General features: G+C 43.5%; 45 protein-coding genes (2 of these 45 running past the window's edge). 19 read left to right on the top strand and 26 right to left on the bottom strand.

The genetic code is table 11. The features are described from left to right. From DUT71_RS02645 to DUT71_RS02635, 3 genes are all read right to left on the bottom strand, one after another. On the bottom strand, positions 1-338 hold the 5' end (the start) of the coding sequence (locus DUT71_RS02645) for a RagB/SusD family nutrient uptake outer membrane protein (RefSeq protein ID WP_113660955.1). The gene continues 1,123 nt to the left of window position 1, outside the view; only the first 338 of its 1,461 coding nucleotides appear in the window; its start codon is at positions 336-338; its stop codon lies beyond the left edge, outside the window. A gap of 11 nt (positions 339-349) precedes the next feature. Next, the gene (locus DUT71_RS02640) at positions 350-3,370 is read right to left on the bottom strand and encodes a SusC/RagA family TonB-linked outer membrane protein (RefSeq protein WP_113660954.1); all 3,021 of its coding nucleotides are present in this window, start codon (positions 3,368-3,370) and stop codon (positions 350-352) included. Positions 3,371-3,724: 354 nt separating this feature from the next. Further along, the gene (locus tag DUT71_RS02635; protein ID WP_113661097.1) at positions 3,725-6,199 is read right to left on the bottom strand and encodes a M14 family metallopeptidase; all 2,475 of its coding nucleotides are present in this window, start codon (positions 6,197-6,199) and stop codon (positions 3,725-3,727) included. Between the two features lie 93 nt (positions 6,200-6,292). Between DUT71_RS02635 and DUT71_RS02630 the strand changes: the two genes are divergently transcribed. After that, a complete protein-coding gene (locus DUT71_RS02630; protein ID WP_113660953.1) occupies positions 6,293-7,594 on the top strand; it encodes a UDP-N-acetylmuramoyl-tripeptide--D-alanyl-D-alanine ligase in 1,302 nt (433 codons plus the stop codon). 149 nt (positions 7,595-7,743) lie between these two features. Here DUT71_RS02630 and DUT71_RS02625 read toward each other — a convergent pair whose 3' ends face one another. The 4 genes from DUT71_RS02625 to DUT71_RS02610 all read right to left on the bottom strand — a co-directional run bounded on the left by DUT71_RS02625 (position 7,744) and on the right by DUT71_RS02610 (position 12,089). Continuing rightward, positions 7,744-8,931 carry a thioredoxin family protein gene (locus DUT71_RS02625; RefSeq protein WP_113660952.1) on the bottom strand — a complete coding sequence of 396 codons (1,188 nt, stop codon included), beginning with the start codon at positions 8,929-8,931 and terminating at the stop codon, positions 7,744-7,746. Positions 8,932-9,042: 111 nt separating this feature from the next. After that, on the bottom strand, positions 9,043-9,540 hold the full coding sequence (locus DUT71_RS02620) for a gliding motility lipoprotein GldH (RefSeq protein WP_113660951.1): 498 nt from the start codon (positions 9,538-9,540) through the stop codon (positions 9,043-9,045). 16 nt (positions 9,541-9,556) lie between these two features. Continuing rightward, positions 9,557-10,939: a PSP1 domain-containing protein gene (locus DUT71_RS02615; RefSeq protein ID WP_113660950.1), complete on the bottom strand. Its 1,383-nt coding sequence runs from the start codon at positions 10,937-10,939 to the stop codon at positions 9,557-9,559. 1 nt (position 10,940) lies between these two features. Further along, positions 10,941-12,089: a DNA polymerase III subunit gene (locus DUT71_RS02610; RefSeq protein ID WP_113661096.1), complete on the bottom strand. Its 1,149-nt coding sequence runs from the start codon at positions 12,087-12,089 to the stop codon at positions 10,941-10,943. A gap of 442 nt (positions 12,090-12,531) precedes the next feature. Between DUT71_RS02610 and DUT71_RS02600 the strand changes: the two genes are divergently transcribed. Continuing rightward, a complete protein-coding gene (locus DUT71_RS02600) occupies positions 12,532-13,446 on the top strand; it encodes a helix-turn-helix transcriptional regulator (protein WP_162795919.1) in 915 nt (304 codons plus the stop codon). Positions 13,447-14,311: 865 nt separating this feature from the next. Beyond that, positions 14,312-14,923 (top strand): fibronectin type III domain-containing protein, encoded by a 612-nt coding sequence (locus tag DUT71_RS02590; RefSeq protein WP_113660946.1) that lies wholly within the window; start codon positions 14,312-14,314, stop codon positions 14,921-14,923. A 666-nt stretch (positions 14,924-15,589) separates the two neighbouring features. On the opposite strand, the gene DUT71_RS20150 is transcribed toward DUT71_RS02590, so the two are convergent. After that, positions 15,590-15,748 carry a hypothetical protein gene (locus DUT71_RS20150; RefSeq protein WP_162795918.1) on the bottom strand — a complete coding sequence of 53 codons (159 nt, stop codon included), beginning with the start codon at positions 15,746-15,748 and terminating at the stop codon, positions 15,590-15,592. Between the two features lie 1,533 nt (positions 15,749-17,281). On the opposite strand from DUT71_RS20150, the gene aspS reads away from it, so the two are divergent. Further along, positions 17,282-19,030 carry an aspartate--tRNA ligase gene (aspS, locus tag DUT71_RS02580; protein WP_113660944.1) on the top strand — a complete coding sequence of 583 codons (1,749 nt, stop codon included), beginning with the start codon at positions 17,282-17,284 and terminating at the stop codon, positions 19,028-19,030. Positions 19,031-19,099: 69 nt separating this feature from the next. Here aspS and DUT71_RS02575 read toward each other — a convergent pair whose 3' ends face one another. The 3 genes from DUT71_RS02575 to DUT71_RS02565 all read right to left on the bottom strand — a co-directional run bounded on the left by DUT71_RS02575 (position 19,100) and on the right by DUT71_RS02565 (position 25,384). Then, positions 19,100-21,505, bottom strand: coding sequence for a TonB-dependent receptor (locus DUT71_RS02575; protein ID WP_113660943.1), 2,406 nt, complete (start codon positions 21,503-21,505; stop codon positions 19,100-19,102). 426 nt (positions 21,506-21,931) lie between these two features. Next, complete coding sequence (locus DUT71_RS02570) at positions 21,932-22,387, bottom strand: GNAT family N-acetyltransferase (RefSeq protein WP_113660942.1); 456 nt, start codon at positions 22,385-22,387, stop codon at positions 21,932-21,934. A gap of 414 nt (positions 22,388-22,801) precedes the next feature. Next, positions 22,802-25,384, bottom strand: a complete 2,583-nt coding sequence (locus DUT71_RS02565; protein WP_113660941.1) for a phosphoenolpyruvate carboxylase — start codon at positions 25,382-25,384, stop codon at positions 22,802-22,804. A gap of 341 nt (positions 25,385-25,725) precedes the next feature. Here DUT71_RS02565 and DUT71_RS02560 point away from each other — a divergent pair, with 341 nt between their 5' ends. From DUT71_RS02560 to DUT71_RS02550, 3 genes are all read left to right on the top strand, one after another. Then, the gene (locus DUT71_RS02560; protein ID WP_113660940.1) at positions 25,726-28,227 is read left to right on the top strand and encodes a glycoside hydrolase family 9 protein; all 2,502 of its coding nucleotides are present in this window, start codon (positions 25,726-25,728) and stop codon (positions 28,225-28,227) included. 145 nt (positions 28,228-28,372) lie between these two features. After that, positions 28,373-28,555 (top strand): hypothetical protein, encoded by a 183-nt coding sequence (locus DUT71_RS02555; RefSeq protein WP_113660939.1) that lies wholly within the window; start codon positions 28,373-28,375, stop codon positions 28,553-28,555. Positions 28,556-28,616: 61 nt separating this feature from the next. Continuing rightward, positions 28,617-29,186 carry a DUF2911 domain-containing protein gene (locus DUT71_RS02550; protein ID WP_113660938.1) on the top strand — a complete coding sequence of 190 codons (570 nt, stop codon included), beginning with the start codon at positions 28,617-28,619 and terminating at the stop codon, positions 29,184-29,186. A gap of 30 nt (positions 29,187-29,216) precedes the next feature. Here DUT71_RS02550 and DUT71_RS02545 read toward each other — a convergent pair whose 3' ends face one another. The 4 genes from DUT71_RS02545 to DUT71_RS02530 form a co-directional block, all read right to left on the bottom strand. Continuing rightward, positions 29,217-29,717, bottom strand: coding sequence for a hypothetical protein (locus DUT71_RS02545; RefSeq protein ID WP_113660937.1), 501 nt, complete (start codon positions 29,715-29,717; stop codon positions 29,217-29,219). Next, a complete protein-coding gene (locus DUT71_RS02540) occupies positions 29,714-30,295 on the bottom strand; it encodes an RNA polymerase sigma factor (protein WP_113660936.1) in 582 nt (193 codons plus the stop codon). The genes DUT71_RS02545 and DUT71_RS02540 overlap by 4 nt, the downstream gene beginning before the upstream one ends. Positions 30,296-30,414: 119 nt before the next feature. Next, the gene (locus tag DUT71_RS02535) at positions 30,415-30,741 is read right to left on the bottom strand and encodes a DMT family transporter (protein WP_113660935.1); all 327 of its coding nucleotides are present in this window, start codon (positions 30,739-30,741) and stop codon (positions 30,415-30,417) included. Positions 30,742-30,857: 116 nt separating this feature from the next. Further along, positions 30,858-31,430, bottom strand: a complete 573-nt coding sequence (locus DUT71_RS02530) for a Crp/Fnr family transcriptional regulator (RefSeq protein ID WP_162795917.1) — start codon at positions 31,428-31,430, stop codon at positions 30,858-30,860. Between the two features lie 126 nt (positions 31,431-31,556). On the opposite strand from DUT71_RS02530, the gene DUT71_RS02525 reads away from it, so the two are divergent. Then, positions 31,557-31,916 carry a DUF6249 domain-containing protein gene (locus tag DUT71_RS02525; RefSeq protein ID WP_113660933.1) on the top strand — a complete coding sequence of 120 codons (360 nt, stop codon included), beginning with the start codon at positions 31,557-31,559 and terminating at the stop codon, positions 31,914-31,916. A 60-nt stretch (positions 31,917-31,976) separates the two neighbouring features. On the opposite strand, the gene DUT71_RS02520 is transcribed toward DUT71_RS02525, so the two are convergent. From DUT71_RS02520 to DUT71_RS02505, 4 genes are all read right to left on the bottom strand, one after another. Then, positions 31,977-33,026, bottom strand: a complete 1,050-nt coding sequence (locus DUT71_RS02520) for a DNA topoisomerase IB (RefSeq protein ID WP_113660932.1) — start codon at positions 33,024-33,026, stop codon at positions 31,977-31,979. A 157-nt stretch (positions 33,027-33,183) separates the two neighbouring features. Beyond that, entirely contained in the window at positions 33,184-33,612 is a 429-nt protein-coding gene (locus DUT71_RS02515; RefSeq protein ID WP_113660931.1) for a hotdog fold thioesterase, read from the bottom strand. A 91-nt stretch (positions 33,613-33,703) separates the two neighbouring features. Continuing rightward, a complete protein-coding gene (locus DUT71_RS02510) occupies positions 33,704-34,207 on the bottom strand; it encodes a DinB family protein (protein WP_113660930.1) in 504 nt (167 codons plus the stop codon). Next, complete coding sequence (locus DUT71_RS02505; protein ID WP_113660929.1) at positions 34,167-35,396, bottom strand: sensor histidine kinase; 1,230 nt, start codon at positions 35,394-35,396, stop codon at positions 34,167-34,169. Before DUT71_RS02505 ends, DUT71_RS02510 begins: the two co-directional genes overlap by 41 nt. A gap of 227 nt (positions 35,397-35,623) precedes the next feature. On the opposite strand from DUT71_RS02505, the gene gltX reads away from it, so the two are divergent. From gltX to DUT71_RS02455, 10 genes are all read left to right on the top strand, one after another. Continuing rightward, on the top strand, positions 35,624-37,135 hold the full coding sequence (gene gltX / locus DUT71_RS02500) for a glutamate--tRNA ligase (protein ID WP_113660928.1): 1,512 nt from the start codon (positions 35,624-35,626) through the stop codon (positions 37,133-37,135). A gap of 49 nt (positions 37,136-37,184) precedes the next feature. Continuing rightward, complete coding sequence (locus DUT71_RS02495; RefSeq protein ID WP_113660927.1) at positions 37,185-37,391, top strand: hypothetical protein; 207 nt, start codon at positions 37,185-37,187, stop codon at positions 37,389-37,391. 68 nt (positions 37,392-37,459) lie between these two features. Continuing rightward, positions 37,460-38,290, top strand: coding sequence for a KPN_02809 family neutral zinc metallopeptidase (ypfJ, locus tag DUT71_RS02490; protein WP_113660926.1), 831 nt, complete (start codon positions 37,460-37,462; stop codon positions 38,288-38,290). A gap of 72 nt (positions 38,291-38,362) precedes the next feature. Continuing rightward, the gene (locus DUT71_RS02485) at positions 38,363-39,487 is read left to right on the top strand and encodes an ATP-binding response regulator (RefSeq protein WP_113660925.1); all 1,125 of its coding nucleotides are present in this window, start codon (positions 38,363-38,365) and stop codon (positions 39,485-39,487) included. Between the two features lie 17 nt (positions 39,488-39,504). Next, positions 39,505-43,095: a response regulator gene (locus tag DUT71_RS02480; RefSeq protein ID WP_113660924.1), complete on the top strand. Its 3,591-nt coding sequence runs from the start codon at positions 39,505-39,507 to the stop codon at positions 43,093-43,095. A 10-nt stretch (positions 43,096-43,105) separates the two neighbouring features. Further along, the gene (locus DUT71_RS02475; RefSeq protein WP_113660923.1) at positions 43,106-43,480 is read left to right on the top strand and encodes a response regulator; all 375 of its coding nucleotides are present in this window, start codon (positions 43,106-43,108) and stop codon (positions 43,478-43,480) included. Then, on the top strand, positions 43,480-44,307 hold the full coding sequence (locus DUT71_RS02470; RefSeq protein WP_113660922.1) for a CheR family methyltransferase: 828 nt from the start codon (positions 43,480-43,482) through the stop codon (positions 44,305-44,307). The genes DUT71_RS02475 and DUT71_RS02470 overlap by 1 nt, the downstream gene beginning before the upstream one ends. Next, entirely contained in the window at positions 44,304-44,870 is a 567-nt protein-coding gene (locus DUT71_RS02465) for a chemotaxis protein CheB (protein ID WP_113660921.1), read from the top strand. Before DUT71_RS02470 ends, DUT71_RS02465 begins: the two co-directional genes overlap by 4 nt. 3 nt (positions 44,871-44,873) lie before the next feature. Further along, positions 44,874-45,236 carry a response regulator gene (locus DUT71_RS02460; protein ID WP_113660920.1) on the top strand — a complete coding sequence of 121 codons (363 nt, stop codon included), beginning with the start codon at positions 44,874-44,876 and terminating at the stop codon, positions 45,234-45,236. 114 nt (positions 45,237-45,350) lie between these two features. Continuing rightward, positions 45,351-48,020, top strand: a complete 2,670-nt coding sequence (locus DUT71_RS02455; RefSeq protein WP_113660919.1) for a T9SS type A sorting domain-containing protein — start codon at positions 45,351-45,353, stop codon at positions 48,018-48,020. Between the two features lie 90 nt (positions 48,021-48,110). Here DUT71_RS02455 and DUT71_RS02450 read toward each other — a convergent pair whose 3' ends face one another. After that, the gene (locus tag DUT71_RS02450) at positions 48,111-50,552 is read right to left on the bottom strand and encodes a TonB-dependent receptor domain-containing protein (protein WP_113660918.1); all 2,442 of its coding nucleotides are present in this window, start codon (positions 50,550-50,552) and stop codon (positions 48,111-48,113) included. A gap of 253 nt (positions 50,553-50,805) precedes the next feature. Next, the gene (locus DUT71_RS02445; RefSeq protein WP_240186831.1) at positions 50,806-52,482 is read right to left on the bottom strand and encodes a dipeptidyl-peptidase 3 family protein; all 1,677 of its coding nucleotides are present in this window, start codon (positions 52,480-52,482) and stop codon (positions 50,806-50,808) included. Between the two features lie 128 nt (positions 52,483-52,610). On the opposite strand from DUT71_RS02445, the gene DUT71_RS02440 reads away from it, so the two are divergent. Then, positions 52,611-53,435, top strand: coding sequence for an N-acetylmuramoyl-L-alanine amidase (locus tag DUT71_RS02440; protein ID WP_113661094.1), 825 nt, complete (start codon positions 52,611-52,613; stop codon positions 53,433-53,435). A 120-nt stretch (positions 53,436-53,555) separates the two neighbouring features. Here the strand turns inward: DUT71_RS02440 and DUT71_RS02435 are convergent, their stop codons facing one another. The 5 genes from DUT71_RS02435 to DUT71_RS02415 all read right to left on the bottom strand — a co-directional run. Then, on the bottom strand, positions 53,556-53,804 hold the full coding sequence (locus DUT71_RS02435) for a DUF6952 family protein (RefSeq protein WP_113660917.1): 249 nt from the start codon (positions 53,802-53,804) through the stop codon (positions 53,556-53,558). A 2-nt stretch (positions 53,805-53,806) separates the two neighbouring features. Further along, positions 53,807-54,115 carry a thioredoxin family protein gene (locus DUT71_RS02430; RefSeq protein ID WP_113660916.1) on the bottom strand — a complete coding sequence of 103 codons (309 nt, stop codon included), beginning with the start codon at positions 54,113-54,115 and terminating at the stop codon, positions 53,807-53,809. A gap of 198 nt (positions 54,116-54,313) precedes the next feature. After that, entirely contained in the window at positions 54,314-54,946 is a 633-nt protein-coding gene (locus tag DUT71_RS02425; protein WP_113660915.1) for a peroxiredoxin, read from the bottom strand. Between the two features lie 352 nt (positions 54,947-55,298). Next, positions 55,299-56,861 carry a T9SS type A sorting domain-containing protein gene (locus tag DUT71_RS02420; RefSeq protein WP_113660914.1) on the bottom strand — a complete coding sequence of 521 codons (1,563 nt, stop codon included), beginning with the start codon at positions 56,859-56,861 and terminating at the stop codon, positions 55,299-55,301. A 229-nt stretch (positions 56,862-57,090) separates the two neighbouring features. Continuing rightward, positions 57,091-57,671, bottom strand: the 3' portion of a protein-coding gene (locus DUT71_RS02415) for a DUF4886 domain-containing protein (protein ID WP_113660913.1). It continues 319 nt past the right edge of the window; the window shows 581 of its 900 coding nt (coding positions 320-900); the start codon falls outside the window, past its right edge; it ends in the stop codon at positions 57,091-57,093.

Here is a 57,671-nt window from a genome sequence, read left to right as displayed (position 1 = left end):
AGGTTTACTTCATTGATGATCAGGTAAGCGGTTCCCCAGATGTTGTAATGTGCGCCTGGCGCATTGATGTTAACAGAGTTATATCTTCCTCCTGATAAGTTTACCGCGGTGTAGATATTATCTCCCAAAGCATCTCCCATCAATTGGAAATCTCTTCCGTAGTAATCAAAGCCTATAAGCCTTTGGTATGCAGAATTCAGAACCGCTTGGAAACCGTTGAGGTCTGTAAATACTACGTTCGGAGAAATTTGGTTTTTCGGCTCTATTTCTACCATCTTCTCGCAGGAAGCAAACAAACTTCCTACAAGCAATCCATATATTAAAAATTTCTTTTTCATTTTATAAACAATTAAAATTGAACTGTTAAACCTCCGGTGATTGTTCTAGAGTTAGGATAACCATTTAAGTTATTTGCTCCTACGTTCTCTGGATCTTCACCTCTGTAATTGGTAAAGGTCAACAAGTTTACACCTTGTGCAAATACACTTATGCTAGGGATACCAATTTTGCTAGTAAATTTAGTTGGCAGTTTATAATTAAGCGTTACTTGCTTTAATCTGATGTATGATGCTTTTTGAATAAATCTTGAAGACATGATATCAGAGCTAGAGCTTCCTGGTTCGATATAAGTATCATATGAACGCGGAATATCGGTAATTTGTCCAGGTGTAGTCCATCTGTCTGTAAGTGATCTTCTAACCTGGTTATCATAACCACTACCAGCAGCTTCAACAACTTGTTGTGTTTGGATATAAGCGTGGTTTCCATATTGGTATTGGAACATCACGTCCAAGGTTAAACCTTTGTAAGAGAAAGTATTGATAAAACCTCCGTAAAAGTTAGGGTTAGAGTCGCCAATCTTGGTTTGATCCGCTGTTACGGGCTGATAAGTGATATTGTTGTTTTTATCGTAGTACATCGCTCTACCATCGGCAGGGTTAACACCCGCATAGCGGTAAGTCCATAGTACGTTTAAAGGCTCTCCAACGATATAGCTGTTTCCAATTCTGGTTGCGCCGGCATTCAAAGAAAGCAATTTGTTTTTTACAAAAGCGATATTGAATGAAGTTGACCATTTAAAACCAGATTTAGTGTTGATGTTTACAGAGGTTAATTCTGTTTCGATACCTTTTGATTCAACCTCACCAGCATTTTCAGTGATACCTGTGAAACCAGAGTTGGCAGGAAGTGTTCTGCTTAGCAACAATTTAGTGTTGTTCTTTTTAAACACGTCAAACGCACCAGATAATCTGCCACCAAACAAAGAGAAGTCTAAACCAGCTCCCAATTGTTTAGAGGCCTCCCAAGAAAGGGCCGCATTACCTAACTGGCTAGGTCTTAAACTACCGCCGCCATTGTAAGCACCAGCTGCACCACCCGAAGTAAATAAGGTTAATGCACCAAAGTCTGCTGTTGGTTGTACACCGGTAACACCGTAACTAGCTCTTAATTTCAAGTCGTTAACAAAAGAAACCGATTTCATGAAATCCTCTCCAGAGATTCTCCAACCTGCAGACACACCACCAAACAAACCGAATTTTTGGTCAGCACCGAAACGAGAAGAACCATCGTAACGTAGGTTACCCGTTAACAAATACTTTCCTTTATAGTCGTAGTTAATGTTTCCGATTAAACTGGCAATTTTGTACCCAGTAAATGTAGAACCATATGAAGTGTTAGTTGACGCCGAGCCCAACAAAGTTAACAATGGGCTAGGGAAACCCTGAACACCAACTGATAATTGTGTTTGAGAAGCGCTACGATATTCGAAACCAGCTAAAGCGCTAAAGTTATGATCGTTATTAAACGTTTTGTTATAATTAGCAGTAACGCTGGTATTATAGTTTACGTTTCTGATAAAGTTTTCATTACCAGTACCACCTGTTGGAGCATATGCCGGAAGTGTAGATGGTCTGTAGTTATAGTTTTTTGCGTCAGCAAAATCCACACCAGCATAAGCTCTAAGTTTCAACTCAGGAAGCACCTGATAGTTTAAAGCCACGTTACTGATAGTTTGTACCGAAGTGGTTTTACGTTGCTCTTCGTTGATACCTTGAACTACGTTATAACCATAAGCACCATAAAGGTTATTGTTATAAGTACCATCAGGGTTGTAGATCGCGTTTGTAGGAGGCGTAAACAATGCTCCGGTAAAAGGAGTATTGGTGTAAAAACCTCTATTTGTACCATGTCCAACAGATTGTGTTGCCGCCAAGGTGATTGATGTTTCGAAAGAAACTTTATCACTGATCTGATGATCTAAGTTGGCACGTAAGTTTCCTCTGTTGTAGCTTGAAGCCATAACGGCACCTTTGATATCATTATAACCCGCAGAGATAAAGAATTTGGTTTTTTCGTTACCACCTCTTGCAGATAGGTCATACTGACCAGTTCTTCCAACTCTAAAGATTTCGTTATACCAGTCGTAAGATGGAATAACAGCCGGAGCAGTAGTTACACCAGCACCAAAAATGGTTTCGTTCCATTCTTCCAATGCATCCGCATACGGATAACCAGTTCTTGCTGCCCAGTTTTTAATAGCATCTAACCTTAGGTTATACCACTCTGGACCAGTCAACATGTCGTAAGGTCTCAACTGCTCGTTTACACCTTGCTGAACAGCTGCTGTAATTTGGGTTTTACCAGCTCTACCTCTTTTAGTTGTTACAATTACAACACCGTTTGCCGCTTGAGAACCATAAATAGAAGCTGTTGCAGCATCTTTTAAGATTTGGATCGATTCGATGTCGGCAGGGTTGATTGCTCCCAAAACGTTTTGAGTGGTTTGTGTAGATACACCACCGGCAGAAACTTGAACACCATCAACAATGTATAATGGTTGAGTTGCACCGTTGATTGTGCTAAGGCCCCTGATGTTAACAGTGATACCAGAACCTGGCTGACCACTGTTAGTAGTTACCTGAACACCCGCAGCCCTACCTTGCAATGCCTTGTCAAAAGTTTGCACAGGAAGATTTTCGATGTCTTTTCCACTAACAATAGATACAGAACCTGTTAATTGGGTTTTCTTTTGGGTTCCGTAACCAGTTACAACAACCTCGCTTAGGCCTTTGGAATCTGTCTCCAAAGAAACATTAACCGTGTTGCTGGATCCTAGGTTGACTGTTTGAGTAACATAGCCTATAGAAGTAATTTCTAACGCCGAAACGTTAGCACCTACTACGATAGAAAACCTACCATTTGCTCCAGTTGATACTCCTGTACTAGAGCCCTTTACTTTTACACTCACTCCTGGTAACGGCAAGCCATCTTCCTTAGAAGTAACCGTACCAGTGATTGTTCTATTTTGCGCCATTGCCGTAGAGGCAACAAAAAGCAAAATGAACAAACTTTGTAGAAGTTTTTTCATAAACTTTTTAAAAATTTAGGTTAGTTAATAATTAATTAGGAGCTAAATATAGAGACATTAATGACGTAACACAAATTTTATTTAACATTTTTTAACAAAACGGCCTTTTTCAACATCGTTTTGTTAAAACATTGAGTTAATGTTTAATATACGGATTAATGACAATGGCTGTAAGCCATAATCTAAAAGCCTTTGGGGCAAAACCGCCTTTAGCGGCTTTTCTTTTTGTAAAATTTAGGCTACATCCTTTCTTGTCCAGGCGCCGTTCTATGCAGTTACTCCTTTAACCGCTTACCAAAAGATCATTTGTATCGTTACGATTCCTTTTATTGGTTGGGAAACCAGCAAAAAGCCCTAAATCCCTAAAAACACACTATTCAAGAATATCTGTTTGCCGGATTCCCAAAAAGACCTGAACAAAACGGGTGCGGCAATGTAAACTACCGTGCCTTTTCCGATGTTTTCTGAAGCGAGCAGCATGCCCGACGAGAGTTTATCCTTTACTTTTGCTCCTACCACCCCTGCCATGTAGCTATCGGCCTTTAAAACGCCGATGTTATAACCGTTTTCCAAAGGCTGGTAAACGTTGGCATCTGTTTTTAAGCTGTAGTAATTTTTAGCAGCACCAAAAGATAGGGGATGTGTGGTATCAAGGTATAGGTTATAAATTGCGCCTGGAATGCTATTGCTAAAATCGTCGTGGCCACGGTTTCCGTAAATTACGCTATTTCCTTTGGCCTCGTTCGGTTTTTCTTCTTTTCTTTTGATCTGGAAAGGCTTTTTGCCCACAAATGCAGCAATGGCGTCTTCCATCAAGATCAGCTTACCTCCGGCGCTTACCCAGGGAGCCAATTGATCGGCAAGCTTGTCGCTGTAGTAACCATCCGCAACAATGAGGGTGTTTACCTTGTTGATATCCAGGTTGGCCGCCGAAGAAACGTTCAGGATAGAGATGGGCATATTCAATTGCTGCTCAAAGAGGTGCCAAATCTCGCCAACCGACTGCGAAGATACCTCCTGACCCGCCAACACCGCTATCTTTGGCATGGCCAACAGCGGATAAACAGACGATCCAAAATCTTTCCCCTTCTCTACAAAACCCGAGGCCAGTACTTTTACCTCAGCATTCATCTGCACGAGGGTTTTCTCCACAATGGTTTGGCTGTTGGGCTGCTTCTTTTCATTTTCGGCCCTATATATTAATAAGGTACCTGCCTTATAGGCTACTCCGCCAATGGTAAAGCCCTCTTCGGCCATGCGAACTTTAATTCCCTGTTCCTGCAAAGCCATCAGCACTTTTACGTCTTCAATGCCGTTCCACGACAGTACCCAGGCATAGGGCTTGGCCATACTGCTTCCCGGTTTTTTCGGATCTTCTATGAAAGAAAAGGTTCCCGACAGGCTCTCTTTCACGGCATAGGCTTTTAAGCCATAGGCATAAGGCAGGGCCCAAGCGGTAATATCATAGGTGTTCGAATCGCTCACTGCGGTATGCGGCTCAAAGAGGATATTGGCCAGTACCCCCTGTTTTTGTGCCACATTGATGATCATGTCATTACGCTCTACCTTAAAAGTTTCGGGCTTTTGCGTTTCATAGCTATAGCCGTTCAGGGTCTTGTCGGCACCAAAGGCAAACGCAATTTTGTTTTTGGCAAGCAAATCAGCCAATTTGCGTAACCTCGAGATATTTTGACCCTTTACCACGTAGGTTTTATATGGCAAAGTTGGCACTAAGCTCTGCTCAAAAAACTTTCTGAATTCCGTCAATAATTTTTCGGCATGGGCCGAAGCAGTTTCTATCGTAGATAGAGAAGTGGTGAAATGATGGGCAATCCTATCTTTAAGGGTCAGGGTATCTCCATCTGCGGTAATTACGGCCAGGCCTGCCCTGATGCCGCCCTGCTCATAGGTCATGCCAATGGCGCCATTGTACAAGGGATAGGTATCGCCGTATGATGGATAAAGCAGGTCGAATCTTTCCTTGGTAAAATATTGCCAACCATTTTCATCAAAGTATTTGGCATTGTTACGTCCTACTATTACCTGAAATTGACGTTGCCAGGGGGTTACCGCCTGGTGGATGGGCTCGGCCGCAGGTGCAAAGTAATAGGGTTCGTTGTAGCCCTGTTCATGAAAATCGACATGGATTTGTGGCAACCATTGATGGTACTGCTTTAGGCGCTGCTCACTTTCTATCTGGCTTTGCCAGGCCCAGTCTCTGTTTAAATCAAAATAGTAGTGGTTGGTTCTGCCCCCTGGCCAAGGCTCATAATGTTCGCGTGCGCTGGGGTCTGGGTTGGGCTCAGTGCCCACCACACTGTTAAAGTAGCTCACGTAGCGCTCCCGCCCATCGGGGTTTAGGCACGGATCGATAATGACCACCGTATTTTTTAACCAGGCCTTTACCTTATCGTCCTTTGCCGCCACCAGGGTATATAATACTTTCATGGCGGTTTCGGTAGAGTTGGCCTCGTTGCCGTGCACATTATAGCTAAGCCATACAATTACGGGCTGTTTATTAAGGTCAATGCGTTTATCTCCATTGGAAACGGCCTGGTTGTTGGCTTTAACCTGTTCCAGTTTGTCCATGTTGTTGGCATCGGAAACTACGGCCAAAAGCAGTTCTCTGCCTTCGTAGGTTTTTCCGTACGACTGTAGCTTTACCTTAGCTGACTTGGCGGCAACGTCCTTGAAATAATCGACCACCTTTTGATGGCTGGTGAAATGCGTTCCCAGTTCATAGCCCAAAAAAGCATCGGGGGTTTGTAACTGCGCAAATAGAGGCAAGCAAATAAAGCTAAGCCAGAAAATTAAAAGGGCTTTTTTCATACCGTTCATATCTTACAATCAATATTACTAAAAGAATATTTGATTTCACTTAAGCATTCGTAATTTTACAGAGCATTATTCATTTCAGGCATTATGACCAGTATCGAACAACTTTATCAGCATTATTTGAAACATCCGGTAGTTTGTACCGATACGCGAGCCATTACCCAGGGATGCTTGTTTTTTGCTTTAAAGGGCGAAAAGTTTGATGCCAACGAGTTTGCCCAAAAAGCGGTTGAGGCAGGGGCCGCCTTTGCGGTTGTAGATAATGCGGCGTTTGCCCAAGGGGAGCAATTTGTTTTGGTAGATGATGTACTGGAGACTTTACAGGCTTTGGCCAAGCATCATCGCCAGCAGTTAAACATTCCTGTCATTGGGCTTACCGGCAGCAATGGGAAAACCACTACCAAAGAATTGATTAGGGCGGTACTGGCCGAGCATTTCAGCGTATTTGCCACCAAAGGGAACCTAAACAACCATATTGGTGTGCCTTTATCTATCCTTAGCATTGATCGAGCTATCGAAATTGCGGTAATTGAAATGGGCGCCAACCATCAAAAGGAGATCGAGTTTCTTTGTAGCATTGCACAGCCTACGCATGGCCTGATCAGTAACGTTGGCATGGCGCATTTGGAGGGTTTTGGAGGTTTTGAAGGGGTAAAAAAAGGCAAGGCCGAACTTTATGCGTATTTAAGTGCCCACAATGGCCAGGTGTTTGTAAACGCCGCTAACCTTGACCTGATAGAGATGGTAAACAAGGCTACCGTTAAAAATGTGGTGCACTATAATGTAACTGAGCCCAACGCTGTGCACGGTGTTTTAAAGCATAGTGATCCGCTTATTGAGCTTGACTGGATGTATGCGGGCAATACCTATGCGGCCAAGGCCAACCTTACCGGCATCTACAATTTCGAGAACATCCTAGCGGCCATTAGCATCGGTTGTTTCTTTAAGTTAAGTGCGCAGGAAATTAACCAGGGCCTGGCCAATTATTTTCCAACCAACAACCGCTCGCAGCTGGCCAAAACGGAACGTAATACGGTGATCTGCGATTTCTATAATGCTAATCCAAGCAGCATGGCGGCTGCCATTGCTAATTTGAACAGCCTTAGTGCGGCTAAAAAGGTGGCCATTTTGGGCGATATGTTTGAGCTTGGCCCCGAGTCTGCCAAACAGCATCAAAACATTATAGAACTGGCCCTGAAAAACAATATTGACACGTTAGTATTTGTAGGCGTTCATTTTTTTGAGGTTAGTGGCCAATACCAAGCGCATTTTTTTGAAACTCCTGCGCAGGCTGTTAACTTTATTGAGGCGCAAAACTGGAAAGATTCGCTTATTTTGCTAAAGGGAAGCCGCGGAATGGCCTTGGAGCAATTGCTGCCGCTGTTATAGTGTGCTTCTGTACCTATTCTAAACCATTAAGCCTCATTCCCTTAATGCCTTAATGGTTCAAAAAACAATGTACCCCCCTGGCCCACCAAAGTTGCTTATGGGTGGCTAAAATGTTCTTAGATGTATCAGATGCTTCGAGATAAAGCCCACTAATTGCCCATGTTCTGCAGTGCCTGCCTTAGGTCTTTCTTCACATCCTCAGGGGTATTGGCACTAGCCAGCATGGTATTGGCCGTTTCCTTGAACTTATCTGTTTGTTTGGTTTTGATATAGATGATCGCCTTTACAAAATCCTTCAGGTAGGCCTGGCTAGCATCTTTGGCAGGCACTTTTATGGCGTTAAACTTTTCCAGATATTTATCTAACTTGCCTTCTTCGTGCAAAATTGGGCCAAATCCCATCATGGCGTTGCATAACTGCTCGTAGCCTACCTTATCAGGATGGTCAATAATTTGGTTAAACGCGGTTAATGCAGGTTCCATCTCTTTGTTCTCCAGAAAATACTGGGTTTTAAAATAGTTGAACACAAAGAACGACTGTGCCGGAATGTACTTGTCCAAAATGGCCTTTACGGCATCAAAGTCAACCTCCTCGGTAAGCTGTACTTCTTCTGATAGGGCAAACTGTATAGCCAAGGTTACCAGGCGTTCATTAAAATCATCTTCGGTGTATTTGCCCGCCCTAAGCACCTTGCTTTTGTTTTCGGCAAAGTATTTCAGGTCTTTTTCTTTGGGTAAGGTAAAGGCATATTTCATTAAAAGGTCCACCAAATCTGGATCTCCCAGGATATCAGGCTTTGCAGCCAAAAAATCTTTGCTGATGTAGCCAAAGTCCTCGTCCTGAAGCTCTATCGCCAGCTCGGCAAACTTTAGGAACTGCGCATTGTTCAGTTTTTGTGCTTCTTTTTTTAAGGTGTAGTACTGTGTTTGTGGGTTTTTAGCGGTTTTGCCCAATGCCAAAAACTCGTCGGCGGCAAGGAAACCCACCCCTTTATGGAGCATTACGCCTTCTGGATTGATAAAAACAAGGTTTGGATAGGCGGATACGTAGTACCGATCTGCAAGCATGGCTCCCTCTCCTTTTTCCATATCGTATTTAACGTTAATGAAATTGGCGTTGTAGTAATCGGCAACCGCCTGGTTGGTATAGGTTTCGGCATCCATTTGCTTGCAGGGGCCGCACCAGGTCGCATAGGCATCCAAAAAAATCATTTTATTTTCTTTTTTTGCCTGCTCAAGCACGGTGGTCCAGGTAGGGTTTTCCAAAAACTTGATTTCGGCCGCATTTGCCGCAAATACCGTTAAAAGCAGACAAGCCACCAGCAATCTCTTCCTCATATCAATATAATTTTAGTTTAGTTTCCCAAGCAGCGCAGCTTTATCGCTACAGGCTTTTAAAGGGCTTAACGCCTTTGAAAAAGCCATCGCCTTTGGTGCGCCTCCTTAAAGTTAGTTTTTTATTACCTCAATCCCAACATCACTTACGCCCAACAGCGGATTATCCCTCATATTCTGCTCAATTTCGATACTGTACTTGCCCGTATCCGGGAATCGATGGTTTTTAAGCAATGGGAACGTGTAGGCGTACAAATCTCCAGATCCCTTGCCCAGCCATTGCCCGTCGGGTTTTGCCAACTTAAACTGGTAGCGCAATCTTTTACGGCCCTTGGCATCCTTAAAGGTAGCCAGCACAAACATATTGGCATAGCGGTAGCTGTTATTGATCCGTAATTTAAAGTTTATGTGATAAGGTTTTGCCGTGTCTTCGATCTTAAAATCGGCCTTTGCCGTATTGGCGTACAGCCATTGGTTATCTTCCACCGCTTGATTGGTATCAATTACCGTGTTAAAGTTACATCCAAATAAAAGGGCTACTCCTATTAAACAAGAGGCCAGGGTGTTTACACGCAAGGCAATACTAAAGCCGATGTTCTTGATTGATTTCATTAACGATACTTAAGCCCTAACCGTTATTGGGGTTTTCAGACTGGTTTTTGTTACGGTTTTTATGGCGGTTTTTGTTACGGTTACGGTTGTTGCGCTTTTGCTCGGTACCCTGTGCCTCTGCCTGCGTTTTTGGTGCCTGATCATTTGCCTTGGCTTCCGCTGTTTTCTGTGGCCGTTGGTTTTGCGGCTTTTCCTGAGGTTTTTGGCCCTGCTTGTTTTGGTTTTGAGGTTTTTGTGTGCCTTGGTTGCCTTTGCCCCTATCGTTACGGTTACGGTTGTTGCGGTTGTTGCGGCGGTTCTTTTCGTCTAAGCGGGTCAGGCTGTCCTGTCCAACCACGTTTTCGTAATCGTGAACCTTTTCTACAGGTGCCGAGGTTTTAAGCTCAATGGCTTCGTCCTTCAGGTTGCTCGGTTTTTCGCCACGCTTGTTCATGGCCATAATTTCCTTCACACGGTCAACCTTTAAGGGGATCCAATCCTCTTGGTTGGCATAGCTGAACCACATCAGTTTCTTAAAGATATCCGTTTTCTGATGTCTGGCCACGCCAATTTCGGTTTGCAGGGCGTCTATACGATCTGGGATATCCTTTAGGGCATCCAGGTAGGTATCCAGCTCATAGTTGAGGCAGCATTTGAGCTTGCCGCACTGTCCGGCGAGTTTAAGGGTATTTAAGGAAAGGTTTTGATAGCGTGCCGCCGCCGTTGATACGGTTTTAAAGTTGGTTAGCCAGGTAGAACAGCACAGTTCTCTGCCGCAGGAGCCAATGCCGCCCAAGCGTCCTGCCTCTTGTCGCATCCCGATCTGCCGCATCTCGATACGGATACGGAAGGCCTCGGCCATTTTCTTGATCAGTTCCCTAAAATCTACCCTTCCTTCGGCGGTGTAAAAGAAAGTGGCCTTGGTACGGTCGCCCTGATAGTCCACATCGCTGATTTTCATGGACAGTTTTAAGTCCAGTGCCAGCGTACGGGCACGGTGCATGGTTTCCCACTCCAGGCCTTTGGCAATTTTCCATTTCTCTACATCGGCTTCGGTAGCTTTACGATAGATTTTTCGGGTAACCTGGCTGGCCTGCACCTTCCTTCGTTTCAATTGGATGCGCACCAGCTCGCCGGTTAGCGATACGTGGCCTACATCATATCCGCCGGTTGGGCCTTCTACGGCCACCAGTTCTCCTATTTCCAAATAGATATCGTCGCTGTTGACAAAGAACTCTTTTCTGGAGCCTTTAAATTTAACTTCGATAATTTGAAAAGGTTTATAATTAGATGGCATATCCAAATTGGACAGCCAGTCGTGTACTTCCATTTTTTGGCAGCCTCCAGTAAGGCAAGAGCCATTACTTTTGCAGCCAGCGGGGGCACAACCGCCTCCGGTAGAGCAACTTCCACATCCCATATTATGTATATATATATTGAGTCCCTTTCGGGAGCGTTTTAAACTTTATAATTTTTACCAGTTGTAAAGATACATCTAAAAACAGAATTTTTGGATTCGCATTACGTTCTATATGGTAATGGGCCTTTTCAAGTTCGTTAATGAGGGCTTCAACCATGGCCATGTTCAGGACGTTGGCCGATAGTTTTTGGGCCACTTCAAGGTGCTGTGGGGGCAATTTCACCAGGGCATCGGCTCCGCTGAGCAACAGCCCGCATTCCCGCAGGAAATTAATCCCATACCTTAAAAAATTCTTTTGGTTTTCTCTTCCCCAGCTTGCGGCGGTTTCGGTAAAGGCCATCATATCGGGCACCCGGTTGCCGTAGCCCATACGCAGCCAGGCCGAAAAATAGCCGGCATTGTTATTGGCCTGGTCGTTAAGCAGGGCATTGGCCTCTATCAGGTTTCCGTCGGCCAAAAAGCTATATTCTTCGGCCTGATTTTCCGAAAGGTTTGCCTTGTTAATCAGGTATTGTTTCACCGTGGTATCATCCAGCTTGGGGATCTTTACCATTTGCGTACGCGACAGGATGGTAGATAGGATCTGCTCCTGATTTTGCGCCACCAAAATAAAAAGCGTATTGGCAGGTGGTTCCTCAATAATTTTCAGCAGGGCATTTCCCTCCCTGTCCAAAAACTCGGGCAGCCACATCACCAGCACCTTGGTTTCGGCCTCAAAGGCTTTATAGCTCAGCTTTTTGATGATGTCATGGCACTCGGCGATGTTGATATTGGCCTGCTTGTTATCGGCGCTAAGCTTAGAGCGCCAAATATCGAGGTCAAAATAGCAGTTCTCGAGCATCATGCTGCGCCATTCATCCAGCACGTCTGTGGCTATTTTTACATCTTTAGAAGCAAAGAAAGGATAAGAGAAGTGCAGATCGGGATGGATCAGCCTTTCGTACTTGCGGCACGAAGCACAGGTACCACAGCTATCTTGGTCGGTTTTTTCGGTACAGTTAATGTATTGGGCGTAGGCAACGGCCAAGGGCAATGCCCCGCTTCCCTGCGGAGATAGGAAAAGTTGTGCATGGCTCACCCTATTTTCGGTAACGGTTTGTAGCAAATGTTGCTTTACAGCATCCTGTCCAATAATCTCTTTAAACTGCATTGGTGCAAAATAGCAAATAGATTTGAGATTGGGTAAGGCTAACTGTAAAGTTAAAGGTACGAAATCCGAAATATGGCCTGGCCGCACGGGGGAGATACAAGAATTGGCTACCTGTTTACCCATCAGCAGCCAATTTAAAGGCCTCTAGCCTGTGCGTAAGGTACACTCACTTGCTTTTCTCCAAAAACTTTGACATATTTGGATACCTCTATCTAATTTTTATGAAAAACTCGCTTCACCTAAGGCCCAAGGTTGGCCTCTACAGCTATTTACTTACTGAAAATAAGGATCTTTGCGTTGCTGCGCCCAAGCGGCCATGCGCTTTGAGCTTAAAAGCTACCCAAAAACATGGCAACCAGAACAAGCTGTCGTATGGCATGTTGAACCCAGCTTTTTGGGCCTTTCCAAAGTTCATGCCCCTGCTGTAATGTTGCCAGTACCTATGAGACACCTTAAGATACCAGTGGCCGCAGCCGTATGTTTGGCCGCAGCTTGCGTTTTTAAAGCCAGGGCGCAACAAAACGATCAGCCTTTAGCTGGCTATGAGCTTCAAACAGTAGCACGGGCCAAAAAAAATGGTGGACAAGCCTATGTGTACTGGCCAGAGAGCTTCCGCAAAAACACCATTAGTTACCCCCACCCCAAAAGCAAACTGGATAGCCTGCAACACCTAGGTACCCGAAAAGCCAAAAAGCAAATTGCCGAGATGAAAGTGCAGCTGGCCACAACGCATCAGCGGTTGGAGCGGGAAAAGCGCTTCAAGAACATTTTGCTCATCGGTTTGATGGCGTTCGCAATTTTAGCTTTACTATGGTATTTAAAGCTGAGGTTTGCCCACAGGAAAAAAACCAATTGGTTGGAAAACCTTTGGAAAGAGGCCGAACGGAAAGCGGAGGAAGCCCTGTTGCAGAACAAAAACTTTATCAACAAGATCAGGGAGAAGACCGTCCTGATCAGCGATCTTAAGAAAGTGATCGATAATTACAGGGGCGAACAAAAGGATTACAAGAAAGACCTGTATGACCTGCTGCATGAAGATTCACTTTTAACCGATAAGCACTGGTTCAGGTTCAGATTGGCCTTTGAACAGGCTTACCCACTGGTGCTTTTACAGATCAGGGAAATTGCCCCACGCACCACCCCTGCCGAAGAACGCCTGGTCTGCTTGATCTATCTACAGCTCAACAATAAACAAATTGGCTCGGTATTGGGTATTGGGATTGACAGCGTTGCAAGAAGCAAAAGACGCCTGAAGCTAAGGATCCCAGTGCCCGACGGCGATAGTTTAGAAGATTTTATTTTTAAGTTGGATCATGCGCAATCTAAAACAAGTAGCACGGCCTCCATCCCGAGTTAGATGATTGCTTTGGCTAAGCATGGAATTATTTTCTTGTCCAAAATTCGGGCGATACCAGTAACCATAAGAACCAAACCACTAAACTAACCGTCAAACTCCTCCAAAAAGCCGTTCAACAGCTTCCCAAAATAAATCAGCGCCTTAATTTGTCCGCATTTTTGTCCGCCCCAAAGTATTGCCTAAGCCAAATTACCGCCCTAGATTTGGACAACAAAGCCAATTGGCAACCAAACGCAAGCTACCATGAGACGCTACATCTACCTACCAAACCAAAACCCTAACCTATTTCAAAGCTGTTTATACAGAGCCGCACACGCTCTGTATGGCAGCTTGGATTTACGGTATAGAGCGTGCGGCTTTCTATGCAGCAAAGCTACCGCTACACATCAAAGCAAAGGCGGTCTATACAGCACTCCTGCCAATCAGGGTTCCTCCACTGCCGATCAGCATGAGGCGCCGGGTTTTCTGCATCAAAACCTGCCGGAGCTGCATGGAAAAGCTAAAAGTTTATATGGAAATCCTAAAATGTCCTACAGAAAACCTAAAATGTTATATAACTTTTTTGAAAATTCATACGGAAACCCCAAAAAGCCATACAGCATTCCTAAAATTCAATGCGGAAACCCTTCAAATCTGTACGAATCCCCTGAAATGTTGTACAGAAAACTTGAACATCCATACAGGAACCCGCTGTTGCAGGGTTACTTCCAGCCAAACAAATGCCTATTAACACCGAACCAAGCCCCTTTTTTATCAAACACGGCGTATAAAACATGAAATAGACCAACTTCCAGCACAATACCCCCAGAGCGTAGTAAAAGGCAGCATACCCTTATTGATTAATAAACCAAAAAATAGATATGTTATGTCAAAAATCAAAATTATCACCTCTTTCAGCAAGTACAATGATGCTGAATTAGAGCAAAAGGCATTGCTGATTATAGACAGTATGTCGAATAATTCGAATTTTCCTACGCCTACGCCCCCAATTGCAGATATAAATACCGCTGTGGTGGCTTTTCAAGCGGCACTTACCCGGCTAAAGGAAGGAGGCAGCAAGCAGGATATGCTATTGCGCGATCAAAAGCGCACGGAACTAAGCAGCCTGCTAGAAAAACTGGCCTATTATGTACAGATGACCGTAGACGATGATGGTCCTGCCCTGGCTTCATCGGGCTATAGCCTAAGCAAGCAGCCAGAACCCATTGGCATTTTGCCAAAGCCCCAAAACTTTAACGTGCAGCCCGAAGCAGTGGGCATGATCAAGTTAAGCCTTAAGGCCATTAAGGGGGCCAAAAGCTATCAATATGAGTACCGCAGAAGAGGTACTGATGGATGGATCATTAAAGTGCACACCAAAGTTACCCTACTATTGACCGAGCTGGAAAGCGGTGTACAATATGAATTTAGGGTAACGGCCATTGGCACGGCCCCACAAAGGGTTTACAGTGATATACTGAGCAGTTTTGTACTGTAACGTTCAATGAACCGCTTCCGCGGATACGGGAGCAGGAGGGTTTTTTGAACGGTAAATTTGAAATCATAGCAAGCTAGCCACGGATGTGCTGATGAAATGCGGATAGAAGTTTAGGAAAAAATATTTTCCCCCGTACCAAAAGCCATTATGGAATGAAAATATCTTGGTTCAATTTCACTGGAAAACCACCAACACAGTACGTCTGTGGCTAAACGCACAACGGATAAACCCAACAGTTAAATATCAGTAAAATAGGTAGATGTTACTTTTCCCAGGGCTAACATGACACCCATGGCATGGCATTGTTACATGAGTAGGACTTTGGCTTGAGCTCATGAGATTTTATGATAGCCCGGCCTTCCCAAACACCCATTGGGAAGGTTGGGGAAAGGTTCTGATACCGTTGGGCCAACTAAAGGTATTTCCCAAGGACAACGCTAGGCCAAGTATGGTAAGCCGCCCGTGAAATTTACGGAGAGAGTTTTAGGAGAGGTTTGTGAACTCTCTGTCCTTGGGATTTAATGTTAAAAAAGATTTAACCCCAGGATATGTTTCCGAAAGGATGATCGAGCCCTTATTGAACGCATGAGGGGTCAACATTGCGGCAATGTGGCGCGTGAGGGCAACTGACACGTTCCGGCTTTCTCGGCCCTTTTGGATTAAAAGTTAACCTGGCAAGGTATGGCAAATACTTAGGTACCTGCCCCAAAAAGCATCTGGCCGAAGAACCCGTTCTTTGGCATTAATGCCCCGTTGGCACCGCCCGCAAAAACCTATAACACCAACCAACAACCAAGGATTAGGCTCCACCATTTTTGTTTTCATACATAGAGGTTAGTGAATGGAGCCGCAAAGCCCCTTTGTAAGGAGAAGACATGGTGGTCAATTTTGATTGCAACCTGCCTTCTCCGATCCTTGGGAGCTTAACATTTAAGCAAGCTGTGGGGCTGAGCTTACCGAGCAACCTGAACAAGTGATCAAAACAAGGAGGGCAACCACATCTCTTGATAGAAGAAATTAAACGTGATACCTACCTGTGCGCATTAAAGCCAAAAACCAGATAAACCAAACCAAAGGGCATTCCCAAAGATTAAGCACCCTCCTTTTGTTTTGCCTGGGCTAGCGCAATACAACAGTCCTTCAACAATTAGAGGGGGGCGAAAGAGACCTGTAGCCTTATGCCTTCTTTGGGACCTAAATAACCGCTGCGGAGCTGGAAAACAATCCTATGAAGCCAAAACAACCTCTTGATTAAGCCATTACCCAAGGATTAGGCTCGCTTTTTCCCTTATTTGGTTAAAACCAATTGCCATGGGCGGCCACTTTGTGGGGGAAAGACCCATTCATTGGCAGTAATGCCCACCCCAAATTATTGGGGTTATACGTTGACGATATTACAGGGGCCAGGTGAATACGTACGTTTTACAAACTGCCCAAATTTAGCCCAAAATAACTTTTAGGGATGGTGACGAAGTTTAGAAAGGCATTCCCAAGGTTAACCTGCACTTTTCATATCATAGGTTTAAAGTTTAAATAAATAGCAGGCAAAAACCATATGGAAAGGAGGGGGCAATACATCATGTTTAAGCAACAAAGCCCTCTCCAATCCTTGGGAACCCTAACCGCAGCACTGCTTTAGCTCCATTTGGACTGGTTTACGCCGTAACAACTTGGCCCCGTAGTAAAATTATTATACCACAGCTGTAACCACCAAATTCCCGAGGATAATGCTCGCCCGTTTTATTCGACATAGCAGATGAAGACCGGTAGCCATAGAGCAGCCACTTTGTGGGGAGAGGGCAATCATTTTTCTCATAGCAACCCCGCCTTCTCCAATCCTTGGGATCAACAATGGTGATGTGCCTGGTCCAAATCTGCGCAGCAATGCCATCATATACTAACCACCACCACCAAAACCCTAGCCGCACCGCATTGCCGAGGAGGGCGCAGCTGTAGCGGAAAAAATGAATGAGGGGTTAAGGAAACATTGCACACCGTTTACGCTGCTTTTGAAAGCGGCACAAGGAAAAATACAGCCAAGGCAATAGCGCAATATCCAATGATCAACTGGACAGGCCTACAGTTTCATTTAGCCACTACGATAGCACCAGCGAGATGGTAAAGGAACGGAGGTATTTGACCTGCACCAGTTGCAGATAGCCCCGATGGCAGCAGAAACCCCGCAGGCCAGCGTAGCGCAGCCGAGGAGTTGGAGCGTACAGCGGGACCACCGCTGATTGAAAAACAGGCTTTGCGCTACAAAACCAGTGTTTTAGGCGTATTGTATGGCAAATCTAAATTCGTAAATCTAAAATCAACAATCAATTCGTATTTTTGCCGCTTAAACATGAAATAAATATGTTAAGAACAACTACTTGCGGTGCATTGACCCTCGAAAACTTGGGCGAAAATGTAACCTTGTGCGGCTGGATGCAGAACTCTAGGGATTTGGGCGGGATGACTTTCATAGACATCCGCGATCGTTATGGTATTACCCAATTGGTATTTAACATGAATGACAATGCCGATTTATGCCAGCAAGCACGAGATCTTGGTCGCGAATATGTGATTAAGGTAGCCGGAACAGTGGTTGAACGCTCTAACAAAAACAAGGAAATCCCAACGGGCGATATCGAAATTAAGGTATCGGCCTTGGAAATACTCAATGCGGCCAAGCTGCCGCCTTTCTTAATTGCCGACGAAACCGATGGCGGCGATGATTTGCGCATGAAATACCGCTACCTGGATTTGCGCCGCAACCCTGTGCGCAACAACATGGTACTGCGCCACAAAATGGCCCAATCGGTACGCCGATATTTGGACGGCCTGGATTTTATAGAGGTTGAAACACCTGTTTTGATCAAATCTACGCCAGAAGGCGCCCGCGATTTTGTGGTGCCTAGCCGTATGAACCCCGGCGAGTTTTACGCCCTGCCACAATCACCACAAACCTTTAAACAGTTGTTGATGGTTTCTGGTTTCGACCGGTATTTCCAGATTGTGAAATGCTTTAGGGACGAGGATTTACGTGCCGACAGACAGCCTGAATTTACCCAAATTGACTGCGAGATGTCGTTTGTGGAGCAAGAGGATATTTTAAACACCTTTGAAGGCCTGATTAGAACTTTATTTAAGGAAATTAAAGGGATTGATTTACCGGAAGTTCCCCGCATGCAGTACAGCGATGCGATGCGCCTGTATGGTTCCGATAAGCCCGACACCCGTTTCGAAATGCTTTTTGTAGAACTGAACGATATTGTAAAGGGAAAAGATTTTGCTGTTTTTGACCATGCAGAGCTGGTAGTGGGCATCAACGCCAAAGGCTGTGCGCACTACACCCGTAAACAGCTGGATGAACTGACGGATTTTGTTAAACGTCCGCAAATTGGTGCTACCGGCCTGATCTACCTGCGCCACAATGAAGATGGTTCGCTAAAATCATCGGTTGACAAGTTTTATAACGAAGACGAACTGAAAAAATGGTCGGCGGCATTAAATACCCAACCAGGCGACCTGGTATTGGTATTGGCCGGGCCAAACCAGGATAAGGTACGCAAGCAGATGAACGAGTTGCGCCTGGAAATGGGCTCTCGATTAGGTTTGCGTGACAAGGATAAGTTTGCCGCCCTTTGGGTATTGGATTTTCCATTGCTGGAATGGGACGAGGAAACTGAACGCTACCACGCCATGCACCATCCGTTTACCTCGCCAAAACCAGAGGACATTCCTTTGTTGGATACCAAACCGGGCGAGGTAAGGGCAAATGCTTATGACATGGTGCTGAACGGCACCGAAATTGGTGGCGGTTCTATCCGTATCCACGATAAGGAAACACAGTCATTAATGTTTAAGCATTTGGGCTTTAGTACCGAAGAGGCACAAAAACAGTTCGGTTTCTTATTAGATGCCTTTGAATATGGCGCTCCTCCGCACGGTGGTTTGGCCTTCGGTTTCGATCGTTTGTGCTCTTTGTTTGCGGGTCTGGATACCATCAGAGATGTGATTGCTTTCCCTAAAAACAACTCGGGCCGCGACGTAATGATTGATAGCCCAAGCACGATTGATGATAAGCAATTGAAAGAGCTGAAGATTAAGACGGAAGCTTAATCTGTTATTGAATGCTCCCAAAACAAAAAGTCCCGACGGCTTACCTCGGGACTTTTTGTTTTGGGGCTATTACAATTTGTACGACAGTGTGGTTAAAAACTGGCGTGGCGGTATGGGGTTAACGCTATAGTTTTCGTGAACAAAATAGTTTAGTTCGTTGGTAAGGTTGGATATCTTGGCCAATAGGGAAATCTTCCTCCAGGAATATCCTGCCGATAAATCAACCGTGGTAAATGCCTTTAGCGGGATAATGCCCGATGAAGTTCCGCTTTTGTTGGTATTCCTGCCGCCATTCCTATCACCGGTATAAAATGCCGACGCACCAAGCTTTAAGCCTTTTACTGCTCCGTTTTGCACGGTGTAAAACAGGGTGGCATTGCCCGTATGTTTGGTGGTACCAACTACCCGCTCGCCTTCTACAATGCCGCTGGCGGCCAAGGTTGAGGTATAGCGCATGTAGTTATACGCATAACCAGCCATAATATTGAGTCCCTTTGCCAAACTTCCCTTAACATCCAGTTCAAAGCCATCACTTTGCGTGCTTCCTGAAAATTCCTTAACATTTGCATCGGCATTGGTTGAGCCATCGGCTTTAAAAAGGGCCATTTGGGCAAAGTTGGCATTTTTAATAACGTAGTAGGTTGCGTTTACCGAAAGCCTTCCGCCCCAGAAATCGTTTTTGATCCCTCCTTCGTACTGATCTATAATAGACGGTTTTAAAGCTGCGCCGTAAATATCCTGGCCGGTGTTGATGGTAAAATTGTTTGCGTAGCTCACATAAATTGAAGTGGTTTTAAATGGCTCGTAAACCAATCCTAATTTGGGCGAAAACGCATCATCAAACTTGGTTGCGGTAGGCAAGGCTACGGGAACGTTGCTTAATGCAACGGGCACAATCCGGGCGCTTTTCTGGTCGGTATAGCGAATGCCCGCCAATGCTTTAAATTTGCTGGTAATTTCGAACAAGTTTTGGATAAATGCTCCATATCGGTACACGGGAGTTAAGGTTTCTGAAACGGCTACTGTTGTAGGCATAAAACCGCTACCATAGTAAGTTGTAGGATCAAAAAGGTTTACCGATTCATAGCTAAACGTAGAAACCCTTTGCCCCGCTTTGTTTATGAAGTTAAATCCATTGCTGGTAGTTCTCGACTGGTCGGCATCTACCCCAACCAACAGGGTGTTTTTGATACCCAAAGCCTTAAAAGTTCCGGTTAAATTAAGTTGTTGGTTATAGGTATATTCTTGGATTTTAGATCTTGTAAGCGCCCTGGGAGCTATACCCGCAGCAGTTCCTACTGGTCTTTCTGCCCCATAATAGTCTCTATCGTATGATTGGTATGCGGCAACTACATTAAGTTTCCAGAACTCGTTAAACTTATGGTTTCCGTTTAGCTGAATGGTGGTAGTATTGGTTTTGTTGTAGGCCCAGGGGGTATTTATGAATTTATTTCTGCCCAAATCAACAATTTTATTGTTTACGGTACCTATACCAAAATCTGGCGTATAATTGCTGCTCAGGTAATCGGCCTGGAACAATATCTCCGTATTTTCATTTGCCTTATATAACAAAGAGGGATTGATGTAAAACCGCTTTGATTCTACCTGATCTCTAAAGCTCTCCGCTTTTTCTCCTGTTCCAATAATTCTGAAGGCAAATTTATCGTCAATGGGACCGTAAAGATCTACCGTTGGCTTGTACTGCCCATAACTTCCCGTACGAAAAGCTACTTCTCCTCCTTGCTCAAATTTTGGTTTCTTGGTAATCATGTTAACCACGGCGCCTCCCGTTACCCCACCATACAATAAGGCGGCACTGCCTTTTAACACCTCAACAGACTCTAAGGTACTGGCCTCGGGACTGCCGCCAATGCTGGTACGTGCACCATTTTTAAAGACATTATTGGCGCCCAGGCTGTAGCCTCTGGCATAAAAGTTCTCGCCTACACTGCCACGGTTAGCGCCCAGGGCTACGCCGTTCACATTCTTCATCACATCGCCAAGTCTATCTGCTTGTTGGTCTTGAATCACCTCACTGGTAATAATCTGTACTGATTGAGGCAAATCTCGTGGTGCAATTGCTACCTTGCCTAACGTTGCAGGTTTATTGTTAGATGATTTATAAGTGCTAATGGCTACTTCCTGCAACTGCGAGGCCGACTCGGAAATCACAATGGTATTCATTTGATTATCGCCTTCCTTTACCTGTACATCAAGCTGCACAGATTTAACGCCCACAGCCGAAACCGTTACCTGGTAAGTGCCAGCGGCTAGGCTCCTGAACACAAAACGTCCATTTTCGTCGGTTTGGGTCGAAATCCCTTTTAAACTTACCGTAACATGGCTAGCGGCACTTCCGTCGTTGGTTTTAACCGTTCCCAAAAGGTTTGATTTACCCTTTTGCCCATATACTGCCATTGAAAACAGGCCAACTAACACACAAACGAATAAGGTAGATATAAATTTTATTCTCATTTTTATTTAGATTAAATCTTAATTGCGCAAAGATAGAATCGAATCCATTCTTTGTCAAGGGATTTTTACATTTAATCTAAAAATGGTGGTATCATGCTTGTTTAGTTATTGCGGGGCTAAACCATGGGGGCCATTACCCTGGTTTTACGTGGCGTATTTCACCTTAAAAAGATGCCGGCCTGTAGCCAAGTAGGGAGTTACCAGGCACATTAAATTAAGCATGTACGCAGCGCCTAGACCTGGCTGGTCCATTTGCATTGCGCCAGGCCTTATTCGGTTATTTCTACGGCAACCAAACGGGTGTGACACCCAAAGTGCTACGAAGTAAAATGAAGTCGCTGTACTTTAGTCTGTATTCAACCTGAATGATTTCTCGGCCATGTCCCAAATGACTACGGCCTGTGTTCATCCTGTGGGTAAAAAAGCCTAAGCCAATATCATTTCAATATGCGGGATATCATCTTCCAGGTATTCGTCGCTATCCTTCACAAAGCCAAAACTTTCGTAAAACTTTTTCAGGTAAAGCTGTGCACCTATCCTGATTGGCTGCCTACCGTGGGTTTCATAAACCTTTTCGATACTTTTCTGCAAAAGGGTAACTCCCGCACCAATCCTCCTATAACTGGCATTGGTTAACACACGGCCAATACTGGCCTCTACGAAAGAAACCCCTGCTGGAACTATCCTGGTGTAGGCCACAAGCTTATCGTCGTCCCAGGCCATTAAATGGTGGCACTTAAGATCTTTCCCGTCTAGGTCCTGATAATTGCATTGCTGCTCCATCACGAATACTTCACTGCGCAGGCTTAATATGGCATATAGCTCCCTTGTAGTAAGCTGGTCGAAGTGTTTGTATGTCCAGTTAAGTGTTGGCGTTTTCATTATTTTTTGAAGAAATAAATGACAGACTAATTGTTTTTTTTGGCAATGATAAAGATATTAACTTAAAGGAATGCCTTTAGCTTTAACTATTTCCCCTTCGCAATCCTGGGAATAACGTTAAGCGCATCAAAATGGATGTAAAAACGGCGGGACCATTTCTGGTTGGGCACACGAACAACATTGGTTGAACTGCATTTCCGGCAAGTAGCTTCCAGATGACGATGGCTACCTCTGTAATCGTATCTTCCACTTTGGCGGTTTAGGGTCAAAAACCTACAACACGCCCATCACACTTTGTGCATGTATTTACCGCCGAAGCTTATCATATGGTATAAATTTCAATAAGGACGGCCCCTTGCCGTCCTTATTCTTTATTGGAGATCATTCATGTTTCTCCGCAAATTCCCTGATCAACTAGGCCAAGTTTCTGCCAGCATTTACAATACCGTAAACCGTTCTGATGGCCAGTTTTTCGTATGCCTGCTGCTTTTCCTCGCTTAAATCGTGCTGTAACCTATCTAGGGCAAAATGTTGGATCAATACCAACGGCAGGATAATCTTTTCACGCACGGCAATAGATTTTTTTTCTACCGGATAGTTTTCCATTAACGAGCTGTGCCCCGTAAGCTTTAGCAACATGGCCTTAGAAAGCTCAAACTCATCATGCAGCTGCTTCCAGAACGAGCCAAATTTAGGGTCGTTGGCCAAATATGCCGTAATCTCAAAATCAGACTTGCTCATTGACATGATACAGTTATCCACAATGGTTTTAAAATACCCCGACTGCTGATAGGTTTTTTGTACTTGCGTCCAATTTCCGAGGTTTTCCTGTGTCTTAAGCGCCGTTCCAACGCCGTAGTAGCCCGGCACGTTCTGTTTCAGCTGGCTCCACGAAGTAACAAAGCCAATGGCACGCAGGTCATCTAATTTCAGTTTGGTTCCGGCGTTTCTTTTTACCGGCCTACTGCTGATGGTGATTTTTGACAACAGGCTTAGCGGTGAAAATTTCTCGAGGTATTCCAGAAACAAGGGGTCGTTACGCAGGGCGATATAGGCATTGTAGCTATCTTTGGCCATTTTGTTCAGGATATCGAAGTTTTCCTTATCCAAAAGCACGTTATGCTTGCTTTTCACCCCGGAAGAAATCCCTGCATTGATCAATTGCTCCATGTTAAAGGTGGCGCTATCCACTGATCCGTATTGCGAACTGATGGTTTGCCCCTGTACCGTAAGCTGGATATTTTTATTGGCAATTTCCTTTCCCATCGATGCATAAAAGCGGTGGGTTTTGCCGCCGCCGCGAGCAGGAGGCCCGCCCCTACCGTCAAAAAATGCCAACTGAATGTTATGTTCCTCGGCTACTTTGGTTAGAGCTACCTTAGCGGTAAAGATAGACCAGTTGGCCATCAAATAACCTCCGTCTTTGGTACTATCAGAAAAGCCCAACATAATGTGCTGTTTACCGCCCCTTAAAGCCAAATGCTTTTGATAGAAAGGATGGGTGTACAGCGTCTTCATAATTTCGCCCGCTCCAGATAGGTCGTTAACTGTTTCAAACAGCGGCACAAAATCAATGCTCAGGCTTTCGGCCTCCCAGCCATTCCAAAGGAAAAGCTCCATCAGCTGTAAAATATCACTTGCCTGTTGGCAATTACTGATAATGAAACGATGGCAGGCCTCTTCTCCGTTCTTTTGCTGGATATCTTTGATTTCGGCAATGGTTTGCAAGGCATCTTTGACCAGGTCATCCTGCTCATCCGAATAAATAATTCTGGCATTTCTTAAGGAAATGGCCTTTAACTTTTCTTCTTCGGCAAGCTCGCCATAGTTTTCGGCATACAGGGAGTTAATTGGCTTTTGCGTTCTGCAATACTCGTGCACTTTGCGCAATACCCTACTGTCCTGCCTAATGTCCAGCGATGCGAAGTAGCAGCGATAAAGTTCTACTTTCCTCAACAAATCCTGAACAATGTTTACAAACAAACCATCATGGTACTTATTTAAAATTTCTATGATGTTGTTCAGATGCTTGATGATTTCCTCTGAAATATCCTTTTCTTCCAGGGTAGGGCTAAAGGCATTTTCGTAGAACACTTCCTGAAGTTTATTGATATCTTCTTCTACCCCTCTAAAAGTGATGCGCCTTTTAACGTTCCTAAAATCGCGATAGTAACACCTGAATAGGATCTGTCTCAGCAATTTAGAAACCTCTAGGGTGGTTTGTGCTTTCACGTTGGGGTTCCCGTCCCTATCGCCGCCTGGCCAAAAGCCTAGTTCAATAACCTTTTTGGGATCAATGTGGTATTCGCTCAACAGTTGGTTTAATCCCGTTTGGATATTTGCTGCGGCAAAATAAAACACATTTTCCAGGTACCAGGCCAAGCTCATGGCTTCATCTACCGGTGTTGGCGACTTTTTATTGAAGAAAGGCGTTTTACCTAATTGCTGCAACAACTGGTTAATGGTGGTGATGTCGTTTGATTTGATGGCCGCCGTAAGGTCGTTGATGATTCCCAGTACCGGCCCAGGGTAAAACTGCGTTGGATGGGCGGTAAGCACCAGCCTTAAGGAAAACTCCTCTACCAACTGATCTATTTGCTCGTGCAGGCTCGCATTGTCATTAGCTTTCTGGAACAATGCCCTTAAAGAACTTTGCTCGTCGCTGGTATTCAGTTTGGTGAAAGAAGCATCTTCTACGGCGTCAAAAAGCACTACCTGCCTTTCTACATATTGGATAAAACGGAACAGCAAATCGATAATACTTTCTTCACCCTTATCTTGAACATATTTTTCGAAAAATTTCTCAATCAGCGCTTCTGGTTTTTCGTGGTTCTTGATCCCGTCTTCGCAACTCTTGAAAAAAAGTGGCAATAGTGTTCCGGTATCCTTGATTTTATAAAACGGAAGCGTAAGAAACAAACTGTTGTACAATTCGAAACGAGAAACAACCTCGTTGTTAAAATAATATTCGCGTTGGCTGGGTTGATTTAATTGCATCCCGAAAAATAAGTATATTTAGTTTGTTACAAAAATAAAAATGGATTTTATCGAGTATTTTGATAGACTTTTAATCAAAACCTAAAGATGTATCAAAGCAGATTTGATTATATCCGAAAAAGTTTATACCTTGTACCTATGAAAGGTTAAACAACAATCTTTTAAAAGCATTACAAAATCTTGTTTTATGGGTTTTGTAAAAAATTGTTAATTTTTTGGGATAAACGCCCCTGACCAAAAGTTGGGGGCGTTTTATTTTCCAGTAGTTTTATGGGCTTTTCTCCTATTCAAAAATTTAATGCTATTTTTAAGTTAACCAATATCTCTCAGTCCGTTTCATCATGAAGTTTTTTTTGCGCCTATCGCTGTCCATCGCCCTGTGTTTCTTTATTTTGTTAGCCTTTAAACCTAAGGAAGAACAAAGTTGGATCAGGATTAACCTGTTAGGTTACCAGCCAAAATCCATCAAAGTAGCTGTATGGGCAAGCAAGGGGACCTCGCTTCCAAAAAAATTTGAACTGATAGAGAAAATTGGCGGCAAAACGGTATACACCTCCAGCAACATTAAAATTTTTGGCGCTTACGGGCCTTTTGCAAGTGCCGCTCGGCTAAATTTCTCAGAATTTAAAACTCCTGGCCGCTATTACCTAAAGGTAGGTGGCATTATTTCTCCGGAAGTGATTATTGGAGAAGATGTTTATCAAAATACCGCCGATTTTGCCCTAAGGTACATGCGCCAGCAGCGCTGCGGGTACAATCCATTTTTAAAAGACAGCTGCCACACCCACGATGGGTTTGTGGTTTACGGTAAAGCTGGCGGCATTAAAGACAGCACCCATTTTGATGCGGTAGGTGGTTGGCACGATGCCAGTGATTATCTGCAATATTCAACCACTACGGCCAATGCTACCTATCATTTGCTCATGGCCTACCGAGATTTCCCAAAAGCTTTCAGCGACCAAAAGCTTGCCACCGGCCTTGATGGCAAAAACGGCGTAGCCGATGTACTGGATGAAGCCAGATGGGGCTTGGACTGGTTGATGAAGATGCACCCCTCGGCAAATATCATGTTCAACCAACTGGCGGATGATCGCGATCACATCAGCATGCGCATCCCCAAGGAAGACAGCCAATACGGGAAAGGTTTTGAGCGCCCGCTATATTTTATCGATGGCAAACCGCAGCAAAGAGGCAAGTTCATGAACGATACCAAAGGAACCAGCTCAACTGCCGCTAAATTTGCCAGTGCTTTTTCCTTGGGCAGCGAACTATATCCAAAAGACAAAAATTATAGCCAACAGCTTGCCGAGAAATCGAAAACAGCTTATCAATATGCGATCAAGAAAAAAGGTGTTACGCAAACTGCTTCGGTAAAATCGCCCTACATTTATGCGGAAGATAACTGGGCAGACGACATGGAGCTAGCCCTGGCCAAGGTGGGCAGGATAAATGGCTACGGAACCAAGGCGCTTGACTCGGCTTTTTACTATGCACTCCAGGAGCCTGTTACCCCATGGCTCATTGCCGATACTGCCAAGCATTACCAATGGTATCCGTTTATCAATTTAGGCCATTACGAGTTGGCCAAACAATCTACCGGCAACCGAAAACGAGAACTCATTGACTATTATAAACAAGGCATTACCCATGTTTGGAACCGAGCAAAAGAAAACGCTTTTTATCGTGGTGTGCCCTTTATTTGGTGCAGCAACAATTTAACCGTGGCTTTTACCATGCAGTGCATGTGGTACGAGCAATTAAGCGGCGATGGCACCTTTTCTGAACTGGAGCAGGCTAATTTTGACTGGCTGTTGGGCTGTAATCCTTGGGGGACAAGCATGGTTTATGGCCTGCCAAGCTGGGGTGATACACCTACCGATCCGCATTCTGCTTTTACTCATTTGGGCAAATATCCTATTGACGGCGGCTTGGTTGATGGACCTGTTTATACCAGTATCTATAAAAACCTAATTGGCATACAACTAACAAAGCCCGATGCTTATGCCGAATTTCAAAGCGATTTAGCGGTTTACCATGATGATTATGGCGATTATAGCACTAACGAGCCCACGATGGACGGTACCGCATCTTTAGTTTATTTACTTGCCGCTTATGATAGCAGGGCCAATAAAACGTTTAATCGCTACAAGAAGGAGCAGGGCGCAATCATTAGGGGCGATGTTAAAGAGAAACAACTGGCCATTGTTTTTACTGGGGACGAATATGCTGACGGAGGGCAAAAAATCATGGCTACACTGGACAAAGCGCAAGTCAAAGCATCTTTCTTTTTAACGGGCAACTTTTACCGAAACGCGGCCTTTTCATCTTTCCTAAAAACCGCAAGGGCTAAAGGCCACTATTTGGGAGCCCACTCAGATCAACATCTACTTTATGCCGATTGGAAAAAACGGGACTCTCTTTTGGTAACCAAACAACAGTTTGAAGACGACCTTAATGCCAACTACAAAGCGATGGAAAAATACGGCATTACCAAAAAGTTAGCACCGTATTTCCTGCCGCCCTTTGAATGGTACAACCAAACTGTTGCCAATTGGACAGAAGATATGGGGCTTCAGCTGATCAACTTCACCTCTGGTACACGTTCCAACGCCGATTATACTTATCCGGAACTGGGCAAATCATACCGGAGCAGCGAAGAAATTTATCAATCTATCATCGACTACGAAAAACAACAGGGCTTAAATGGATTTATTTTGTTGTTGCACGTAGGTACCGACCCCCGAAGAAAGGACAAGTTTTACGATAAACTGCCCGAACTGTTGCGTTATCTTAAGCAAAATGGCTACAAATCGGTTACTATAACCCAACTATTAAGAAACTGATGCCTTATTAGCCCATTTCAAGACATCATCATTTACAAGCTGAATTGCCTTCGCAAATCAGCCCATCTGTACATAGGCTTTATTTTATTCAAACAAATGTGTTCTTTCTCATTGAAATAACTAAATTTGCGCAAAAGTTTTAAATATGAGCAATTCAGAAAATAAAAACAATTTTGATTGGGTTTGGTATGTAATTGGAATGGTGGCGTTTGTACTTGCTTTTTCTGCCGTTACCTTACACATTGGCTATCTTTTCCTTGCGGCTATCATCGGGTTAATTTTTGGTGGAGTTTTCTTGCATAAGGTAGTTAAGGGCAGAGAATACTAAGTATCCAATCCCCGTTTCTAAAGCTATAATATCAAGATACACAACCAACTATAATATTTTGATGAAAAATTTAGGCTTATTGATATTCCTTTTGGCAGGAACATTGGCTGTAAATGCACAAAACATAACTACGGGCGTTACTTTTCCAAAAGTGGATGCCAGCCCGTTGGATGTGGTATATTATCCATTAAACACCACAAAATCTAAAGAGCTGGTTGAGCCGGTAATGCGTGTTTTATATTCTCGTCCGCAGAAAAAGGGAAGAGAAATTTTTGGTGTATTGGAGCAGTTTGATAAAGTTTGGCGCTTAGGGGCTAACGAAAGCACAGAAATCCAGTTTTTTAAAACGGTAACCATTGCTGGCAAAAAAATTAAAGCTGGCAGATACAGTCTTTTTGCAATTCCTAGCAAGGATAAATGGACTATCATTATCAACAAACAACAAGATAAATGGGGTGCCTTTTCTTATGACGAGAAAAAAGATGTGCTTAGAACTGATGTGGAGGTAAACAAGATAGAAAAAACTGTAGAAGCGTTTTCCATGACGTTTATTGATGCCCCGGAAGGCGCAAATTTAGCCATGGCCTGGGACAATACGCAAGTTTTTTTGCCTATCGGATTTAAGAAATAATCGCTTGGCTGATCAATAAAAAAGGGAGAATTAAAGTTCTCCCTTTTTTTGTGCTTTTTTATTTCTTTTCCGAATAAAACTGTCCAGGCAAATCAGCAAAAGTACCGCATTGATAAAAAGAAAGCTCCTCAATACCATGGGGTTAACCAACTGATCAATTTCGGTGCTTAGCCCCAAGTTTGGCAGTTTAATATCCTTAAAATCGGCTGTTGCAAAGGCATAGCCCAAAATGCCCAGCAAGGTAAGGGTAAAAAAGCCTCCAATAGCATAAATAATCCGTTGGTCTACCCTGGTTTTTAAAGCCACCGGAGCAATTTCATGCTGTACACGTTCCATAACGTTACGGGTAAACGCCATAGAAGGCTCGTCTATTTCTACATGTGCGGCCAGCTGCTTGTTGATTTCCAACAACTGCCTATAAAGCATCTGCCATTCAGCATCCACGGCCAATTTTGCCGTTATTTCTGCTTTTTCCTGATCAGTGCAAAAACCATCAATATAGTTCCAAAGTTGCTCTTCCTGCTTTGTCATATCAACTCCTTTACTTCTTCTTTTAACAAAAACTGTAATTTTTCTTTTAGCCGATGCCTTGCTCTATGCAGTTTCACTTTCACCGTGTTGGGGTCCATGGCCAAGGCCTGTCCTATTTCTTCCAAGCTCTGCTCACCTTTGTAAAAAAGGGTGATAATTGCCGCATCATCTGGCAAAAGCATCGCAATGGCTTCGTTCAGGTACTTATAGGTTGATTTTTTCTCCACCGCATCGGCATCAAAAGAACTGTCGTTATTAGCCAATTGCAAAACCTGTTCTTCGTCGTCAATCGAGCTCGAATTGAACCTTTTCTTCCGAAGGTAGGTCATGGCCGTGGTGTAGGTAATGGTGTACAACCAAGTGCTGAATTTTGAGGTTTGCTTGAAAGTTCCCAATGCTTTATAGGCCTTTATGAAACAGTCTTGTGCAATTTCCTCGGCATCTTCCCTACTCCTAGCAAAGCGCAAGGCCAGGGTAAAAACAAACCTCTGATGGCGCTTGACCAACACAGCATAACTGCCCGTATCGCCAGCTAAAATAGCGCTGATAAGGTCTAGATCTGTTTCCACTTCCTGCATAGTTAGCCTTATGACGCAAGGTTTTTGCATCAGGTTACAGCAAATTACGTTTTTTTGGGCAATTGTTTGGGATCGGCAACTGGCTAACTGTTTCGTGCGTCGCTATGCCATTAACGATCTTAATGAGAAACTGCTTTCAGCCCAATGATAGAGCCAATGAGGGTAACGATAAAAAACAAGCGCCAGAAACTAGCGGGGTCTTTAAAAACCAAAATGCCCATAAGCACCGTTCCCACTGCTCCAATACCAGTCCAAACGGCATACGCCGTTCCAATAGGAAGGGTTTGTGTCGCTTTGATTAATAACAACATACTAATGGTTAACGAAACCAAAAAGCCTACAAACCACCAGGCGGCTTCTGAGCCGCTGGTTTCCTTCACCTTGCCCAGGCAAGAGGCAAATGCCACTTCAAAAAGTCCAGCAATAATTAATATGATCCAATTCATGTGTTCTTAATTTGCTGCAAAAATCGGTAGTACAGCATTACCTTTTTTTAACAAATGATAAAAAAGCACCTAGAGCCAAAGAAATATTTTAGGGATGTGGCCTCTCCACGTACTTATCACGACCCTTTTGCGGCGGCCCTAATTCTACTCAACGACACCTGTGTAATACCCAGATAGGAAGCAATGTATCCCAATTGCACGCGCTGCAAAATTGTTGGCGTATATCGCATGAGATTTTGATAGCGCTCGGTAGCGGTTTTAAACTGTAGTTCCATAAAACGCTGTTCCGTTTTAATCAGTTCGTACTCGGCCAGCTTACGGCCCCAATTGGCCATGTGGATATACTGACTGTAAAGCTGCTGCAATTGCTTACCGGAAATGCGGTACAGTACACTTTCCTCTAGCACTTCAATGCTTTCATAACCGGGTTCGTTTCTAAAAAAACTCAGGAAAGACAGCATCACATCACCATCCGCTCCAAACCAAATGGTCGCCTCACCCCTTTCGGTTTGTTTGTAAGCCCTGGCAATACCCCTTTCTATAAAATATACGTAACGTTCGGTTTTCCCGGCACTGATTACCGTGGCCCCCTTGCGTACTTCAATTCGCTCAAGGCGAGCCATGAACAGCTCCTTCTCTAGGGGAGGGAGGAGAGAAATTTCATCTATTTTATTTGAAACTATAGTCAACGGTAAGGTTTTACCACACAATTTAATTTTTTTCTGCGAATAGTGTAACCTATTTTTTTTAACTGTTGTCATAACTCACAGAACACGGTTCACAACAATTGAAATGTTTAACAAAAAATTATAACCATGAGTGGAGAATTAGTAGCCATCACGATGTTTGTTGGCGCATTTGCATTAGTTTTTGGTATCAGGTATTTTTTAAATAAAGAAAAGATGGCCTTGATAGAAAGAGGATTTGATCCTGGGGCCCGAAAATCAACTCCAAAACCGTTTTTAAGCCTAAAGTTTGGTTTGCTGATGGTTGGTGTAGGTTTGGGGCTATTGGTAGCGCTGTTTACCGTTAGAGGGGTATTTGGTTCGGAAATGACCAATGGCGAAGAAGGCCAGGCAGTAGCTGTTTATTTTGGGAGCATCTTTATTTTTGGCGGATTGGGCTTAATAACCTCTTACGTTATTGAAAAAAAGTGGCTTGATAACCAGCCATAATCATCTGGATGTGATTGAACAAAAAACTTACGAATCTTCGTAAGTTTTTTTGTTTTAGGACTATTTCTGCTTACGTTTAACCGCTTTCAAAAACCGAATAAGCACTGCCTCATCATTTTTTAAGGCTTTTTTTTCGTCATGTTCATTTAGCGCAATGCTCTTCAGGTAGCGCTGCAAATCTCCCGCTTCAAAAGCTTGCAGTAAAATAGGATAAACATAAGCACTTTTGCAAACAGCCCTGGTGTTACCGAGTTTTGCAGCTACACAATCTAAGGCCGTAACCACTAGCTTCTTTGCAGAAACTTCGGGGTTTTCACTGGTACAAATGGCCAATTGCCGCATAGCCTCCAAGGTACCGCCCCAGGTCCTAAAATCTTTTGCGGTGAAATCATCTGCCGTGATTTCCCTGATATATTGGTTGATCATTCCCGAATCCACCGCCTTACGTTGACGATCTTTTGTATAAAACTGAAATAGATCTTGCCCAGGAATATCCTTACATCGTTTTACGAGTTTAACCAGCCGCTTATCCGTTAAGCGTATTTCTTGTTTAACTCCTTTTTTTCCAACAAACGACAGGAATGTTGCTCCGGCTTTATGCTTTACATGCTTATCTTTCAATGTGCTTAAACCATAACTATTGTAGTTTTTCTGGTAAGCTACTGTGCCTATTCTAATTAAGGTGTCTTGCAAAACCGCAACACAAATGGCCAGCACTTTCCTTTCGTCTAGGTTTTTCCTGCGAAGATCTTTTTCTAAAAGCTTCCTAGCCCTTGGCAATGCTTTCCCAAACTCCAGTAATCGGAAATATTTATGATCAGCCCGGCGGTTAACCCACTCTGGGTGATAACGGTACTGCTTTCTTCCGGCAATGTCAATGCCTACGGCTTGCAGGTATCCATTCTTTTTGGGTGAAATCCAAACATCCGTCCATGCTGGCGGCAGTACCAGTTTTTGAATGCGTGCTAAAACGGCGTCATCAGTTACTTTATTCCCATGGTCATCTTCGTAACTAAATTTACCGGGCTTCCCTTTCCGATATAGGCCTCCTTTTTCGGGGCTTACAAAAACCAACTGGCTGTTGTTGATCACCTCAGCAGTACTTACCATATTTCTTTTTTATGGCACAACAAAAAGGAGAAGGAAATAGTTTGACCAGTTTCAGCCCTTTTGATTTTGCCGTCTTAAGGCATAAGGCAACTCAAAACCTCGTCGGACTGTTGGCCCGGCCCAAACCTGGCCGCCAAGGCAACCCATAATTTTTCAACTAAACTTGTGGCTTGGGCAAAATGGCCACAGTTAAACGGCTCACACAGTTCATTTTCCCTTTATCGGTATAAAGTTTTATTTCCCACAGATGTGTTTTCCCGCCAATGTGCAAGGGCTTGCAAATACCTTTTACAAATCCGCTACTCACCGGCCTAATGTGATTGGCATTTACCTCCAAGCCCACTGCGATCTGTTTGTCCGGGTTGATACACATATAAGAAGCGATGCTTCCCAAAGTTTCGGCCAGTACCACCGATGCGCCTCCGTGTAAAATTCCGGCAGGCTGATGGGTGCGCTCATCAACTGGCATGGTAGCGGCAAGATAATCTTCGCCAACTTCGGTAAATTCTATGCCCAACAATGCGCCAATGTGGTTTTTAGGCCGGCTGTTCAACATTTCGGGAGTAAATTCCTTAAACCAAATCATGTATTTAAGTTAAAAATCCAAAATAAAAAGTCAAAAAGTTGTGCTGCCACGCATACCTTTTAACCTTACACCTTTAATACTAACTGAACCCTTACAAGTATCTTTCTACAATAACGTTCTGATGGTGCATCACGTGCCCTGCTAAAATGAAAACCAAGGCCCTTACCGAAATTTCATTGGCGTTAGCAGTGCCACGCCTATTCAATTCATCCTCGTTAAGAGAGTTGAGCAAAAACATGGTCGATTTTCTTAAAGCCACAAACTCTTCACACAAGCTTTGCAAACTACGATCTTTAAAGTGTGCGTTTTTTACATATTCATCTTCATCAAAGCCCGGGATTGCTGCTTTTTCGCCCCTCGCAAAGCAGGTTAAACGGAAAACCATAATCCGCTCCGTATCTATGATATGGCCAAACATTTCCTTAATGGTCCATTTACCTGGAGCATAAGCGTAATCCGCCTTATCAGCATGGCTGTTCACAAAATCAGCAAAAGCTTCGGCCTGCGTTTCTAATACGCTCAAAACATTGCCTTCAACCAGGTTAATGTAGCCTTTATACCACTGTGGGTATTCGTGTATTTGTGGTGGGTTCATAAGTAATACTACTTTTTAAAATAATCCTAAAGGTGGTTCCTTTGCCTAATTCCGAGTCTTTCACGAAAATCTGTCCGCGGTGATAGTTCTCCACAATCCTTTTGGTTAAGGTTAGGCCCAAGCCCCAACCTCTTTTTCTGGTGGTGTAGCCGGGCTGGAAAACCGTGTCAAACTTAGACCGGGGAATTCCCTTTCCCGTATCCGTGATATCAATCAAAACTTCTTCCTTGGCCAGGTTTTCAATAATACTGATGGTGATTGTTCCATCGTTATCTATGGCGTTTACAGCATTTTTAAGTAAGTTTTCAATTACCCAATCAAACAACGGCGCCGATAGCATAGCCCTTACCTGGGTATCTCCGGTAATGATAAAATTGATCTTATCGGAAGCCCGAACTTTGAAATACTGTACAAAGTTGTTGATGATAATATACACAACATGATCTTCCAATATTGGCATAGAGCCGATTTTTGAAAAACGATCCGCAATGATTTCTAACCGCTGAATATCATTTTCCATTTCGGCCACCAATGGATCTTCCTCGGCATCGAACCGGGTTTTAATGAGTTCCACCCAAGCCATCAGCGATGATATTGGCGTCCCCAACTGATGGGCGGTTTCCTTGGCCATCCCTACAAACTCCTGGTCCCGTTCGGCCCTTCTTGCAGCGCTGAAACCAACGTAGGCAGTAATCAGGAAAAGAGCAATTACTCCTAATTGGATGTATGGAAAATACCTCAACTGCGTTAAAATATTTGAATCCTTGTAGTACGCAATCAGTTGTTCTTCATTAATTCCCTTCATTTTAGCAGGCTTATGCTGCTCCTTCATCTTCTGCAGTTGCTTGGCAAAATATACCGTGTCATATTGTTTCGATTTGTTGTCGGGATACAATGTTTTGGTAGTATCCAAACCATCCCACAAATAAATGGAGCCATCTGTTCGGGTAATGATTACGTCCATTTTATTGTTCTTTTTGATGGTTTCAAAAACGTCGGTCAGCTGCTCGTTGTCGTACATTTTCATCCGTTGTTCAGCCACCTTGATCCAAAGCAAAAACTGTGTCCCTTCTTCCCGCTCCATCTTTTGCACAAAAAAATTGGTATAAGCTACCGATGCAATACCAATCACCACGGCAAAAACCAATAAAAACAATTTCCAGCGGAGCTTTTTCTGATATGGATTCATTTCTTAGCCAAAATACAATATCAGAACGGAAAAACCTTAAAACCATTATGCTTTTTCAAAATCCCGATCATTAATCATTTTAAAAGCATAAGCACTTCATCGCCTATGAAAACAACACAAAAACAGATGAAAAACATATCTTTGCAACGTCTTGCTTTTTGCGCAGGGCGCTAAGCAATTGAAACGCTTTAGGCCACACGCAATTACGCCAAACAACTAAACATATCATGAACAGAGAAGTTAGAGTAAGATTTGCACCCAGCCCAACTGGTGGTTTACATCTAGGAGGTGTTAGAACAGCACTGTTTAATTACCTTTTTGCGAAGAAAAACAATGGAACGTTTATTTTAAGGATAGAAGACACCGACCAAACCCGTTTTGTGGAAGGTGCCGAGCAATATATTGTTGATTGCTTGGAATGGTGCGGCATTGCCGCCGACGAAAGCCCACAAAAACCCGGCGCTTTTGGCCCTTATCGCCAAAGCGAGCGCAAACCCAGCTACAGGCAATATGCCGAGCAGCTAATTGCAAGCGGCTATGCCTATTACGCTTTTGATACACCCGAAGAACTGAACGCAAAAAGGGCCCAGGAACCTAATTTCTTATATGGCCAAAAAAGCCGTATGCAAATGCGCAACTCCCTTACCTTAACACAAAATGAAGTAAGCGAATTACTGGCGCAAAACACCCCCCATGTGATCCGTATTAAAATGCCCGTTGATGAGCTGGTAACTTTTACGGACATGATTAGAGGCGTGGTTAGCTTTGATACCAATTTAGTAGACGATAAAGTTTTGCTTAAAGCCGATGGCATGCCAACTTACCATTTAGCGGTAGTTGTTGATGACAGGGCCATGGCAATTTCGCACATTTTCAGGGGCGAGGAATGGCTGCCTTCTGCTCCAATACACTTGTTGCTTTGGAAATATCTTGGCTGGGAAAGTGAAATGCCTGCCTGGGCGCACTTACCTTTAATTCTTAAGCCTGATGGCAACGGCAAACTGAGCAAAAGAGACGGTGACAGGCTGGGCTTTCCAGTGTATGCCATGAACTGGACAGATCCTAAAACCGGTGATTTAACCAAAGGTTTTAAAGAATTGGGCTTTATGCCTGAAGCCTTTGTAAACCTTTTGGCGTTGTTGGGCTGGAATGACGGAACTGACCAAGAAATATTTACGCTAGAAGAATTGAAAGCAGCCTTTTCTGTGGAAAGAATTAGCAGGGCGGGCGCAAAATTCGATTTTGAAAAAGCAAAATGGTTCAATCATGAGTGGATCAAACAATCGGCGGCTAACCGTTTACAGTTAGTTGTTAAAGATATGCTTGCCGAAAATGGCATTGAGGTAACGCATGCCGAAACGCTTGCGCAAGTAATTGAGCTCGTTAAAGACCGGTGTACTTTATTACCTGATTTCGTTACACAAACCTCTTACTTTTTTGCCAGCCCATCAACGTATGATGCCGCAGCAGTAAAACCTAAATGGAACAACGATAAAGCTGCTTTTTTTGAAGAATTCGCAAATACCCTAAATGTTGAGCTAAGCGCTGCAGATTTAGAAACAAACTTTAAAACTTTGGCCGAAACCAAAGGGCTAAAACCCGGCGAAGTAATGTTGCCATTGCGTATCATGTTGGTTGGCGGCAAATTTGGACCAGGCGTTTTTGATATTGTTAAACTTTTGGGCAAAGCGGAAACTTCAGCCAGGATAGCCAGGGGCATTGTCGAATTTAACATTTGAGCCCATTGATATTTTTGCTATATTTAGTAAACTTCAAACCTTATTAAATATGAAAAAGGAATTGTTGACCATAAAGGAGATGAAACAGGCATTAGCGGCAACGGAACGGACCAAGCGCCCTTCTGCAAATGCAGTCGATTGCTGTACAAACCCAAATGGCCAAGGTGATACGCCCCTCTCATATATTTCTATGGAATATATGGCCAAGCATCACTATCCTACAAAACACGAAAGACAAATGGCTTGTCTACAATAATGATTTTTAATTTCACCCATCCTGTTCCCTAATCAAGAACAGGATTTTTATTACCAATACTTTTTAATATGCAGTGGAAAGGAAGACGAGAAAGTCAAAACGTAGATGACCGACGAGGAAAAGGCGGACTGGCCATTGGAGGAGGCCTTGGAATCATCATCGTGGTACTCGGTTTATTATTTGGAAAAGATTTTACAGGCCTGCTAAGCCAGCTTCCTGTTGAAAACCAAACAACACCACAAACGGAAATAAACGACGATCAAACCCGGTTTATTAAAGTGGTATTTGCTGACACCGAGGACGTGTGGACTAAAGAATTTGAAAAAATGGGCCTAACCTATCAAAAACCCATCTTAACCATATTTGAAGGAAATGTCTCCACGGCTTGCGGCGGAGCAAGTTCGGCCGTAGGGCCATTTTATTGTCCGGCAGACAATAGAGTTTATATTGACTTTTCTTTCTTTGACGAACTCAAAAATCGTTTCGGTGCCGCCGGCGATTTTGCACAAGCCTATGTAATTGCCCATGAAGTTGGCCACCACGTACAAAACTTACTGGGCACTTCGGAAAAAGTACAGCGGATGCGAAACCGCCTGAGCCAAACCGAATACAATAAGCTTTCGGTAATGCTGGAGCTACAGGCTGATTTTTATGCAGGGTTATGGGCGCACCATGCCCAAAACCTCAAAGATTTCAAGCTAGATCCCGGGGACATTGAAGAAGCGCTGACGGCAGCCAATGCCATAGGCGACGACAAGCTCCAAAAACAGGCCACAGGTGAAGTTGTGCCCGATTCCTTTACCCACGGTACCTCCGCGCAACGAATGTACTGGTTCAAAAAAGGATTCGATACAGGAGATATGCGTCAAGGCGATACGTTTAAAGCGACCGATCTTTAAAGGGAACAAGACTTTTACAACAGGAAGTTGTTGCAGAAAGTCATATCCGTTCATTTTTTACTACATTTGAAAATGATCTTACTTGTTGACGATACTCCAGAGAACCTCATCTCTTTGAAAAACGTTCTCGAAAAACATGGTTTTGAAGTAGATACCGCCAACTCGGGTGAAGAAGCACTTAAAAAAGTGCTTAAAAACTCCTATGTACTTATTATCTTGGACGTACAAATGCCAGAAATGGATGGATTTGAGGTGGCCGAAGTTATTTCTGGATACAGCAAGGCCAAAGAAACCGCCATTATTTTCCTTTCCGCGGCAAACACCGAGTTTCGCTTCATCGCCAAAGGCTATTCTTCCGGCGGCTTAGATTACATCACCAAGCCGGTCGACATCAATATCCTCCTGCTTAAAATCAAAACCTTTTATCGCATTTACGAGCAAAACCGCAAGTTGGGCGAAGTACAAAAAGCACTTTTGGAAGAGATTGAATTTAGGAAAGAAGCCGAGCTTAAAAAAGATGAGTTCATCAGCATTGCCAGCCATGAACTTAAAACACCGCTAACCAGTGTAAAAGGCTATATCCAACTGCTAGAAAGGGGCTTAGCCAAGGGCGATATCGACTTGGTGAAAAGCCATTTATCCAAAGCCCAAATACAATTGGAAAAATTAAACGGGCTAATTGCCGACCTGCTCGATATCTCAAAAATCGAAAGCGGCAAACTCAAGTTCAACAAGCAATACTTTGACATGGACACCTTGCTGGACAATATCGTTGAAGTGATGCACCAATCAGCCCCCGACTTTAAAATTACCAAAAAAGGCCAAGTTAAGGTTAAGGTTTTTGGCGATGAAATGCGTATCGAGCAGGTCATCGTCAACTTTTTAACCAACGCCATCAAATACTCGCCCGGCACCAACGAAGTATTGCTAAATGTACGCCTACAAAACAATGAGCTATACATTGGTGTTAAGGATTTTGGCATTGGCATGCAGCCGGAACAATTAAAAAGAGTTTTTGAAAAGTTTTATCGTGTAGAAGAAACCTCTCACCGTTTCCAAGGGCTAGGCATAGGCCTGTATATTTCCTCGGAAATCATCAAGCGTCACGGCGGCCAAATTAACGTAAATTCTGTTTACGGCGAAGGCTCCGAATTTTATTTTACCATTCCTATTGACCAGTTAATGACCGACGTTTAACGTTTAATTTATTGTAGATGAAACTATCCCTAAAAACTAACCTGCGCATTGGTTTAGGAATATCGCTGATATTGTTGATCATCAGTTCCACCGCATCTTATATCAGTATCCAAAACTTGATCAAAAGTGCCGACCTGGTCGTTGAAAGCAACACCATCATCAACGATGTAGACAATATCGTTTCGGCGTTGAAAGATGCCGAAACCGGACAAAGAGGCTTTTTGCTTACTGGAAACACAAGTTTCTTAGAGCCCTACAACAACAGCGAAAGAAGGACAGACTCACTTTTTTCGAAGGTAACTGCGGCCACCAAGGACAATGCCTACGAACAACAAAAACTCAAAGAGCTAAGGGAGGTGATTGAAAAAAGGATGGCAATCTTGATAAGCACCATTCAAACCAAACGAAATAAAGGAACAGTTCTTGAAGCCGCCCTCTTACAAGGCAAAGTTTATATGGACAATGCCCGAAGAATTATCCGGGAAATTAAGGTTGAAGAAAAAAACTCTTTAACCGCAAAAACTAAAGAAATGAATGCCCTGGCGGGATTTTCTCCTATCCTGATCGTAATTGCGGCCATACTTTCCATTCTTAGCACTGTTTTCTTCTATCAAAAAGTAAGTTCCGAATTTAACGAACGTGTAGCCCTTTTCCAGCAGCTACAGCACATTAACGAAGATACCGCCAAACGTATAGATACCATCAAGAGCATTGCCCATCAAATATCCAGCGGCAACTACAAGGTTAGGCTTCACGAAACTTCCAAAGATGGGCTTGGCGTGCTGTCTACCTCCCTTAATAGTATGGCCGAGTCACTCCAATTCTCTTTTACACAGCTAGAAGACAGGGACTGGATGCAAACGGGAATTGCCTTGCTGAACGACAAAATGGTAGGCGACAAAGAAGTCCATTTACTTACCAAAGATATTTTGGAAGCGGTAGTTGCGCATACCAAAAGTTTTGTGGGCGCCTTTTATCTTTTGGAAGAAGACCAGGAGCTACATCTCGTTAATGGGTATGCTTTAAATTCGCAACTGCAACGGAAAAAAATCGCCATTGGCGAGGGCTTGGTTGGACAGGCTTTCCAGTCTGAAAAATTAATCCTCCTCGAAAAAGTACCCAATCAGGAGGCCACCATCAGCTATGCCACAGGCGAAACCAAACCTACCTGCGTAGTTGCTTTCCCAATCATCAGAAACGGATTAGCCATGGGGGTGATTGAACTGGCCACCGTTAATGCCTATCCGCAGCGGAAGTTGGATTTTATGAACAGCATTTCGTTAAACATTGGCATTGCCATTAATGCAGCCCAGAGCAAAAAGAAACTACAGGATTTCTTGGAAGAAACCCAATCGCAAGCCGAAGAACTGCAAGCCCAACATAGCGAGCTGGAGGCCTTAAACTCAGAACTGGAAGCGCAAACCCAAAAAATACAAGCTTCAGAAGAAGAATTGAGGGTACAACAGGAAGAGCTCCTACAGAGCAACCAAGAGCTTGAAGAAAGGAGCAGCTTACTGGAAGAACGCAACCAGTTGATTTTGGAAAGAAACCTGGAAATCAAGCAAAAAGCCGAGCAGCTGGAACAAAGCACGCGTTACAAATCTGAGTTTTTGGCCAACATGTCGCATGAACTCCGCACGCCTTTAAACTCCATTTTGCTGTTGTCTAAACTAATGGCAGAAAGCGAACAGCTGGAAAAAGAATACACAGAATATGCGGCCGTAATCCAAAGCTCTGGCCAAGGCTTGTTAAGCTTGATTGACGAGATTTTGGACCTTTCGAAGATAGAGGCCGGCAAAATGGAGCTGGAGATTAATGAAGTTAGGGTTGACGAAGTTACGGCCGATATCAGGTCGCTATTTATGCCAATTGCCAAAGACAAGCGCCTGGATTTGGTTATTGGAGTTTCTGATGACGTTCCGAGCACGTTTACTACAGATCGGATGCGTTTATCCCAAATTTTAAAGAATCTTTTGTCCAATGCCTTCAAATTTACTTCAAAAGGAAAAGTAAGCTTTTCCATTGGATATCTTAGCAAGGAGCAGGCCCTTACCTTTGCGGTTACCGACACCGGCATTGGCATTCCAAAAGCCAAACAAGGGCTTGTGTTTGAGGCTTTCCAGCAAGCAGATGGATCCACGCGCCGCAAGTTTGGCGGTACTGGTTTAGGCCTGTCCATCAGTAAACAACTGGCCCATTTGTTGGGCGGTAACATTAAGCTGGAAAGCAAGGAGCATGAAGGCAGTACCTTTACCCTGATTATTCCAGCGCACTTTAGCGAAAGAGCAGGCGCCCTGTTTGCCGATTTACAGGAAGAAGAAAAAGCGGCAGAGGAAAAAGTTGAGCAACAACGGGAAGAAGAGCGGTTTGTAGTTGCCAAAATACCCGAAGAGGTAGAAGACGATAGGCACACCCTAGGCCCGCAGGACAAAGTAATCCTTATTATAGAAGATGATACTTTTTTCGCCAAAACATTACTGGATTTCACCAGAAAGCGCAACTATAAGGGGTTAGTTGCGGTACGCGGCGATGTGGGCATAGAAATGGCACAAAAATACAAACCTTTGGCCATTTTGCTTGATATCCAACTTCCTGTTAAAGATGGTTGGCAAGTGATGGACGAGCTCAAGTCTAACCCCGTAACCCGGCCAATTCCGGTGCACATCATGTCTTCGCTTTCGGCAAAAAGACAAAGCTTGCAAAAAGGCGCCGTAGACTTTATCAATAAGCCTTTTGCCCTGGAGCACATGAAACAGATTTTTGAAAAACTGGAGCTTGCACTTAGCAAAAACCCCAAAAAAGTCCTTATTGTTGAAGAAAATCAGCAACATGCCCTAGCGCTGAGCCAGTTCCTAAGTTCGGCCAGCTTGCAAACCATTGTGGCCTCAAACATCAGCGACAGTATTGAGGCCCTGCACCAAAAAGAAGTGGACTGTGTGATTTTAGACATGGGCATCCCCGACAAAAATGCTTACGAAACGTTGGAAACCATCAAAAAGAGCGAAGGACTGGAAAACCTGCCCATCATCATCTTTACGGGTAAAAATCTGTCAAAAGGCGAAGAGAACAGGATTAAGCAGTATGCAGATTCCATTGTGGTAAAAACCGCCCACTCTTACCAACGAATTTTAGACGAAGCAGCACTGTTTCTTCATTTAGTGGAAGAAAAAGGGCATAAAAATAAAGAAGTTAAAAGCGAAACACTGCAAAACGTTAGCGATGTGCTCAAAGACAAAGTAGTCCTTATTGCCGATGATGACGTACGAAACATTTTTTCGTTAACCAAAGCCTTGGAACCGCATAAAATGAAGGTACTTCCGGCAACAGACGGCAGGGAGGCCCTGGCCACCATCAAGGCCAATCCAAAAATTGACGTAGTACTGATGGACATGATGATGCCCGAGCTGGACGGTTACGAAACGACCAAGCAAATTAGGGCAATGGCGGCCTATAAAAACCTTCCAATTTTAGCCGTAACCGCAAAAGCAATGATGGGAGACCGAGAAAAATGTATCGCTGCAGGTGCATCTGATTATATCTCCAAACCCGTGGATATAGATCAGCTGATTTCATTATTGAGGGTTTGGCTTTACGACAAGTCTAATTAAGCACTAATATATGCAGAGCACAGAGAAGAAAATTTTAATTATTGACGATGACAGCAGAAACATTTTTGCACTAAAAGCTGTTTTAACTGCTAAAAAGTATGTTTGCCTAGCCGCCAATAATGCCGAAGAGGGATTAGAGCTAATCAAAAAAGATGGAAATGTGGGCGTGGTATTGCTAGATATGATGATGCCAGACATGGACGGCTACCAGACCCTGGTTAAAATGCGGAAAGATGAACAACTGAAAAACGTTCCGGCAATTGCAGTTACTGCACAGGCCATGCTTGGCGACAGGGAAAGGTGCCTGCAAGCGGGGGCGGCAGGCTATATTTCAAAACCAGTAAATGTTGACGAATTAATTAAACTCATAAACCAACACCTATAGTGCCTCAGTCCGGGATCATATCTGACGAACAAGTGGAAATCCTCATCAATGATGTGCTGGAGCATCATGGCTACGATTTTACGGGCTATTCCAGGGCATCGCTTAAAAGGCGTTTATCCCGATTGTACAGCCTGGACAAGCACGTGAGCTTTGCAGAATTTAGATACAAGACCCTGAATGACGAGGTATATTTCAAGCACTTTGTAGAAGGTGTAACGGTTAACGTAACCGAAATGTTCCGCGACCCGTCCTTTTATCATTTGTTACGGCAAAAAATACTCCCAAATTTAAACACCTACCCTTTCATCAGGATTTGGCTGGCCGGATGTTCCACTGGCGAGGAGGCTTACTCTATCGCAATTCTGCTGAAAGAGCTCAATATGTTGCAAAAATCATTGATCTATGCTACGGATATCAACCCAACAGTGTTGGAAAAAGCATCCAACGGCATGTTTCCGCTTAGCCAAATGAAAAGTTATTCTGAAAACTACATCGCCTCTGGTGGAATTAAGGATTTCTCTTCCTATTACACGGCCAACTACAGTTTGGCCAAATTTGACGAGGACCTGAAGCGAAAAATGATCTTTTCTACACACAATCTGGTTTCCGATAGGTCATTTAACGAATTCCAGTTGGTTTTGTGCCGTAACGTACTTATCTATTTTGATAGGCCGCTGCAGTTTCGCGTGCTACAGCTGTTTGACCAAAGCCTTGAAAATTTGGGCTATTTGGCGCTGGGCAGCAAAGAAACCATTGATTTCTCGCCCATATCATCAAACTATAATAAAGTAGGGCCTGAAAAAATTTGGAGGAAAACTAAAACATGAAAAGGGCCGCTGCATTGGTGATAGGGGGTTCCGCAGGTAGCTTGGACGTACTTTTAAAGATATTGCCCGAGATAAGCCCCAAAATCGATTTCCCGATTATTATTATTGTGCATCGCAAACAGGGCACGGATTCTTTGCTCAGTGACCTTCTTTCTTATCGTACCAAGCTGAAAGTAAAAGAGGCCGACGAAAAAGAGAAAATCAATCAGGGCTATGTGTACATCGCCCCGTCAGACTATCATCTGCTTATCGAAAAAGACCTTACCTTCTCCTTGGATTATTCGGAGAAGATCAATTACTCTAGGCCCTCCATTGACGTTACCTTTCAAACGGCAGCCGATGCTTACGGAAACCAATTGGTTTGCCTATTGCTTTCGGGCTCCAATGCTGATGGCGTGAATGGGCTGATCTCCGCCAAAAAAAATGGCGGGATTACGCTGGTCCAGGACCCCGAGTCGGCACAGGTCACTTACATGCCCGAGCAAGCTATTTTAAGAGCCAACGTTTCTGCCATACTAAAAATCGAAGAAATGGCCAATTATATCAATTCTCTAAATTATTAAAAGATGAGCAAAAAGGTTTTCATTTTTGATGACAACAAAGACATTTTGGAACTTTGCACCCTTATTTTAGAAGGGGCGGGATATGAAACTAAAACCTCATCTACCTCAAACCACATTATTGATCAAATTGCGGGCTACCAGCCTGACGTGATCCTAATGGACAACTGGCTGCCCGATGTGGGCGGCATAGAGGCCACCCAGGAGCTTAAAAGGCATCCTTTGTACAAAGATATTCCGGTGATTTATTTCTCGGCAAATAACGACATCAAAACGCTGGCCGAAACTGCCGGCGCAGAAAGCTATTTGGCCAAGCCCTTTGATATTGACCAATTGGAAGAAATTGTGGTTGCCATGATTGGGAAATAGCCCGAGCATGGCTCACAAACCCATAAAACAATCTTTATTCATATTTCTGGCGGCATTATTCAAACCACTATTGGTTGATTTTAGGGTATTTGCTACTTTTGCCAAAAAAACGCCATGTTCAAATTCCGCCTCAAAAAAGCTCTCTCCAGAACGCTTTCTTCTTTTTATGCAATCTCTGCTTTCACCATCTTCCATTTTCCTGCTACCACCCACGCACAAAATTGGCAGGCAATAGGCCCCAGTGATTTTATTCAGGCAAGCTACGATGAAGCCGCTTATTCCAATCTTGAATTGCCCAACGGTGTTGCCCACCTTATTTTTCAAGACAAGAGCCAAAACAATAAATTAACTGCCCGAAAATTTAACGGCACCGAATGGGAAACGGTAGGTGCGGCAGGTTTCAGTGCAGGTGCGGCCTATCAAGTTGTTACTGCCACTGATCATTCAGGCTCAATCTATGTGGCTTATCAGGATATCGCCAACAACAGCAAAATAACTGTACAAAAATTCAATGGTACTTCATGGGAACCCGTAGGTACACCTGGTTTTTCAGAGGGTATGGCATCCTATATTTCGCTCTGTACTGATGGCACCACCCCCTATGTGGTTTATTGTGATATTTATAATAACAGTAAGGCCACCGTTCAAAAGTTCAATGGCACCTTATGGGAAACGGTAGGTACAGCTGGCTTTTCCCCGGGAGTTGCCTATTTCAATGCCATTGCGGTAAACAGCAGCGGCACGCCTTACATTGTTTATCAAGATGGCGCTAATGGCAACAAAGCCGCCGTTCAAAAGTTTAACGGAACCCATTGGGAAACTGTTGGCAATGTTGGGTTTTCAGGCGGGGCAATGAATTATTCTGACATTGCCTTCTATCAAGATATCCCATATATAGTTTATCAGGATGTTTCCAATGGAAACCAAGCTACGGTACAGCGGCTAAATGGCTCCAGCTGGGAGCCCGTTGGCAATGTTGGGTTTTCAGGAACAAGCGTTACCCAAAATGCCATTGCTGTAGACCACAACGGTACGCCATACGTTACCTACCGAGATGGCAGTAACAAACCTACGGTGCAAAAATTTAATGGAACCAATTGGGAAATTGTTGGACAACAAGCGATTTCTATCGGCACGACCAACTATTTCTCCCTTGCTATATACAATGGGGTTCCCTACATCGCTTATGACGACAACGGCAACTACAACAAAGCCTATGTTAAAAAGTTCAATGGTGTTGGTTGGGAACCGCTTGGGGTCAACGGAATTTCTGCTGGTACGGCAGATTACGTTGCTGTTGAAAGCAATGCCTCTGGTGTTCCCTATGTACTTTACCAAGATCTTGCAAACAATGGAAAAGCCAGCGTACAAAAATTCAACGGAACTGCCTGGGAAAACGTTGGTGCGGCAGGTTTTTCGGCGGGGGTTGCATTTTACAACAGCATTGCTTTTAACGGAAATACGCCACAGGTGGCCTATTGTGATGCCAGTGATTCCTACAAGGGCTTTGTTAAAAGATTTAATGGTACCGTATGGGAAACGGTAGGTAATGCCGCATTTTCTGAAAGCTCTGCCCAGTTTAACGACATGACCGTTCACAACGGGGTCACCTATGTCGCTTATCGGGACGCAAACAACTCAGGCAGGGCAACCGTAAAAAAATTCAACGGTACGTCATGGGAGCTTGTTGGTAATAGTGGTTTTTCGCCAGGTGCCGTAGCTTTTACGGCTATAGCCATTTACAACAACGTGCCCTATGTTGCCTATACCGATATACCAAATAGCCTAAAGATAACCGTACAAAGGTTTAATGGGGTCAATTGGGAAATCGTTGGGTCTCCGCAATTTTCAGCTGGGTCGGCGCTCTACGCTGACCTCGCAATTCACAACGGCACACCATACGTTGCTTATCAAGATGGAAACGCAAACAGTAAAATTACTGTCCAGAAATTTAACGGCACCAATTGGGAAACCTTAGGTTCTGGCGGGTTTTCGCTTGGTGCGGCCAACTATATCAAAATGCTATTTTATGACGGTATGCCATACGTTGGCTACAGTGATGCCGGCGATGAAAATAAGGCTTTCGTTAAGCGGTTTAACCAAAATACTTGGGAGTTGGTAGGATCAGGTCCAGCATCTGCCTCAAGCACCACCTATAGCAGCCTAACAACCACTCAAACCGAACTGCTTATGGCCTACTCATCAAAAGGGATTTTTGTCAAAAAAATTACTTTACCACCAAGTACGCTCCCGCTACAGCTAATTTCATTTAAAGCCAGCAAAACGTTTGATCAATTGGCCTTATTGCAATGGCAAACCGCATCAGAGCAAAACGTAAAAAGCTTTGATATTTACCGCCGTACAGATGAAACTGCCTTTACTAAAATAGGGACTTTAGCGGCCAACACCCAATATGCCAACAATAGCTACACTTTTTATGATAAAGCCCCGTTAAACGGTACCAATTATTATCAGTTAATGTTAGTGAACCAAGATGCAACCACTACAGATTTGGGAACAGCACATTTAACTTTTGGCTTTGGGAGCAATAATATACACGCGTTTCCCAATCCAACTTTACAGCATGTAACCGTTTCATTTATTCCAAGCAGATATGGCTCAATTAACGTATTTGAGCAAAGTGGACGAAAAATCGAGCAGATACCAATTAGCCCAAAAGCAACCAACATCACGATAGATTTATCCGCTTACCCTAAGGGCATCTATTTCATCAGCTTAACCGGGACCGGCGTTATGGAAACAACAAAAATCATCAAGCAATAACATCCGGCTTGCTGTTAGAAACGATTCAAAAATTAAAAGCCTCACGAAGTTTTTTAGTACTTCGTGAGGCTTTTAACAATGGTCAAGATGCTAATTCTTCATCCTGCCTTGCTCCGATTCTGTTCCTGTTGATCTTCTGCGGGCAGGTTTAATTTCATTTTTGCCAAATCTGTAACTAAAGTTAACCCTAAACAACTGTGTTTCGTTCTTTTGATAAAGGTTATAGTTCAACCCTGGATACGCACTGCTCAATCTGGTTCTGTTGGTATCAAAAACATCCGAAACGGCAAACCTGATGCTTCCTTTCTTGTTCAGGATAGCTTTACTGATTCCGAGGTCAACGTAAGCCCTTTCCTCAAGCGCAAGGGTACCATAAGTTAAAGGCGATTCATAGTTGGCATTGATCTCGGCCGTTAAACCATCCATGATGATGAAGTTGTTCTGCATACGAACCTGATAAGAAGTTTGGCCAGTTTTCAGGGCTCTTCCTTCCAGGTCTGGCGTTTCAAAAGCCAGGTGAAAAACATTCAGGTTGTTGTTCATGGTCCACCATTTGCGCACTTTTACCGGAACCGAAAGATTTGCTGAAATGGTCGTGTTTTTGGCAATGTTGGCATTGGTTTGATATAAAGCTTTTTGTTTTTCATCAGGCAAAATCACTTCGGTAATTGCATCGTTTACCACACTATAGCCAAAATTCAAAAAGTATTTTTGCATGAAAGTATAATTCACCTCGTAATTGTTGGTGTACTGTGGATTTAAGAAAGGATTACCCTTGTTGTAGGTATATTGGTCCAGATAGTACATAAATGGGTTTAATGCGTCGTAACTAGGCCTGTCAATCCTGCGTCCGTAGGAAACGCCAACCTGATGGTTTTTAGACAGCGTTTGCTGGATGTAGATGGTAGGGAAAAAATCCCAGTAACTGCGTTTTACAACCTCGTTGGTGGTAATCAAATGACCTTTAGAGTTGGTTTGCTCCATCCGTAGCCCCAATTGAACGCTGGTACTTTTAAATTGCTTGTTCAAATTGGTGTACACGGCGTTCACATTTTCATCGTACACAAACCTGTTGCTACGGCGCACATCATTTTGCCATGCGTTACTTACCCATTCTTCGGCACGCAAATCATTATCTGTTTCTACCCAGCTGCTTTTCGCCCCGGCTTCAAACTTCATGGTTTTATTAATTGGCAAAACATAATCTACCTTAACCGCTTTAATATCAATTACGCTTGGCGTGTTGTTTCTTAAGCGGCCTACAGGCTTTACCAAGGAGCCATCAGGATAACGGTAATCGTTTACCAGTTCGGCATTGTCCTTACCGTGGTATCTCGAATAATCGGCATCGGCGGTGAGCTCTTGCCCCGCAGTGTCTAAAACAGATTTGTAGTTTAAGTTGTAAGAGAAGTTCCGATAGCTTGATTTTTGGGTGTTATTGGCCATCAGGGTCGAGTCAATTTGCGTAAACGATTTCCCGATCAAGGTTCGATTGGCTGATTTTTCATCGCCACTGTTCAAATAGCCATTCACCAAAACACCAATGGTATTGTTCTTATTGAGGAAGAAATCGGCACCAACTTTAAAGTTGTTGTTTTCAAAATCACGGGTATCGTCCCCTTTTTGGGAAAAATAAGTATCGGGGTTGGCCCCAGAACCTTTAGAGACACGGTCGATACTAATAAAATTATCCCTTGCGCCCTTGTTAAAGTTGTAGCTACCAAAAACGTTAACGCCTTTGTTTCGGTAATTAAGGTTCAGCCCGGTATTTCCCCTAAGGTTTTTTCCGTAGGCCATGCCTGCGTTAAAGCTGCCGTTTGCACCGCCGCTACGAGCCTTTTTGGTTTTAATATTGATGATTCCGGAGTTGCCCGATGCATCATATTTGGAGGATGGATTGGTAATTAGCTCAATGGTTTCAATCTCAGAGCTTTGCATGTTGCGCAGCAAATTGGCCACATCAGCCTGGCTCATGTAGGTTTGTTTACCATCCAACATGATCAGTACGCCCTGTTTACCTTGCATCGAAATCCGGTCGTTTTGGTCTACCGTAACCCCTGGCGCTCTTTGCAGCACTTCCAATGCCGATGAGCCTACCGCAGCCGAGCTGGCTTCAACGTTCATCACCAATTTATCTGCCTTACGCTCCAAAAGCGGCTTAACGGCAGTAATGCTTACGGCATTTAACATTTTACTGGAGGCCACCAAAACAATCTCTGGCAAATTCAAGGCTTGCTCCGCAACGGTAAAAGCCTTGCCTTTATAAATTTGGTAGCCCATCATGTTGATTTTAATGTAGTAGCTTCCCGCAGCGATGCTTGGAAAGCTAAATTTTCCATCGGGCGTAGTCATGGCGGTTTTTACCAACGATGAGTCTGAGGACTTGAACAAGCCTACCGTAGCGTAATCTATGGGCTTACGCTGTTCGTCCAAAACCAGGCCACTAACTTCTGCTTGTTTGGCCTTAACAGGCGAAGCATAAAGTGCTGTAGAAGCGAACAAAGTGAAGATCAAAAGGTATAAAGTTTTCATTTGTGTGTTGTTTTATCGTTAAAATTTTGGGCACAAAAAAGCCTGTGCGCTTTTAGCGCATTTTTTTTCTTTTTTAAATTTTTCTGCTTAGTTTTTCAAAAAAGGGAAATCCCTACGGATAGTTTGTAGCATGTAGACGAAAGAGTTTTGCAAAAGGTTACAAGAAATTTTCATTTTTTTGGGCAACTATTCCTAAAGGCATAAAAAAAGCGGCCTAATTTTGCAATTAGGCCGCTTTTTTTAATTTAAATTTTTATTTCATCCCTAAAACATCTACGCCTTGTTCAAAAACCACATCTACAGGAATACCTTTCTGCGCAAGTTTGTCTAAATCGGCTTGCAGCGGGGCTTTGATCAGCCCTCTTTCCATTTGTGCTTTTTCTACGGCTACTTTATCGCCATTGCCCTGTAAGGTTAGGATAACGGCGCTCAGTTCGTTCATGGCCGAAGCGAATTTTTCGTAGTTAACTTTATAAGTGCCTTGTGCGGTTCTTTCAAAAGCTCCCTTTTCCTGGAAAAAGTTAAAGCATTGCATGTTGGCTTTACCATGTGCACTAGAGGCCCCAAAGCGTACCGAGCGTAAAATACCAGCCATGTAAGTGGTGTAATAGTCTTTGATATCACCCTGTAGCTCTCCTTTTTTAAGCAAACCGGTCACCATGTACAGGCCCAAAACATCGGCTTTGCCTTCTTCTAACCACGAATATTGCTCTTGCAGCGCATTGCGCACCATTCCCTTGCCTGTTATGGTATTTTTTATGCCCAGGCCGTGTGCCACTTCATGAAACATCACGTTGGCGAAAAAAGCATCAAATTTGATATATTTCTGTTGTTCCTTGTCGATCAATACATTGGCAATTGGCACTAAAATTTTATCGAATTTAGCTTTCATTGCATTTTTCAATTGCGAGCGACGGGTGCCTTTTTCCTGTTGGATTTTTTCGTCGTTAGGCAAGTTCACCGCAATGGTTTTGGAGCCAGAGTTGCAATCGCCAGCATAGTAAACCACATCATAGGCATTCAATTCCGAATCAGTTCCGGGAACCTCCTTCTTGTATTTATCGGGTACTGGCAGTCCTTTTTGGAGCTCAGGCAAAAGCGCTACATATTTGGCCAAACGCTTGCTCCATTCCTTATCTTTCACCAGTACATAGCTTTCAAAAGAGGCCCTGGCATTAAACAATTTGTCTTCATAGTTTTCAATAGGCCCAATAATAATGTCCAATCCGTTGGTTTTCATGTCCAGCCAAGCATAATCACTGGCGGTATAATTATCGCTCACCAAAGCATCGGCACGTAGGTTCAGGTATTTTTTCAGCCCCGCATCATCCGTAATTAAAGCGGCCTGTTTCAGCAAGCTGCTGGCTTTTTGCAGCTCGGTAGCAAAATAGATGTGGTAGGGAATAGAAACCAATTTGCCCTGCTCTCTTCTAATGACCGAATAAAGGCCCTGTTTATCTTTTACATCCGACTTTTCCAACTCCTCTTTGGTCATATCCAATGGATAAAAGGTTACTCCCAGGGGTTTTTCGCCAATGCCCGCTACAAAAGGTTTATCGCCATTAAGCCTGTCCCACGGACCGTAGTTGATTTTTACAAAATCCTTTGTTTTCTCGTCCTTGATTGTGGCCAACAAACTATCGCGTTGCGGATAGGCTTGTTTCCAAAAAAGCTCATCCATAATTTGAGCGGCTTCTATCAGTAAAGGCAAAACTTGTCTTTCGTTAGCGGTAAGCAGGTTAAGATCAGTGCTTAGCCTCACTTTCTCGTAAATCGGTAGCCTTTGCGCCACATACTCCTGTAAAGAGTCGAGCTCGCCATTTGCGGCATTTCCCTGTGTTGAGTTTTTGCTTGTACAGGCGGTAATTGAGGTTGACAAAACTGCTCCGAGGATCAGGTTTTTAGCTACACGCATGGTTATTTTTTGCATAAATAATATTCTTTCGGATGTTATTTGAAAGCCCTAAATTAGTAAAAAAGTTGAGGAAGAATAGCAGCACTTTATTTGCTGAGGATTTCACCTTTAACTCGGCCAATAACAAAACACATTTTATTTCGATGAACCGATACCAATCTTTATTTCTTGCCGCAGCATTTGGGCTGTTAGTTGCAGGATGCAGCACTTACAAGTATAAAGCTACCGACAAGGTGTACAAAAACAACGCAAAGGCTTTTTCAGAAATCATTAAAGCTACCCCGCCCGAAAACCAAAAAATTGACTCGCTGTATAGTGAGCAGTATTTTGTGGGCACCACCAATATGGGCATCAGGAAGCCAAACTTCGTCATCATACACCACACGGCCCAGGATTCCTTGGAGCAAACCCTCAGAACTTTTACCCTAACCCGAACTGGCACCAGCTCCCACTATGTGGTAAGCAGAGATGGTAAAGTAGTGCAAATGGTGAACGACTATTTGAGGGCACAACATGCAGGTGTGGGCAAATGGGGCAGCGTTACGGACATGAACTCCTGCTCCATAGGCATTGAAATGGACAACAACGGCACTACCGATATTTGGACTGATGCACAAATCAATAGTTTGTGTGCCTTACTGGGCACCTTAAAAAAGAAATATAGTATTCCAACGGCCAACTTTATTGGACACGCCGATTTTGCTCCTGGACGTAAAAACGATCCGAAGAATTTCCCGTGGAAAACTTTGGCGCAAAAGGGATATGGACTTTGGTATGATGATGTTTTAGACAGTGTGCCCGAAAACTTTGACACCACTGCGGCTTTAAAGGTGATTGGCTACAATGTGCAGCGTTTAAACTACGCCATTGAAGCTTTTAAAATCCATTATATCCAAACGGACATTACCCAAACGCTTACAGACTTTGATAAGCAGGTGCTTTATAACCTGTACAAAAAGAGTTTTTAGGTATATATGTGGTTCAATTTAGATAACCTAAAAACGCGACCACCTGTACATTAAAAAACCTCGCAAACTTTGAAAATCTGCGAGGTTCAATAATCTTTAAGGTGGGGGATCTATAGAAAATTACCGATCAATAGAGCCCATTACTTTTTGAGAAAATGCATTTAACGCCTCTCTTTCGGCCATGCCGCCCTTTACACTTTGGTGCACTTCTAAGGCACCACAAATATTGGTGATCATTTCTCCGGCTACGTCAACCTCTGCTTCACTTACGCCCCTAAATTCGCAAAATGCTTCTAACACTTCAAGGGTTGCGTTCAGTTGCTCGGGGCTTGCATTTTCGAAAAACTGCCTAATTACTGGAACTTTCATAATTACTTGATTTTAGCAAATAAATCGGTTAAAACTTCGGCTTTGTTGGTTTGCACCTGGTCAACCAAAGATCCGTTTTGAAAGGCTGCGAAAGTTGGTAAATTATCCACCTTTGCAAATTTTCTCGACTCTGGAAATTTCTCCGCATCTACAATTAAAAATGCTACGTCTTCATTTTCTGAAGCCAATTTTTTAAACTTTGGTTTCATGATACGGCAGTTACCACACCACGAAGCTGCATATTGTACCATCACCTTTGGATTATCTGAAAGGTATTGGCTTAAATTATCTTCTGTTAATTCTAAAAACATGATATAAAATTTAATAGCTATGCAATCACACTACTTTTACAGCCTTGTGTCAGTTTAGAAATCGCATAGTTATTGGTTTGAAAAGAGGGTAATTTATATTTGTCAAGCTGAGCTTGTCGAAGCCTTATTCTAAAAAGAACATTTCGACAAGCTCAATGTGACAAGCGTCGGCATGAACAGCCTCCGTTAAGCTTTCGCTTAGTTTGCGCTTAAGTATTCCGCTACGCCAGTTCTGGTGGCATTCATTGCAGATTTTCCTTCTTCCCAGTTAGCAGGACAAACTTCGCCATGTTTTTGTACGTGTGCATAAGCGTCAATTAGGCGCAAGTATTCTTTTACGTTTCTGCCCAATGGCATATCGTTTACACTTTCGTGAAATACTTTACCGGTTTCATCGATCAGGTAGGTAGCACGGTAAGAAACATTAGAACCAGAGAAAACTTCTTCTCCTTCTTCAGTGTATTCTACTTCTTGGTCCAAGATTCCTAAAGTACCGGCTAACTGTCTGTGGGTATCAGCAATTAATGGATAGGTAACGCCTTCGATCCCGCCGTTGTCTTTTGCGGTGTTTAACCATGCAAAGTGTACTTCGTTGGTATCGCAAGATGCACCGATCACGATGGTGTTTCTTTGTTTGAAATCTTCCAAAGCGGCTTGGAAAGCGTGCAATTCAGTTGGGCAAACAAAAGTGAAGTCTTTTGGGTACCAGAACAACAATACTTTAGAGTTATTTTTTACTGCTTCTTCAAAAACGTTGATTTTCAAATCATCGCCCATTTCAGACATGGCATCAACTGTAATACTCGGGAATTTTTTACCTACGTAACTCATAATATTTTAGTGTTTTTTTAATTTTCGTGCCGCAAAGATAGTTTAAAAAGCCCTGTAAGGCAATGCCTAAACCATACTTAATCTTGATAGCGCTATAGATAAAAATGATACTTTTCGTTAAAGAATTAGTTTCTGATTATGGGCCCACCTGGCGTAGTGCTGTCCTGACTTTTCGGGATCCGCATCAGTTAGTACTAAAACAAGACTTACGAAGTTTTTGAAACTTCGTAAGCAAAGACACGACATCAGTCTGAGTTTTCTATGTGTCTATGCGATTCATTTATAAGATATGGTTATCACAAAAAAGGCCCCAACATCAATTGGAGCCCTAACTTATTTAAACTAACCCTATTTACTGTTTAATGAGCTTAACGGTTTTTTGAAGCTCGTTGTTTTTTGAAATCCTAAGATAATAGATAGAAGAAGGCAGGCCATTTAGGCTGATTTCCTGCTGAATTGCCTTGGCTTTTTCGCTGAGCACTTTTTTCCCGCTAAGGTCAAATAGTTCGTATTTAACAGCGCTATAATCGGTCGATCCGGCATTAACCGTTACATATTTAGTGGTTGGATTGGGGAAGGCTACAATGCTTTGATCATCAAAGCTGAGTTTTACGTTCACTATTTTTCCGAACTGCTGCTCTGCGCCGTCCAAATCAACTTGTTTTAGTTTGTAATAGTTTTCTCCTACCTTGGCGGTACGATCTATAAAGCTATAGTTTAACACTTCCGACGAATGGCCATTTTGTGCTTTAGAGTCTACGAAACCAATGGCTGAGAATTTCATATCATCATTGGCACGCCATACTTCAAAGCCTTTGTTTTTGGTTTCTGAAACGGTTTGCCACGAGAGGGTACTTTGGCCCTTCACCAAAGCTGCACTGAAATCTCTTAAGGTAACTGGCAATGTTCCGGTGGTGGTGTAGGAGGCTAAACCACTGCCATGCACCACATGGAAAAAGGTGGTTGTGCCATCTCCATTTTTAAGCACCGCTACATCCGCATATCCGCTAGGGTTTGAATTGGTTACGGGCAGGGTAGCGAACATTTCAGCAGATGAAACCAACACAGGACTGGTTATTGTTGTAATGTCATAGATCCTTATTCTGGCTGCCGTATTGGTTGATGGCGCCGCAGAACCAACCACAGTTCCCGACAGGGCCAAATATTTTTTGGCACCGTCTTCAAAGTATTCTGCATTTGAATACACTGGCTCAATTGGCGCAGGAATAAGTGTTGTGTTTGTAATTGTTCCTGTATTGTCTATAGTAATTTTCCTTATCCCTACGCTTTGTGGACCATTGATTATAAATTCTGTGCTAGAAATAGGTGAAATACTGCCCCAAGCTTGGTTATTTGCCCCCAGAGTGATTGTTTGACTAAGGGTAAAACTTTCACCGTCAACTGTAGTAAGTTTGTATATTTCGTTATTGGTGGCACCACTTACATACAAAACGGTATTAACTCCTGTTCCTAAAACCGCTAATGATTCCCCTACTCTTTTGGTAACGTTGATTTCTGATCTCGTTGGTATAGCATCCGTTTCCGAGCTCCATTTATATACCACTAATTTTGCCACGCCTGCGCTAACTGTTCCCATCGAAATAGCGTATATCGCTCCATCATCGGCAACCCTAATTTTGGTGTACTTGTAGCTCTCGGAGCCCACGGTGGTTGTGTTTATCAAATTAGCAGCGCTCCAGCTTCCATTTGATGGATCTACGATATAGATCTTGTTGTTACGATCCGCAACATATAACTTGCCTGTTCCTTTATTATAGGCAATAGTTGAGTTGGTTGTGGTTACAGCCGTTGCAGCTACAGGCGCAATATACCAATTTCTGGTAAGCGGCACGGTTTGCGCAAAGGAGGCTAAACCTGATGTAAAAAAAGCAATGGATAGTAAAAGTTTTCTCATACGTTTTGGTTAAGGGATTAAAGATTAGTTTGGTTAGTGAAAAAGAGCAAAAAGGCCTATTACTGTTCGCAACGCAACAATTTGCAGGTTTTAAACAGTCAAAAAAGCATATCACCGCTATTTCAATAAGATAATGATACGAAAACTAAATTTAAAACGCAAGAAAACGCATTAAAAAATTAAAAGCCGCACAGCTGTGCGGCTTTTAAGGTTAAAAAAGAATTGGCTCTTATTTGATTTTTGAGACCTTAAATGGTTTTTTTACTGCTTCATGTGCAGCTTTCTGGGCTATTTTCGCCTGTTCGTCGCTTATTTTTTCTGGCTTATAGGTATTGCCTATTACACTTTTTTTAAAGATGGCTTCGTACCAAGTGCATGAAGCTGTATAGCGTCCAATGTTAAGATCAAGGTGGTAGCCGTCTCTGCACATGACATCGCCAAAGTTGGTGCGTGCATTTTGTATGGCGGTTCCAGAGGGCACCAAAAGATCAAAAGGCACTAGTTTGAGGGCTTTTTTTGAAGCGTCCATAATTGCCTGGTACATCTTCATCTGATCTTTATCATAGCGGGCAAAACCACTGTGGGTTGAGTTTTGCGCATAGGCCCAGGTTTGGTGCCAAACAAACTTCACCTTGGAATTGGTGGCTTGGCCTTTCACGTAGTTGAACAGCGGCGGCAATGGCCCTGAATAAGTTTCGAACAATCCAGATTTGGGACTGGCTTGCTGCAAACTGATGTAGTCCCAGTTTTCGTCGGCAAGTGCCTTTGCGATACTGGTTTTGGGGAAGCGCTCTTTCTTGCCGTCTAAGC

Origin of the sequence: Pedobacter nanyangensis, from assembly GCF_003313505.1 — a bacterium.
GTDB lineage: Bacteria > Bacteroidota > Bacteroidia > Sphingobacteriales > Sphingobacteriaceae > Pedobacter > Pedobacter nanyangensis.
Note: the sequence above shows the minus strand (reverse complement) of the source record. Positions and strands in the feature narration are given on the sequence as shown.

Bases quoted from the DNA above. Each gene is read 5' to 3' on its own strand.
- DUT71_RS02610 (WP_113661096.1), bottom strand. From the start codon at position 12,089: ATGCAGTTTAAAGAGATTATTGGACAGGATGCTGTAAAGCAACATTTG.
- DUT71_RS02510 (WP_113660930.1), bottom strand. From the start codon at position 34,207: ATGAACCCACCACAAATACACGAATACCCACAGTGGTATAAAGGCTAC.
- DUT71_RS02515 (WP_113660931.1), bottom strand. From the start codon at position 33,612: ATGATTTGGTTTAAGGAATTTACTCCCGAAATGTTGAACAGCCGGCCT.
- DUT71_RS02565 (WP_113660941.1), bottom strand. From the start codon at position 25,384: ATGCAATTAAATCAACCCAGCCAACGCGAATATTATTTTAACAACGAG.
- DUT71_RS02420 (WP_113660914.1), bottom strand. From the start codon at position 56,861: ATGAGAAAACTTTTACTATCCATTGCTTTTTTTACATCAGGTTTAGCC.
- DUT71_RS02520 (WP_113660932.1), bottom strand. From the start codon at position 33,026: ATGGTAAGTACTGCTGAGGTGATCAACAACAGCCAGTTGGTTTTTGTA.
- DUT71_RS02485 (WP_113660925.1), top strand. From the start codon at position 38,363: ATGATCTTACTTGTTGACGATACTCCAGAGAACCTCATCTCTTTGAAA.
- DUT71_RS02600 (WP_162795919.1), top strand. From the start codon at position 12,532: ATGAGACACCTTAAGATACCAGTGGCCGCAGCCGTATGTTTGGCCGCA.
- DUT71_RS02545 (WP_113660937.1), bottom strand. From the start codon at position 29,717: ATGACAAAGCAGGAAGAGCAACTTTGGAACTATATTGATGGTTTTTGC.
- DUT71_RS02620 (WP_113660951.1), bottom strand. From the start codon at position 9,540: ATGAAATCAATCAAGAACATCGGCTTTAGTATTGCCTTGCGTGTAAAC.
- DUT71_RS02535 (WP_113660935.1), bottom strand. From the start codon at position 30,741: ATGAATTGGATCATATTAATTATTGCTGGACTTTTTGAAGTGGCATTT.
- DUT71_RS02540 (WP_113660936.1), bottom strand. From the start codon at position 30,295: ATGCAGGAAGTGGAAACAGATCTAGACCTTATCAGCGCTATTTTAGCT.
- DUT71_RS02555 (WP_113660939.1), top strand. From the start codon at position 28,373: ATGAGCAATTCAGAAAATAAAAACAATTTTGATTGGGTTTGGTATGTA.
- DUT71_RS02615 (WP_113660950.1), bottom strand. From the start codon at position 10,939: ATGGGATGTGGAAGTTGCTCTACCGGAGGCGGTTGTGCCCCCGCTGGC.
- DUT71_RS02430 (WP_113660916.1), bottom strand. From the start codon at position 54,115: ATGTTTTTAGAATTAACAGAAGATAATTTAAGCCAATACCTTTCAGAT.
- DUT71_RS02560 (WP_113660940.1), top strand. From the start codon at position 25,726: ATGAAGTTTTTTTTGCGCCTATCGCTGTCCATCGCCCTGTGTTTCTTT.
- DUT71_RS02550 (WP_113660938.1), top strand. From the start codon at position 28,617: ATGAAAAATTTAGGCTTATTGATATTCCTTTTGGCAGGAACATTGGCT.
- aspS (WP_113660944.1), top strand. From the start codon at position 17,282: ATGTTAAGAACAACTACTTGCGGTGCATTGACCCTCGAAAACTTGGGC.
- DUT71_RS02480 (WP_113660924.1), top strand. From the start codon at position 39,505: ATGAAACTATCCCTAAAAACTAACCTGCGCATTGGTTTAGGAATATCG.
- DUT71_RS02505 (WP_113660929.1), bottom strand. From the start codon at position 35,396: ATGAATCCATATCAGAAAAAGCTCCGCTGGAAATTGTTTTTATTGGTT.
- DUT71_RS02435 (WP_113660917.1), bottom strand. From the start codon at position 53,804: ATGAAAGTTCCAGTAATTAGGCAGTTTTTCGAAAATGCAAGCCCCGAG.
- DUT71_RS02495 (WP_113660927.1), top strand. From the start codon at position 37,185: ATGAAAAAGGAATTGTTGACCATAAAGGAGATGAAACAGGCATTAGCG.
- DUT71_RS02640 (WP_113660954.1), bottom strand. From the start codon at position 3,370: ATGAAAAAACTTCTACAAAGTTTGTTCATTTTGCTTTTTGTTGCCTCT.
- DUT71_RS02635 (WP_113661097.1), bottom strand. From the start codon at position 6,199: ATGAAAAAAGCCCTTTTAATTTTCTGGCTTAGCTTTATTTGCTTGCCT.
- DUT71_RS02590 (WP_113660946.1), top strand. From the start codon at position 14,312: ATGTCAAAAATCAAAATTATCACCTCTTTCAGCAAGTACAATGATGCT.
- DUT71_RS02445 (WP_240186831.1), bottom strand. From the start codon at position 52,482: ATGCAAAAAATAACCATGCGTGTAGCTAAAAACCTGATCCTCGGAGCA.
- DUT71_RS02440 (WP_113661094.1), top strand. From the start codon at position 52,611: ATGAACCGATACCAATCTTTATTTCTTGCCGCAGCATTTGGGCTGTTA.
- gltX (WP_113660928.1), top strand. From the start codon at position 35,624: ATGAACAGAGAAGTTAGAGTAAGATTTGCACCCAGCCCAACTGGTGGT.
- DUT71_RS02630 (WP_113660953.1), top strand. From the start codon at position 6,293: ATGACCAGTATCGAACAACTTTATCAGCATTATTTGAAACATCCGGTA.
- DUT71_RS02575 (WP_113660943.1), bottom strand. From the start codon at position 21,505: ATGAGAATAAAATTTATATCTACCTTATTCGTTTGTGTGTTAGTTGGC.
- DUT71_RS02455 (WP_113660919.1), top strand. From the start codon at position 45,351: ATGTTCAAATTCCGCCTCAAAAAAGCTCTCTCCAGAACGCTTTCTTCT.
- DUT71_RS02570 (WP_113660942.1), bottom strand. From the start codon at position 22,387: ATGAAAACGCCAACACTTAACTGGACATACAAACACTTCGACCAGCTT.
- DUT71_RS02450 (WP_113660918.1), bottom strand. From the start codon at position 50,552: ATGAAAACTTTATACCTTTTGATCTTCACTTTGTTCGCTTCTACAGCA.
- DUT71_RS02425 (WP_113660915.1), bottom strand. From the start codon at position 54,946: ATGAGTTACGTAGGTAAAAAATTCCCGAGTATTACAGTTGATGCCATG.
- DUT71_RS02460 (WP_113660920.1), top strand. From the start codon at position 44,874: ATGAGCAAAAAGGTTTTCATTTTTGATGACAACAAAGACATTTTGGAA.
- DUT71_RS02625 (WP_113660952.1), bottom strand. From the start codon at position 8,931: ATGAGGAAGAGATTGCTGGTGGCTTGTCTGCTTTTAACGGTATTTGCG.
- DUT71_RS02475 (WP_113660923.1), top strand. From the start codon at position 43,106: ATGCAGAGCACAGAGAAGAAAATTTTAATTATTGACGATGACAGCAGA.
- DUT71_RS02525 (WP_113660933.1), top strand. From the start codon at position 31,557: ATGAGTGGAGAATTAGTAGCCATCACGATGTTTGTTGGCGCATTTGCA.
- DUT71_RS20150 (WP_162795918.1), bottom strand. From the start codon at position 15,748: ATGAAAACAAAAATGGTGGAGCCTAATCCTTGGTTGTTGGTTGGTGTT.
- ypfJ (WP_113660926.1), top strand. From the start codon at position 37,460: ATGCAGTGGAAAGGAAGACGAGAAAGTCAAAACGTAGATGACCGACGA.
- DUT71_RS02465 (WP_113660921.1), top strand. From the start codon at position 44,304: ATGAAAAGGGCCGCTGCATTGGTGATAGGGGGTTCCGCAGGTAGCTTG.